The sequence below is a fragment of the Flavobacterium limnosediminis JC2902 genome, assembly GCF_000498535.1.
GTDB lineage: Bacteria > Bacteroidota > Bacteroidia > Flavobacteriales > Flavobacteriaceae > Flavobacterium > Flavobacterium limnosediminis.
Genome location: NZ_AVGG01000019.1, coordinates 57672 through 115342, shown reverse-complemented (window position 1 = coordinate 115342; position 57671 = coordinate 57672). Strand labels below are relative to the sequence as shown.

Annotated in this window: 50 protein-coding genes and 3 tRNA genes (2 of these 53 cut by a window edge); 28 read left to right on the top strand and 25 right to left on the bottom strand. The window is 39.2% G+C overall.

Annotated features, from left to right (window positions below):
- From FLJC2902T_RS13390 to ftsY, 12 genes are all read left to right on the top strand, one after another.
- A protein-coding gene (locus tag FLJC2902T_RS13390) for a leucine-rich repeat domain-containing protein (RefSeq protein WP_023580343.1) crosses the window boundary here: on the top strand, nucleotides 1–293 show its 3' end. The gene continues 616 nt to the left of window position 1, outside the view; 293 of the gene's 909 nt are visible here — the last part of the coding sequence; its start codon lies beyond the left edge, outside the window; it ends in the stop codon at nucleotides 291–293.
- Nucleotides 294–344: 51 nt separating this feature from the next.
- The gene (locus FLJC2902T_RS13385; RefSeq protein ID WP_023580342.1) at nucleotides 345–1502 is read left to right on the top strand and encodes a glycosyltransferase family 2 protein; all 1158 of its coding nucleotides are present in this window, start codon (nucleotides 345–347) and stop codon (nucleotides 1500–1502) included.
- 134 nt (nucleotides 1503–1636) lie between these two features.
- Nucleotides 1637–2932 (top strand): dihydrolipoamide acetyltransferase family protein, encoded by a 1296-nt coding sequence (locus tag FLJC2902T_RS13380; protein ID WP_023580341.1) that lies wholly within the window; start codon nucleotides 1637–1639, stop codon nucleotides 2930–2932.
- Between the two features lie 122 nt (nucleotides 2933–3054).
- On the top strand, nucleotides 3055–4617 hold the full coding sequence (locus FLJC2902T_RS13375; protein WP_023580340.1) for a T9SS type A sorting domain-containing protein: 1563 nt from the start codon (nucleotides 3055–3057) through the stop codon (nucleotides 4615–4617).
- A 97-nt stretch (nucleotides 4618–4714) separates the two neighbouring features.
- Entirely contained in the window at nucleotides 4715–5491 is a 777-nt protein-coding gene (locus FLJC2902T_RS13370) for a 3'-5' exonuclease (protein ID WP_023580339.1), read from the top strand.
- A 41-nt stretch (nucleotides 5492–5532) separates the two neighbouring features.
- Nucleotides 5533–6144, top strand: coding sequence for a fumarylacetoacetate hydrolase family protein (locus tag FLJC2902T_RS13365; protein WP_023580338.1), 612 nt, complete (start codon nucleotides 5533–5535; stop codon nucleotides 6142–6144).
- Nucleotides 6145–6489, top strand: a complete 345-nt coding sequence (locus tag FLJC2902T_RS13360) for an Hpt domain-containing protein (RefSeq protein ID WP_023580337.1) — start codon at nucleotides 6145–6147, stop codon at nucleotides 6487–6489. It begins immediately after the preceding gene.
- A gap of 124 nt (nucleotides 6490–6613) precedes the next feature.
- The gene (locus tag FLJC2902T_RS13355) at nucleotides 6614–7861 is read left to right on the top strand and encodes a competence/damage-inducible protein A (protein ID WP_023580336.1); all 1248 of its coding nucleotides are present in this window, start codon (nucleotides 6614–6616) and stop codon (nucleotides 7859–7861) included.
- A gap of 79 nt (nucleotides 7862–7940) precedes the next feature.
- A complete protein-coding gene (gene rpmB, locus FLJC2902T_RS13350; protein WP_023577072.1) occupies nucleotides 7941–8177 on the top strand; it encodes a 50S ribosomal protein L28 in 237 nt (78 codons plus the stop codon).
- A gap of 27 nt (nucleotides 8178–8204) precedes the next feature.
- Nucleotides 8205–8387, top strand: coding sequence for a 50S ribosomal protein L33 (gene rpmG, locus FLJC2902T_RS13345; RefSeq protein ID WP_008253902.1), 183 nt, complete (start codon nucleotides 8205–8207; stop codon nucleotides 8385–8387).
- 9 nt (nucleotides 8388–8396) lie between these two features.
- A complete protein-coding gene (locus tag FLJC2902T_RS16090) occupies nucleotides 8397–8549 on the top strand; it encodes a DUF4295 domain-containing protein (RefSeq protein ID WP_023570098.1) in 153 nt (50 codons plus the stop codon).
- Between the two features lie 251 nt (nucleotides 8550–8800).
- Entirely contained in the window at nucleotides 8801–9754 is a 954-nt protein-coding gene (gene ftsY / locus FLJC2902T_RS13340) for a signal recognition particle-docking protein FtsY (RefSeq protein ID WP_023580334.1), read from the top strand.
- Between the two features lie 203 nt (nucleotides 9755–9957).
- On the opposite strand, the gene FLJC2902T_RS13330 is transcribed toward ftsY, so the two are convergent.
- Nucleotides 9958–11061, bottom strand: a complete 1104-nt coding sequence (locus FLJC2902T_RS13330) for a serine hydrolase domain-containing protein (protein WP_023580333.1) — start codon at nucleotides 11059–11061, stop codon at nucleotides 9958–9960.
- A 103-nt stretch (nucleotides 11062–11164) separates the two neighbouring features.
- Between FLJC2902T_RS13330 and FLJC2902T_RS13325 the strand changes: the two genes are divergently transcribed.
- The 4 genes from FLJC2902T_RS13325 to FLJC2902T_RS13310 all read left to right on the top strand — a co-directional run bounded on the left by FLJC2902T_RS13325 (nucleotide 11165) and on the right by FLJC2902T_RS13310 (nucleotide 14955).
- Nucleotides 11165–11584, top strand: a complete 420-nt coding sequence (locus FLJC2902T_RS13325; RefSeq protein WP_023580332.1) for a hypothetical protein — start codon at nucleotides 11165–11167, stop codon at nucleotides 11582–11584.
- Nucleotides 11584–11880, top strand: a complete 297-nt coding sequence (locus FLJC2902T_RS13320; protein WP_035678776.1) for a DUF721 domain-containing protein — start codon at nucleotides 11584–11586, stop codon at nucleotides 11878–11880. The genes FLJC2902T_RS13325 and FLJC2902T_RS13320 overlap by 1 nt, the downstream gene beginning before the upstream one ends.
- A 109-nt stretch (nucleotides 11881–11989) precedes the next feature.
- The gene (locus tag FLJC2902T_RS13315) at nucleotides 11990–14383 is read left to right on the top strand and encodes a TonB-dependent receptor (protein ID WP_035678773.1); all 2394 of its coding nucleotides are present in this window, start codon (nucleotides 11990–11992) and stop codon (nucleotides 14381–14383) included.
- Nucleotides 14384–14403: 20 nt separating this feature from the next.
- Nucleotides 14404–14955 carry a PepSY-associated TM helix domain-containing protein gene (locus FLJC2902T_RS13310; protein ID WP_023580330.1) on the top strand — a complete coding sequence of 184 codons (552 nt, stop codon included), beginning with the start codon at nucleotides 14404–14406 and terminating at the stop codon, nucleotides 14953–14955.
- A 79-nt stretch (nucleotides 14956–15034) separates the two neighbouring features.
- On the opposite strand, the gene FLJC2902T_RS13305 is transcribed toward FLJC2902T_RS13310, so the two are convergent.
- From FLJC2902T_RS13305 to FLJC2902T_RS15940, 5 genes are all read right to left on the bottom strand, one after another.
- Nucleotides 15035–15454, bottom strand: coding sequence for a nucleoside-diphosphate kinase (locus FLJC2902T_RS13305; RefSeq protein WP_023580329.1), 420 nt, complete (start codon nucleotides 15452–15454; stop codon nucleotides 15035–15037).
- Between the two features lie 71 nt (nucleotides 15455–15525).
- On the bottom strand, nucleotides 15526–16359 hold the full coding sequence (locus FLJC2902T_RS13300; RefSeq protein WP_162147692.1) for a formylglycine-generating enzyme family protein: 834 nt from the start codon (nucleotides 16357–16359) through the stop codon (nucleotides 15526–15528).
- A gap of 141 nt (nucleotides 16360–16500) precedes the next feature.
- Nucleotides 16501–18090, bottom strand: a complete 1590-nt coding sequence (gene bshC / locus FLJC2902T_RS13295) for a bacillithiol biosynthesis cysteine-adding enzyme BshC (protein WP_023580327.1) — start codon at nucleotides 18088–18090, stop codon at nucleotides 16501–16503.
- A 79-nt stretch (nucleotides 18091–18169) separates the two neighbouring features.
- A complete protein-coding gene (locus tag FLJC2902T_RS13290) occupies nucleotides 18170–21640 on the bottom strand; it encodes a T9SS type B sorting domain-containing protein (RefSeq protein ID WP_155958912.1) in 3471 nt (1156 codons plus the stop codon).
- 331 nt (nucleotides 21641–21971) lie between these two features.
- Nucleotides 21972–26066, bottom strand: coding sequence for a DUF7948 domain-containing protein (locus tag FLJC2902T_RS15940; RefSeq protein ID WP_023580325.1), 4095 nt, complete (start codon nucleotides 26064–26066; stop codon nucleotides 21972–21974).
- Between the two features lie 456 nt (nucleotides 26067–26522).
- On the opposite strand from FLJC2902T_RS15940, the gene FLJC2902T_RS13280 reads away from it, so the two are divergent.
- From FLJC2902T_RS13280 to FLJC2902T_RS13260, 5 genes are all read left to right on the top strand, one after another.
- Nucleotides 26523–26867: a helix-turn-helix domain-containing protein gene (locus FLJC2902T_RS13280; RefSeq protein WP_023580324.1), complete on the top strand. Its 345-nt coding sequence runs from the start codon at nucleotides 26523–26525 to the stop codon at nucleotides 26865–26867.
- A gap of 22 nt (nucleotides 26868–26889) precedes the next feature.
- On the top strand, nucleotides 26890–29079 hold the full coding sequence (locus tag FLJC2902T_RS13275; RefSeq protein ID WP_023580323.1) for a B12-binding domain-containing radical SAM protein: 2190 nt from the start codon (nucleotides 26890–26892) through the stop codon (nucleotides 29077–29079).
- A gap of 90 nt (nucleotides 29080–29169) precedes the next feature.
- Nucleotides 29170–29655, top strand: coding sequence for an acetyl-CoA carboxylase biotin carboxyl carrier protein subunit (locus tag FLJC2902T_RS13270; RefSeq protein WP_023580322.1), 486 nt, complete (start codon nucleotides 29170–29172; stop codon nucleotides 29653–29655).
- Nucleotides 29656–29658: 3 nt separating this feature from the next.
- Complete coding sequence (gene accC, locus FLJC2902T_RS13265) at nucleotides 29659–31098, top strand: acetyl-CoA carboxylase biotin carboxylase subunit (RefSeq protein ID WP_035678863.1); 1440 nt, start codon at nucleotides 29659–29661, stop codon at nucleotides 31096–31098.
- 9 nt (nucleotides 31099–31107) lie between these two features.
- Entirely contained in the window at nucleotides 31108–32649 is a 1542-nt protein-coding gene (locus FLJC2902T_RS13260; RefSeq protein ID WP_023580320.1) for an acyl-CoA carboxylase subunit beta, read from the top strand.
- Between the two features lie 57 nt (nucleotides 32650–32706).
- Here FLJC2902T_RS13260 and FLJC2902T_RS13255 read toward each other — a convergent pair whose 3' ends face one another.
- From FLJC2902T_RS13255 to FLJC2902T_RS13240, 4 genes are all read right to left on the bottom strand, one after another.
- Nucleotides 32707–33249: a YfbU family protein gene (locus FLJC2902T_RS13255; RefSeq protein WP_023580319.1), complete on the bottom strand. Its 543-nt coding sequence runs from the start codon at nucleotides 33247–33249 to the stop codon at nucleotides 32707–32709.
- Nucleotides 33250–33415: 166 nt separating this feature from the next.
- Nucleotides 33416–34729, bottom strand: coding sequence for a 30S ribosomal protein S12 methylthiotransferase RimO (rimO, locus tag FLJC2902T_RS13250; protein ID WP_023580318.1), 1314 nt, complete (start codon nucleotides 34727–34729; stop codon nucleotides 33416–33418).
- Nucleotides 34730–35160: 431 nt separating this feature from the next.
- On the bottom strand, nucleotides 35161–36687 hold the full coding sequence (locus FLJC2902T_RS13245; RefSeq protein ID WP_023580317.1) for an outer membrane protein transport protein: 1527 nt from the start codon (nucleotides 36685–36687) through the stop codon (nucleotides 35161–35163).
- Nucleotides 36688–36755: 68 nt separating this feature from the next.
- Nucleotides 36756–37745, bottom strand: a complete 990-nt coding sequence (locus tag FLJC2902T_RS13240; RefSeq protein ID WP_035678767.1) for a hypothetical protein — start codon at nucleotides 37743–37745, stop codon at nucleotides 36756–36758.
- Between the two features lie 102 nt (nucleotides 37746–37847).
- Here FLJC2902T_RS13240 and proS point away from each other — a divergent pair, with 102 nt between their 5' ends.
- The 6 genes from proS to typA all read left to right on the top strand — a co-directional run bounded on the left by proS (nucleotide 37848) and on the right by typA (nucleotide 42025).
- Entirely contained in the window at nucleotides 37848–39326 is a 1479-nt protein-coding gene (gene proS, locus FLJC2902T_RS13235; protein ID WP_023580315.1) for a proline--tRNA ligase, read from the top strand.
- 80 nt (nucleotides 39327–39406) lie between these two features.
- A tRNA-Glu gene (locus tag FLJC2902T_RS13230) sits at nucleotides 39407–39478 on the top strand.
- Between the two features lie 26 nt (nucleotides 39479–39504).
- Nucleotides 39505–39576: transfer RNA gene (locus FLJC2902T_RS13225), tRNA-Glu, on the top strand.
- Between the two features lie 32 nt (nucleotides 39577–39608).
- Nucleotides 39609–39680 (top strand) — tRNA-Glu (locus FLJC2902T_RS13220).
- A 148-nt stretch (nucleotides 39681–39828) separates the two neighbouring features.
- Nucleotides 39829–40080, top strand: coding sequence for a 30S ribosomal protein S20 (gene rpsT, locus FLJC2902T_RS13215; protein ID WP_023580314.1), 252 nt, complete (start codon nucleotides 39829–39831; stop codon nucleotides 40078–40080).
- Nucleotides 40081–40225: 145 nt separating this feature from the next.
- Nucleotides 40226–42025, top strand: a complete 1800-nt coding sequence (gene typA / locus FLJC2902T_RS13210; protein ID WP_023580313.1) for a translational GTPase TypA — start codon at nucleotides 40226–40228, stop codon at nucleotides 42023–42025.
- Nucleotides 42026–42074: 49 nt separating this feature from the next.
- Here the strand turns inward: typA and FLJC2902T_RS13205 are convergent, their stop codons facing one another.
- From FLJC2902T_RS13205 to FLJC2902T_RS13135, 15 genes are all read right to left on the bottom strand, one after another.
- A complete protein-coding gene (locus tag FLJC2902T_RS13205; protein WP_023580312.1) occupies nucleotides 42075–42329 on the bottom strand; it encodes a GlsB/YeaQ/YmgE family stress response membrane protein in 255 nt (84 codons plus the stop codon).
- A gap of 88 nt (nucleotides 42330–42417) precedes the next feature.
- The gene (locus tag FLJC2902T_RS13200) at nucleotides 42418–44691 is read right to left on the bottom strand and encodes a T9SS type B sorting domain-containing protein (protein ID WP_023580311.1); all 2274 of its coding nucleotides are present in this window, start codon (nucleotides 44689–44691) and stop codon (nucleotides 42418–42420) included.
- A gap of 57 nt (nucleotides 44692–44748) precedes the next feature.
- Nucleotides 44749–45585, bottom strand: a complete 837-nt coding sequence (locus FLJC2902T_RS13195) for an ABC transporter permease (protein WP_023580310.1) — start codon at nucleotides 45583–45585, stop codon at nucleotides 44749–44751.
- 55 nt (nucleotides 45586–45640) lie between these two features.
- Nucleotides 45641–46537 (bottom strand): ABC transporter ATP-binding protein, encoded by an 897-nt coding sequence (locus tag FLJC2902T_RS13190; RefSeq protein WP_035678860.1) that lies wholly within the window; start codon nucleotides 46535–46537, stop codon nucleotides 45641–45643.
- Nucleotides 46538–46599: 62 nt separating this feature from the next.
- Complete coding sequence (locus FLJC2902T_RS13185; RefSeq protein WP_155958911.1) at nucleotides 46600–48429, bottom strand: BamA/TamA family outer membrane protein; 1830 nt, start codon at nucleotides 48427–48429, stop codon at nucleotides 46600–46602.
- 147 nt (nucleotides 48430–48576) lie between these two features.
- The gene (locus FLJC2902T_RS13180) at nucleotides 48577–49836 is read right to left on the bottom strand and encodes an alpha/beta hydrolase (protein WP_023580307.1); all 1260 of its coding nucleotides are present in this window, start codon (nucleotides 49834–49836) and stop codon (nucleotides 48577–48579) included.
- 110 nt (nucleotides 49837–49946) lie between these two features.
- On the bottom strand, nucleotides 49947–51005 hold the full coding sequence (locus FLJC2902T_RS13175) for a nucleoid-associated protein (RefSeq protein WP_023580306.1): 1059 nt from the start codon (nucleotides 51003–51005) through the stop codon (nucleotides 49947–49949).
- A 49-nt stretch (nucleotides 51006–51054) separates the two neighbouring features.
- Nucleotides 51055–51414: a four helix bundle protein gene (locus tag FLJC2902T_RS13170; RefSeq protein ID WP_023580305.1), complete on the bottom strand. Its 360-nt coding sequence runs from the start codon at nucleotides 51412–51414 to the stop codon at nucleotides 51055–51057.
- 98 nt (nucleotides 51415–51512) lie between these two features.
- A complete protein-coding gene (locus FLJC2902T_RS13165) occupies nucleotides 51513–52064 on the bottom strand; it encodes an IS1096 element passenger TnpR family protein (protein WP_023580304.1) in 552 nt (183 codons plus the stop codon).
- Between the two features lie 86 nt (nucleotides 52065–52150).
- The gene (locus tag FLJC2902T_RS13160; protein WP_023580303.1) at nucleotides 52151–53377 is read right to left on the bottom strand and encodes a T9SS type A sorting domain-containing protein; all 1227 of its coding nucleotides are present in this window, start codon (nucleotides 53375–53377) and stop codon (nucleotides 52151–52153) included.
- Between the two features lie 75 nt (nucleotides 53378–53452).
- On the bottom strand, nucleotides 53453–53842 hold the full coding sequence (gloA2, locus tag FLJC2902T_RS13155; protein WP_023580302.1) for an SMU1112c/YaeR family gloxylase I-like metalloprotein: 390 nt from the start codon (nucleotides 53840–53842) through the stop codon (nucleotides 53453–53455).
- A gap of 3 nt (nucleotides 53843–53845) precedes the next feature.
- Entirely contained in the window at nucleotides 53846–54454 is a 609-nt protein-coding gene (locus FLJC2902T_RS13150; protein WP_023580301.1) for an HPP family protein, read from the bottom strand.
- 5 nt (nucleotides 54455–54459) lie between these two features.
- Nucleotides 54460–55740, bottom strand: coding sequence for a chloride channel protein (locus FLJC2902T_RS13145; RefSeq protein ID WP_023580300.1), 1281 nt, complete (start codon nucleotides 55738–55740; stop codon nucleotides 54460–54462).
- Between the two features lie 95 nt (nucleotides 55741–55835).
- The gene (locus tag FLJC2902T_RS13140; RefSeq protein ID WP_023580299.1) at nucleotides 55836–56186 is read right to left on the bottom strand and encodes an MmcQ/YjbR family DNA-binding protein; all 351 of its coding nucleotides are present in this window, start codon (nucleotides 56184–56186) and stop codon (nucleotides 55836–55838) included.
- Nucleotides 56187–56189: 3 nt separating this feature from the next.
- Nucleotides 56190–56648 carry a YciI family protein gene (locus tag FLJC2902T_RS13135; RefSeq protein ID WP_023580298.1) on the bottom strand — a complete coding sequence of 153 codons (459 nt, stop codon included), beginning with the start codon at nucleotides 56646–56648 and terminating at the stop codon, nucleotides 56190–56192.
- Between the two features lie 229 nt (nucleotides 56649–56877).
- On the opposite strand from FLJC2902T_RS13135, the gene FLJC2902T_RS13130 reads away from it, so the two are divergent.
- Nucleotides 56878–57671, top strand: the beginning of a protein-coding gene (locus tag FLJC2902T_RS13130) for a TonB-dependent receptor (protein WP_035678762.1). The gene runs 1360 nt beyond the window's last position; 794 of the gene's 2154 nt are visible here — the first part of the coding sequence; it begins with the start codon at nucleotides 56878–56880; its stop codon lies beyond the right edge, outside the window.

The following is a 57671-nucleotide window of genomic DNA, read 5'->3' as shown; positions in this document are numbered from 1 at the left end:
AACTCAAGATGGAATACAACCAATTGTGTTCGTTGCCTAACGACATTCATGAACTCAAAAAGCTGGAAGCATTATTGTTAAATCATAACAGCATTGAAAAGCTTCCGGAAACCATGGTGAAAATGAAAAACCTGAGTTTCTTATCATTGGCAAACAACAATCTGCGACAGCTACCGCAAAACTTAGGGGAATTATCAAAATTAAGAACCCTGATTCTCACCGGAAACCCTATTGATAACGAAGAAAAAGCACGAATCACGACCGAACTGACAAATTGCAAAATCTATTTTTAATACTTTCGGAAGGCAGAAGAGCAATTTAGGATTTTCAACTATATTTGCCTGATGCAACTATCCGTAATCATCCTCAATTACAATGTCCGTCATTTTTTAGAGCAATGCGTTCTGAGTGTTCAGAAAGCATTGGAAAACATCGACGGCGAAATTATTGTAGTTGATAATCTTTCGGTGGACGACAGTTGTGCAATGATGAAACACCGTTTCCCAAACGTAAAACTCATCGAAAACAAAGCTAATCTCGGTTTTCCGAAAGGCAATAATATAGGAGTAGCCGAAGCGACAGGAGAATATATCTGTATTTTAAATCCCGATACCGTTGTTGCTGAAGATACCTTTGAAAAAGTATTGGCTTTCGCAAAATCAGAAACCGATTTGGGAATCGTCGGTTGCAAGCTCGTTGACGGCACTGGAAACTTTCTGCCGGAATGCAAACGCGGTGTTCCTACGCCATGGGTATCAATTACCAAAATTTTCGGACTGTATAAAATCTTTCCTCAATCCGGACTCTTCAATGAATATTACGCTCAGCATTTATCCGAAAATCAAACCGGAAAAGTAGATATTCTGGTGGGCGCTTTTATGGTGATGAAACGCGATTTGTATCTCGAAGTGGGCGGTTTTGACGAAAATTGTTTCATGTATTCGGATGATATTGATTTAAGTTACATGGTTTTGAAATCGGGTAAATCGAATTATTATTTCCACGACACTTCGGTAATACATTATAAAGGTGAAAGCACGGTGCGAGACGGGACCTATATGAAACGTTTTCAGGAAGCGATGCGTTTTTTCTATAAAAAGCATTTTGGAGGCTCGTTTGTTTTTGATGTTTTTATGCGAATCGGAGCCTTTCTGTTTGCCTTACTGAAGAAAACCCAACAACAGCAAATCGTTTATGATATTGATGAATATGTCTTGTTTTCTTCGGATGAAAATCTGAGGATAAAATTGGAAAACATGCTGCAAAAAAAGGTGGTAAGAGCTGATAATATCAACGAAAATTCTTTAATTTCGCAGGCAGATTCAAAGGGAAGGCAATTTGAGATTGTATTGGACAACAACAGTTTTACATTCAAAGAAATTATCGCCTTTCTCGAGAAGAATAAAAATAACGGATTCACCTTTAAAATAATTCCGGACAAAGCTTCTTTTATGATTGGAAGCAACAGCAGTAATGACAGAGGTGAGGTGATTGAGATTTAAAATTTGAATTTGAATAATTCGTAATTTTGAAAAATATAAAAAAATCGTGCAAATTTGTGTAATTCGTGGCTAAGGCTAAAAATATTTACTAATTTTGCAAACGAAAGACGAAAACACAACTTTAGTTTAAAGATATGGCAAAGTTTGAATTGAAATTACCCAAAATGGGAGAAAGTGTTGCTGAAGCAACCGTTACCAACTGGTTAAAACAGGTTGGAGATAAAATTGAAATGGATGAGGCAGTACTTGAAATTGCTACCGATAAAGTGGACAGTGAAGTACCTTCTGAAGTGGCGGGAACACTGGTTGAAATTCTTTTCAATACCGATGATGTGGTACAGGTAGGTCAGACTATCGCCATCATCGAAACCGAAGGCGGTGCAGTGGAAGCTCCAAAAGCAGAAGCAGTTGCAGCTCCGGTTGCAGAAGTGGCAAAAACAGTTGAAGCAGCAAAAGAAACAGCAGCTCCTGCTAATTTTGCGGATTCAGATAAATTCTTCTCTCCATTGGTGAAAAACATTGCTAAAGAAGAAGGGATTTCATTGGCTGAATTAGAGTCAATACAAGGTTCCGGAAAAGACGGCCGTGTCAATAAAGAAGACATCTTAAATTATATTAAAAACAGGGGAAGCCAACCAGCAGCGGTTGCGGCTCCTGTGGCTCAGGCTCCAAAAGCAGCAGCTCCGGAAGTGTCAAAAGCGGCTCCGGTCTCTGTAAATGGTGGAGACGAAATCGTAGAAATGGACAGAATGCGTAAGCTGATTTCCGGATACATGGTGGCTTCGGTACAAACTTCGGCTCACGTACAATCCTTCATTGAAGTGGATGTGACGAACATCGTGAAATGGAGAGATAAAGTGAAAAATGCTTTCGAAAAGAGAGAAGGTGAGAAATTGACTTTCACTCCGATTATGATGGAAGCGGTTGCTAAAGCATTGAAAGATTTCCCGGGAATGAATATTTCGGTTGATGGTGATTACATCATCAAGAAGAAAAATATCAACTTGGGTATGGCAGCAGCGTTGCCAAACGGAAACCTAATCGTGCCGGTAATAAAAAATGCAGACCAATTAAACCTGGTAGGTATGGCAAAAGCGGTAAACGATTTGGGAAGCCGTGCAAAAGCAGGTAAATTAAAACCAGACGATACTCAAGGCGGTACGTATACGGTAACAAACGTGGGGACTTTCGGTTCTGTTTTCGGAACACCGATTATTAACCAGCCGCAAGTGGGAATCTTAGCTTTGGGTGCTATCAGAAAAGTACCTGCAGTTATCGAGACTCCGGAAGGCGATTTTATTGGAATCCGTCAGAAAATGTTCCTGTCGCACTCATACGATCACAGAGTGGTGGACGGTGCATTAGGTGGAAGCTTCGTGAAACGTGTTGCTGAGTACTTAGAAGCGTTTGATGTAAATAGAGATTTCTAAGAAACACACATATAATTCAGTTGTAAAAGGCCTCAGTTTTTGAGGTCTTTTTTTTGTTGTACATATGCGAATTTCACATTTTTTAATTTCGTAAATTAGTGGTTATCAAGAAACTATAAATTATGAATAGCATTACTACTGTTTTTTTGGTTGTCTTTCTCTCTGTTTTTGAAATTGCAGTTGCGCAAGACGGAACCCTTGATGAAGCTTTTGGGGTTCATGGAAGTGTGTTTCCAACTTTTGGGGGATACATGTCGGATTTGAATGCTTTGAAAATAGATTCTGATGATAAAATTATAACCGCAGGCGGAGTGTTCAGTCAAAGTGGTTACTATCAATTTGCTTTGGTAAGATATAAACCGGATGGTTCTTTAGATGAGACATTCGGTGTGGGCGGAAAAGTAATCAGCGATTTTCCAAGAACTACTTTTCTAAAAACAATGCTGATGCAATCGGATGGAAAATTGGTTGTTGGTGCTTATAACTCTGAATACAGCAACGGAGATTATTTTAGAGATTCTTTTTTAATTCGATATAATACCGACGGTACATTGGATACCGGTTTTGGTAATGATGGTATCGTGATTATATCTTCAAATACGATCTTAAATACCATTTCTTTGGTACAGCAACTAGATGGAAAAATTGTCGTTTACAGGTATTCTAATTCAGGATTCCAATTGATAAGGTACAACCCGAATGGAACTTTGGATTCTGATTTCCAGACCAGTGATGTTTTAGGGAATCCATACGAAGGAGTATTGGCATTGCAGCCTGATGGAAAGATAATCCTGGCAGGAAGTATAGAGGTGACAAACGGTAGTGATAATATGATAATCCGATACAATAGTAATGGAACTTTAGATACTACTTTTGGTACAAACGGGGAGATGAGATTCAATGTGGATGACAATGATCAAATAACTTCAGTTAAGATTTTGCCTAACGGGAAAATGCTATTTTGCGGGAAATCGTACCACAATGAATCCGAATATGAATTGTCTTATACGCATACCTTGCTGCAGGTTTTGCCTAATGGAACTTTTGATCCCAATTTCGGAAAAAGAGGTATTCTTATTTTGCCTATAGCATCACGTTCCCTTCAGTTACAGTCGGACGGAAAAATAGTATTGGGAGGTGAAAGGGCGTTTGTGGATTCCCATGGATTTTCCCTGAATCAAATAGGCTTGGTGCGTTGTTTGAGTAATGGGAGTTTTGACACGGCTTTCGGTAACGGAGGTCTTGTTCTTATTCCAAACGATGACTTGGGTGGAAGTAGTTTTGGAAGTTTAATAGGGCTGCAGTCCGATGAAAAAATTGTTGTTGGTTCTGTCTTTTGCGAAGCACATTTTTCGTGTCATCCTTATACTGTTCTGTTGCGATTTAATTCTGAAGATGTATTGATAAACAACGAATTTCAACTTCCGGATAATACTTTTCTTGTTTATCCAAATCCTGTAAAAGAAACCCTGTATTTCGATTTTAATAGTAATCAAGCTGAAACGTTAAGTATCGACTTATACGACAACAGCGGTAGACTGATTTCAAATTTGCTGAAAAATCAAAATTTTCCAACAGGAAACAATTCCCAAAAATTGGATTTACCGTTAACGTTGGCTGAAGGTGTCTATTTTTTAACGATCTCCAACGGAACGAATACAGCAAATATTAAAATTGTTAAGTAAAATAATTGTAAATAAATCAGAACCCGTCAGTATCCGGCGGGTTTTTGTTTTGAAATGATTCTGATTCAACTATATTTGTATCATATAATACAGTATAATGGAATTAAAACTTAACAGGCCTATTTGTTTCTTTGATCTTGAAACCACAGGAATTGATGTGGCCAGAGACCGGATAGTCGAAATTGCAATAGTAAAAATATATCCCAACGGAAATAAGGAAAGTAAAACCTGGCTGGTGAACCCGACCATCCCAATTCCCGCCCAAGCTACCGCGGTACATGGGATATCCAATGAAAAAGTGGCCAACGAGCCGACTTTTAAGGAATTGGCTTCACAGGTTCACAGTATGATTAAAGATTCGGATTTGGCCGGATTTAATTCGGATCGGTTTGATATTCCGCTTTTAGCCGAAGAATTATTGCGTGCCGAAGTCGATTTCGACATGAAAAACCGCGTTTCAGTAGATGTGCAGACGATTTTCCACAAAATGGAAGAAAGAACCCTGAGTGCTGCCTATAAGTTCTATTGTGGAGAAAGTCTTGAAAATGCCCACAGTGCCGAAGCCGATACTTTAGCGACCTACGAAATCCTGAAAGCGCAATTGGAACGTTATCCGGAACTGGAAAACGACATGAAAACCTTATCGGAATTTACCACAAGAAAGAAATCGGTTGATTTTGCCGGATTCATCGCGTTAAATGCGGAGGGGCAGGAGATCTTTACTTTCGGAAAACACAAAGGTGCGTTGGTGGATGAGGTTCTGGAAAAGGAACCGGGGTATTTCGGCTGGATCCAAAACGCCGATTTTCCGCTGTATACCAAAAAAGTGTTAACGGCAATTAAACTCCGAAAACTGAATACAAAACAACAGTAACTTAGTAACTCAGCGACTTAGTAACTTAGCCACTAAAAAAAATGAAGATTATCTGCATCGGTCGGAATTACGCCGACCATATTTCCGAACTGCAAAACGAACGTCCGAGTGAACCGGTGATTTTCATGAAGCCGGACACTGCCATTTTACCGAAACAAACGCCATTTGTGATTCCGGAGTTCAGTAACGATGTACATCACGAAGTGGAGATTCTGGTAAAGATCAGCAAAGTCGGAAAATATATCGATCCAAAATTCGCCCACAAATACTATGATCAAATTGGATTGGGAATTGATTTTACAGCCCGTGATTTGCAAACCGAACTGAAAAGTAAGGGGCTTCCGTGGGAAAAAGCCAAGGCATTTGACCATTCAGCGGTAATAAGTGATTTTTTGCCGAAAAAAGATTTCAGTTCGCTGGAAAATGTTAAATTTGAATTAACCAACAACGGAAAGGTGGTTCAAAGTGGAAATACCAGTCACATGTTATGGAAAATAGACGAACTGATTGCTTATGTTTCACAATATTTTACCCTGAAAACTGGGGATGTTATTTTTACGGGAACACCTGCCGGAGTGGCGAAAGTACAACCGAATGATGTTTTGGAAGGTTTTATAGAAGGACAGCAACTTTTTAAAATACAGGTAAAGTAAATGGCATTACATTATAATTTATCGAAAGTTTACGAAATTTCGGATAACGATACCGAATTCGCACAACAGATTATTACTCTTTTTGTAGAAGAAGTACCTGTGGAATTAAAAGCCATCAAGGAAGGTATCGAAGAAAAAGATTATGCGAAAACCTATGCTTCTTCCCATAAAATAAAACCTACTCTGGATTTGTTGGGAATGGATGCTGCCTATGAAGAGAATCTTCAGATAATGGAATGGACAAAATCAGAAGGCAAAAGAAAAGAGATAAAAGAGGTTTTTAAAAGTTTAAAGGAACATATTGAAAATGCCCTGAAAGAAGTGAAAAAAGACTACAATGTTTAACTTCCGGGGATAAAGCATAAGACTTAAAATCATTAACATTTCCTAATATAATGTTAATGATTTTTTTTCGTTTATTCATGTGTGTAAAGCGTAGTATATTTGATGCTTATCCGCTCAAAAGAAAATGAAAGCAACCATTGTTACCATAGGCGATGAGATACTCATCGGACAAATTATCGATACCAATTCGGGATTTATAGCCAAAGCATTAGATAAGATTGGGATTGGCGTACACGAAATGTTATCCATCACGGATGATAAACAGCATATTCTGGATACGCTGTCAAAACTGCAAAACCAATCGGAGGTTGTTATTATAACCGGCGGATTGGGGCCGACCAAAGACGATATCACCAAAAAAACGTTATGTGATTATTTTGAGGATGAATTGGTTACCGATGAAACCGTTCTGGCGCACGTAACCCAACTGATTGAAGGGTATTTTAAGCGACCGATCACACAACTTAACAAAGATCAGGCTTTGGTGCCTTCAAAATGTACCGTATTGTTTAATTCGGTAGGAACTGCTCCGGGCATGTGGATGGAAAAAGAAAATACCGTTTTTATTTCCTTACCGGGTGTGCCGTTTGAAATGAAACATCTGATTGAAAACGAAGTGATTCCAAGGCTTGTGACCAAGTTTGACCGACCTTACATTGTTCATAAAACCATTCGTACCTACGGAATCGGCGAAAGCTTGCTAGCTGAAAAAATCGAATCCTGGGAAGATAATTTACCGGAATTCATAAAACTGGCCTACTTGCCCAATGCAGGTCAGGTGCGTTTGCGACTTTCCGCCCGCGGAACCAACGAAGTGCTTTTGTATAAAGCAATTGCTGATGAGGTGGTGAAATTGGATGAAATCATTCGTGAGGCAATTATCGGCTACGATGATGATGAAAGTATCGAAGTGGTTTTAGGAAGATTATTCACAGAGAAAGGGCTTACAATTTCAACGGCAGAAAGCTGTACCGGAGGAAAAATAGCGGCCACTTTAACCTCGGTTTCGGGTTCGTCGAATTATTTTAAGGGCAGTGTGGTGAGTTATGCCACCGAAACGAAGGTGAATGTGTTAGGGATTTCCCAAGAAACAATCGACATCTATTCGGTCGTAAGTAAGGAAGTTGCCGAAGCGATGGCGCTCAATATTCAAAAAATAATGAAAACCGATTATGCAATCGCGACCACCGGAAATGCCGGTCCGAATAAGGGTGAAGCCGATGCGGAAGTGGGGACTGTAATCGTCGCAATGGCGACTCCCAAAGGCGTAGAGAGTGAAGAATTTAACTTCGGGCAACCCCGTGAAAAAGTGATAGACAGGGCCGTCAACAAAGCTCTGGAAAAAATTTATCAAGAAATTTTAAAAAACTAATTGAAATAGTTTGTGAAATAGGTTTCTTTTTTGTTTCTTTGCACCCTGATTTTGAATAACGAATATAAAGATAAGTACAATGTCAAGAGTTTGTGAACTTACAGGTAAGAGAGCAATGGTTGGAAACAATGTTTCTCATGCTATGAATAAAACTAAAAGAAAATTTAGTGTAAACTTAGTTAAGAAACGTTTCTACATTCCTGAAGAAGACAGATGGATAACTTTAAAGATATCTACATCTGCTTTAAAAACGATTAATAAGAATGGTATCGCTGCAGTTTTGAAAGAAGCTAAAGCTAACGGATTTGTTAAATAATTCCGTAACCTTAAATAATATATCACGATGGCAAAGAAAGGTAATAGAATTCAGGTAATTTTAGAATGTACTGAGCACAAGACTTCTGGTGTACCAGGAACATCTCGTTACATTACGACTAAAAACAAAAAGAATACTCCGGACAGATTAGAGATTAAAAAATTTAATCCAATCTTAAAAAGAGTAACTGTTCATAAAGAAATTAAATAATAGTAAGTCATGGCAAAGAAAACCGTTGCAACATTACAGACAGCTTCAAAAAGATTGACTAAAGCTATCAAGATGGTAAAATCACCAAAAACAGGTGCTTATACTTTCGTTGAGTCAGTAATGTCTCCAGAAGAAGTGGATGCTTTCTTAAGTAAGAAATAATTCCGTTATACAATATATAGAAAAGCTACTTTCATACGGAAGTAGCTTTTTTATTTTTATATTTGCTGAAGTTTGGAGCCAATCGTTTGGGCTTTCTTTAATGGTAATTCCTGCTGTACGTTGCAATCTTTTTATTGTGGTCTTGGCTAAAGCCAGCCCACAATAAAAAGGATTTCCACTGCCATCAGGGCTAAGGAAAACAAAAAGGCTTCTATTCAGGCATAATTCATAACATGTAATTCATATTTAGAATGAATTTTTTTAAAAAAATATTTTCATCCGAAAAGAAAGAAACCTTAGACAAAGGTCTTGAAAAGTCAAAAACTTCTTTTTTCTCTAAGTTAACCAAAGCGGTTGCAGGGAAATCAAAAGTAGACGATGAGGTGTTGGACAACCTGGAGGAAATCTTAGTAGCCTCCGACGTAGGTGTAAACACAACCCTGAAAATCATCGAACGCATCGAAGAACGCGTGTCCAAAGACAAATACTTAGGAACCGACGAACTTAACGGCATTCTTCGTGAGGAAATCGCAGGTCTGTTATCGGAAACCAATTCCGGAGAAGCCACCGAGTTCGAAATCCCAGCCAACAAAAAGCCCTACGTAATCATGGTAGTTGGTGTAAACGGCGTTGGAAAGACAACCACTATTGGGAAATTAGCGTACCAATTCAAAAAAGCAGGTCACAGTGTTGTTCTTGGAGCTGCCGACACGTTTCGTGCCGCGGCCATCGATCAATTGCAGATTTGGGCAGACCGAGTAGGTGTACCCATCGTTCGTCAGCAAATGGGTAGTGATCCTGCCTCCGTAGCTTTCGATACGTTACAATCCGCAGTGGCGCAAAATGCCGATGTGGTAATTATTGATACCGCAGGACGTTTGCACAATAAAGTGGGATTAATGGCTGAGTTAACCAAAGTAAAACGCGTTATGCAAAAAGTGGTGGAAGATGCGCCACACGATGTTTTATTGGTACTGGACGGTTCTACGGGACAAAACGCCTTCGAACAGGCAAAACAATTCACCGCTGCTACTGAAGTTTCCTGTTTAGCTGTTACCAAACTGGACGGAACCGCAAAAGGCGGAGTGGTAATCGGAATCTCCGATCAGTTCCAGATTCCGGTGAAATACATCGGAGTAGGGGAAGGTATCGAAGATTTACAGGTATTCAATAAATACGAGTTTGTAGATTCCTTCTTTAAATAAAAGGCTGACATGAATAAAGTAATTGATTTTTTCAGAAACGCATCACCAATTAAAATTATTCTGATTACGTTTTTAATTAGTTTTGTTTCGATATTTCTTGAAAAACCCTTTCCAAATGCTTTTTTGGCATTACGATTAATCAGCTTTATATTGGTTTTATATGCAATAATAAAATTCTTCAGTACAAAATAAAAATAAAGGCGTTATTCATATAACGCCTTTATTTTTTGCCATAGTACTTCATCAAAATCGGAAAGTGCCATATTGGAACCATCAGCCGCATCTCCCATTCGGATTACGACCATCTTCTTAGAAGGCACCACATATATTTTTTGATCGTCTTTTCCTAAAGCACAGTACATATCGGCCGGCGCAGTAGGAATCAGTGAACCGTTAAAGGTTAGTTGTGATTGCGGTAAATGATAAGTTGTTTTTCCGTTCAGCCACCATAAATAACCATACGCCTGATTGATACTTTGTGAAGTAATTGTTGCGCTGTTAAAGTAAGTCGTGTTAATTATCTGTGTTCCGCTCCAGTTGCCGTTATTCAACGCTAACAAACCAAAACGCGCCATGCTTCTGGTGGTACTCATATACACGCTATTGTTGTTGGATTGTACCCATAAACCGGTCATCCCAATCGGATTTTTCAGTTTGGTGTTGAAATAATTGTTCCATGTCTGACCCGTTGCCTGTGCTACAACGTCCTGAAGTTTAACATAAACGTTATCATAAGCCCATCGCGTTCCAGCATCCGCTTTATAGGTTAAACAACCTGGTTCTACACAGTCGTGTAATGTTGCATTGGAGCTGTCGTTAAACGCATCGTCCAAACCTGAAGTCATGGTTAGTAAATGACGATTCGTGATTAAATTCTCTTTCGCTAAAGGTGCCGAAGTCCACCCCGTTCCGATATAATCTGAAACCTTATTATCAATGTTCAAAAAGCCTTCCTGCTGTGCAATTCCGGTTACTGTGGCAGTTAGTGTTTTCCCCGCACTGGCCCAATACCAGTTGGCTGTTGCGCTATGTCCGTTGAAATAATTTTCCATGACAATTCTGCCGTTAACCAGGATGATGAATCCTTTAGTGTGTTTTTCGTTCAGGTACGATTCCAATGGCGCTACAGCAGCCTGGTTCCAACCCAAATCGGTAATACTTTTAGTTTTCCAGGTATCTCCTGTAAGTGGCGGAAAATACATGGTTTCCGGTGTTGGTGTGGGATTGATGTCTGTTTCAGAATCGGAACTGCAACTTATAAAAGAAACAAGAACAAGAAGGAGTATTGGTATAATGAAATTTTTCATCCGTTTTTGGTTTACGCTTCGACTCTAAAATTAGCAAATAGTTTAATCTGTTTTGTTTTTCCTGAATGATTTTTAAAAGTAACTTTGCTGAAATTAAATTCCGATGAGAAAAATTATTGTTGCGGTTATTACTGTCTTATTGTTGGTTGGTTGTAAACAGACCATTGAAGAAAAAGATCTGGCAAAAATAAACGGGTATTGGGAAATTGAAAAGGCCGAATTGCCCGATGGCGGCAAGAAAGAGTATAAAATTAACCCAACGATTGATTTTTTTGAAATCAAGGATAAAAAGGGTTTCAGAAAGAAGGTGGTGCCTCAATTTGACGGGAGCTATCTGATGAATGATCTGTCCGAGAAAATAGTAATTACAAATACGGATGGTGATGCCTTTCTGAATTATACTACCCCATATGCTAAATGGAAAGAAGAAATCATCGAAATTTCCGATGAAAAACTGATTGTGAAAAACGATCAGGATATCGAATACCATTACAAAAAAGCAAAACCTTTTACCGTAAAATAATGGCAAAACGATTCAATGAGGAAAGTCCGATTGGGGATGTTCTAAAGAAATTTATTCAGGATAACCGATTGCAGGCCGGCATGGATAAAATCGACGTGAGGGATGCCTGGAAAAACCTTATGGGTAATGGAGTAAATAATTATACCACCGAAATACTTTTAAAAGGCAGTACACTTTACGTGGCACTTTCTTCCGCGGTTTTGAGGGAAGAATTGAGTTACGGAAAAGCCAAAATCATCAAAATGATCAATGAAGAGCTTCGAAAAGAAGTTGTCACTGATTTGATTTTCAGATAAAAAAATAAAAGATAAAATTATCTTAATTTCATGATAAAAATCATGATTTGTTATGTCCGGCTTATTTAGTTTTGCATTATATTTAATGAATCTAAATAAGTTTAACATAATGAAAAGCCCTATCCAATTTTTATTTGTAATTATATTTTTCTCTTTACAACTTCATGCGCAAAACAACGGAACCATTACTGGGGTAGTTGTTTCTTCAAAAAACACCCCTTTGGAACAGGTGACCGTTACATCCAAAAATTCCGATTTTAGCGGAGTATCGAATTCTGAAGGCAGTTTCAGCATTTCAAACATAAAACCCGGAAAGTGCACACTTGTCGTTTCTCATGTCGGGTTTGTAACTTCATTTATTCAGATTGTGGTAAAGTCTGGTGCAGTAACCGTGGTGCCTAAAATCGTTTTAGTTGAAGCTTCGAATACGTTATCGGAAGTAATCGTTTCCGGAAGCGTAATTAATCGAACGCTGGCCAATGGTAAAGCGGGTATCAAAACAATAGACCTGCCGCAGAGTGTTCAGGTTATCAGTCGTAAAGCGCTGGAACAGCAACAAGTGACACGATTAAGCGATGTCGTCAAAAATGTAAATGGTATTTATGTTGGTTCGGCTCGCGGCGGTGCTCAGGAATCGTTTTGGTCCCGTGGCTATGATATGACTGCCAATAACATGTTTAAAAACGGTTTTCGTTACAATGGCGGATCGATGCCGGAAGTAGCTTCTCTGGAACAGGTGGAAGCCCTGATGGGAAGTTCGGCTTTGTTATTCGGAAATGTTGCGCCTGGAGGAATACTTAATATGGTAACGAAGACGCCAACTTTCACAAGAGGCGGGTCGGTTTCATTTCAGGCAGGGAGTTATGCCTATTACAAACCAACGGTTGATTTTTACGGTCCTTTAAATTCAACGATTGCTTACCGGTTTATCGGGTCTTATGAAAACGCCGAAAGTTTCAGGGACGTTGTTACAAGAGAACGTTTCTATGTAAATCCGTCGGTGCTTTTTAAAGCCGGAAAGAGAACGTATTTTCTGTTGCAGGGAGATTATTTAAGGGATTACTGGACGCCCGATTTCGGAACGGGCGCTATAGGAAGGGAAGTGGTTGACTTACCGCGCAATACTTATTTGGGGGCCAGATGGTCTAACGGTTTGACAACCCAGGCTTCTTTTACAGGGCAGATCAGCTATAAATTTCATAAAAACTGGAAATTCAGTTCCAATACTTCATTTCAGGATTACGGAAGGTCTTCAGAAGGAACTGAACGCATTCAACCGGCTGCTGACGGTACTCTGAACCGTCCCTTGGGAAAAAATAAAAATTCAGAAATCATAGCGGCTCAGCAATTCAATCTTCAGGGAACTTTTAACACAGGTTCTGTAAAGCATCAATTGTCGACCGGAGTTGATACAGACTACTCTTTTACTCAAGGCTATACGTATGTTTATGACCCCGCCAACTACGATACGGTAAATATTTATGATCCGTCAACTTATGAAACCGATCTTGGGATTCCCGATGCGACCAATACTAAAATTGTAAAAACAACCACAAACAGGGTTGGAGTTTATGCCCAGAATCTAATCTCTTTTACCGAAAAAATTAAGTTATTGGCAGGTATTCGCTGGTCTTGGCAGGAGTCTGAGGCAACAACTTACAACTACAAAGCGAATGAATACACTCCTGAAAATGATCCGAATCCAAAAAAAGATCCAAAACGCATTGACGCGGCTTTTTCACCCAAAGTGGGATTGGTCTACCAGCCGGTTGCTAATACTTCGCTATTTGCAAGTTACGCCAATTCATTTACGCCTAATACCGGAGTGGATATTTACAACAATCCGCTTGAGGCTTCTATTATTGATCAATTTGAAGTAGGTGTCAAAAAAGGGTTTTGGAATGGACTTTTAACGGCAAATGTAACCTTGTATCAAATCATCAATAACAATTTGGCTCAAATGGCCGAATTCAAAGCTGATGGAACCAATAACACAGATTCAAACGTTAAAACACTTTCAGGGCAAACCACAAGCAAGGGGATTGAAGTAGGGGTGAATGTCAGACCAATTGAGGGCTTGGACATTGTTACGGGGTACAGTTATAATGATATGCGTTATACCGAAACAAGCGGTTTGCCGGGAAGTTTCATAGAAGGGGATCGCTTGGTGCGAACACCGTCAAATACGGCAAATATGAGTGTTTTCTACACTGTTCCAGTCGGGAAATTCAAAGGGGTTTCGGTTGGAAGTATCGCTAATTATATCGGAGAACGAATCGCAGGTTGGAACAATACCAACGGACAGACCATTCCGGACAGAACCATTCCGCTTGAAGGTTATACTACCATAGACCTTTCGCTGGGATATACGTGGAAACAGTTTTCCGTTTTGTGCCGATTTTCCAACATCACAAACGAACTGAATTACACGGTACACGAGAATTATAGTGTTAATCCGATAGCGCCACGTCAGGTGATGACAACATTGAAATATAAATTTTAAAAACGAAATTTTTAATATAAATGAAGAAACAAAAAAACATCAGGGCCATCCACCGCGATTTGGGATATTTCTATTTGGGTTTGATAATTTCATTTGCCGCATCAGGGGTTTTGATGAATCACCGGGACAGTTGGCATCCTGAAAAATATACCGTTGAAACCAAAGCGATTCAGACTAAAATAGTGCCGGAAGACCAGATTAGTGAGAAATATGCCGAGAATCTGGCAAAGCAAATGGGAGTCGACGATAAATTCAGAAGGGCAAACGTGAAAAAGGGAATGCTAAAGATTTCTTTTGAAAACACCGATGTGGAAATAGATGTAAAATCCGGAAAAGGAGAAATCGTTTCTTTCAAAAAGACACCGATTATAAGTCAGGCCATGAAGTTGCACAAAAATACATCGAACTGGTGGATTTATTATTCTGATATTTTCGGAGTGTCTTTGATTGCCATAGCAGTTACAGGTGCTTTAATGATTTCGGCCGGAAAGCATACCTTTAAACGAAGAGGATGGAAGTTGGCACTGGCCGGAATAGTATTTCCGTTACTTTTCCTATTCTTTTTGGCTTAATATAATAATACCAAATAAAAATCCCGATTCAGCGAATCGGGATTTTTGTATTCAAATCGGTAATTTGAAAATCGTTTTTTTAGAACTGCTCTCTTCCTGCAAAGTGGAACGCTCCTTCAATAGCAGCGTTTTCATCGCTGTCAGATCCGTGAACTGCATTCTCTCCGATAGAAGTAGCATATTTTTTACGGATAGTACCTTCTGCAGCATCAGCAGGGTTAGTAGCTCCGATTAAAGTTCTGAAATCCTCAACAGCATTCTCTTTTTCAAGGATAGCAGCAACAATAGGACCTCTGCTCATGAATTCCACTAATTCTCCGTAGAAAGGTCTTTCACTGTGTACAGCGTAAAATTTCTGTGCATCAGCTACAGTTAACTGAGTTAATTTCATTGAAACGATTCTGAAACCACCTTCAGTAATCATATTTAAAATTCCCCCGATGTGTCCTTTTTCAACCGCATCAGGTTTGATCATTGTAAATGTTCTGTTAGTTGCCATTTCTGTTTTTTTATTTAATTTGGCGCAAAAGTACTGTTTTCTTAACGAAAAACAATTTTGTTAACAGAAAATTATTTGGTAATCGTTCTCACCACCCTGAAGCCAAAAAACTCGTTAGTTGCGTTCGGATTCCAGGTTAATTGGTACGATGGCTCCAGGTATTCCAATTTGCTTGAATCCCACGAACCGCCTCTCACACATCTTTTTTCGCCTCTTTCCGGACCTGCAGGATCTACTTTGGAGTCTATTTTATAATGAACCGAACTGTAATAATCCCAGCACCATTCCCATACATTTCCACTCATGTCAAAAAGTCCCAACTCGTTTGGAAGTTTTGTTCCGAATGCTTTTGGTGCCTTTTCGCTGTTTTTGGCATACCAGGCCACGGATTCCAGATCATTGCCTCCCGAATATTTGTAGTTTTTAGATTTATTACCACCTTTTGCGGCAAATACCCACTCGGCGTCTGTTGGGAGGCGGTATCCGTTGGCTTTGAAGTTGCAGGTGTATTTATCTCCGTTTTTGGTATAAGCCGGTTTTAGGCCATTCTCTTTACTTAACCAATTGCAGTATTGTACGGCTTGTTTCCAGGTAATATTGGTAATCGGATTGTCATCATTCCAACCCCAGGAAGGTCTGGCGGGCATTGCTGTTTTTGTTGATGTTGTGTACTCTTTCCAGTTTGCCACCGTTACTTCATTTTTGCTGATTTCAAACGAGGAAACAGCAACTTCATAATCCGGATTTTTTTCTTTAGAATCGGGTTTTGATGCCACATTAGGTTTCATTTTTACTTTTCCGCCTTCCACCAAAACCATTTTCGGATTCGTAACGCCCATGTTGTAAAATGAGCATAAAAAAAGTGCCAAAGCACTGATACCAAGGACAACGTAATTCTTCTTCATATACATAATATTATTTGTTTTCTAAAATTGTCGTGCGAAAATAACATTTTTTTAACGCCATCTTATATTTTTTTAAAAAAATATAGATAAAATGTTATAAAAAATCGACCAATTACAATTTTAAGAAGAAAAAACGTTCTTTTAAGGTATGATTATTTGAAAAGTATCTGAAAGCGGCTGCAGCTTTTCAAAAATTTCATGAAGAAGTTTGTTACCGTTTTCAAGATAGAATTCGGAGAAATTGGCTTTTCGTTCCTGTAAACTCTGGTTTGGGAAAAGCTCGTTTTGCAGCGTTGAAATTCGAAGCAACTCTTCGCTATGTTTTCTCTTTTCGGCTTTTAAAAGTCTCTTTTCCAAAGCATCCAATCCTTTGATTTGTTTTGTTTCCTGCGCTTTTACGGCACCCAAAAAGGATTTGTCGGTCTGGGCTGCCATATCGTTCAGTTTCTCAAATTGGCGTTTCAGGAATTCTTTCTGTTCTGAAAAATCCAGATTGAGGCCAGAGAACTCCGAAGTTTTTCTATTGAGTAAATCAGTTTGTTTAGAGAATAAATCATTCCAGTTCAGGTTTAATTTATCGGCTTTGCCGGCTTGTTTTTCAGTGGCAAGCAGAACCGAATTCCGCAATAAGAGTATTGGAAACACCATGTTGTAGGCTTCAAACATCGATTTCAGTTCCAGCCAATATGCCAATTCCCCTCCACCACCAATGTAACAGATATTCGGCAGTATCACTTCCTGATATAAAGGACGCAGAATTACATTCGGACTGAATTTCTCAGGGGAATTTTCCAGTTCCGCCAACAGTTCGCTTTCAGAAAAAGTAATTTTAGTGTTGTTGATCTGATAAATTCCGTCTTCAAAAACAATACGCTCTCTTAAATCGTTATCGATATAAAATAAGTTGATTTCCCGTGGGTTGACCTGAACGGTATAGTTTTTAAACTTCTCAATCGTCTCAGAAACTTTTGTATAAGAAGTTTGTTCGGTCAGTTCCTGTTTAACATACGGGATGAACAATTTTTTTAATTCGGCATCATCACCGTCGATAATCACCAATCCCTGTTCTTTAAAAAGTTCATTGGCCAGATAACGCGTAGCATCGGTTAAATTGGAATGTTTTAAATAGGCATTTTTGAATAATTCCCTTAAATACTCGGCATTAGTTCCAACGCCCAATTCTTTTGAAAAGACTTCAAAAACTGCTTCCAGTCCTTCTGTGGAAAGTCTTCCGACAGGACCATTACTTTCACGGTTCCATTGGATTTTTTTGTTTCTGAAATAAAAGTAATTGATCTCCTCAAAATCGTGATCCTCGGTTGCCATCCAATAAACAGGTACAAAATTGAATTCAGGATGTGCTGCTTTTAATTGTTTGGACAGGTTAATGGCAGAAACAATTTTATAGAGAAAATAAAGCGGACCGGTAAACAGATTCAACTGATGACCGGTGGTTATGGTTAGTGTTTTAGGATCTTTTAATAATGCAATGTTCGCTTTGGTCGCTTCAGAAACCTCAAAACCGGAATATTGTTTTTCCAGCGCGGTTACCAACACATTTCGGTTTTCTTCCGGAAAATGGCTTGCTTTTTCCTCCGCCTGAAGCCTGAAATTTTCCAGGGTTGGGAAGCGATGATACAACGACTGTAATTCAGGCTCCTGATTCAAATAATCAACAATAAGTTTTGTAAAATACCCTGAATTCTGATAACTGATACAGTCGGTTGGCATAACGATTTTTTTGGTTCTGCTAAAATAACAAAAATATAGGTAGCTGAATTCGGTTTAACAAAGACTTATTATTTTTGAATTATCGCTTCAACGTAAAATGACCACGGTATTCTTTTCCGTTCTCGCGGGTAACCACAAACCAGTAATCGTTGGCAGGTTGTACTTTTCCGGAACACGTACCATCCCAACCCTGTGAGTTGGCCTCGAGTTTCTTCATCAGTTTTCCGTAACGATCAAAGATTCTGATGGTCAGGTTGGGTTCTTTTTCCGAGAATTTGATTTTCCAGAAATCGTTGTACCCGTCACCGTTCGGAGTGAAAAATTTGGGATGAACGAGTAAATAAACAGCGTCACTTACGGTGCCGCATCCGTGTTTGTCCCTTACAAAAACAGTATGCTCGCCTGGGTTTAAATTACTAAAAGCATTACTGTCCTGATAATGTATACCGTCTAATGAGTATTCGTAATCACCTAATCCGTTTACAATAACTTGTACAGAATTTTCGTCAGAGGTCCAATCGTCAAAATTAATTTGTGTAATTGTAGCCGGATTAGATAAAATGATTTCAAAAGTTTTTGTTGTTGAGCAAGTTACCGAACCGTAATTTTTTGTGACGGTTAATGTATAAAAACCAGGTTGAAAGAAAAATGTCGCAGGAGTGGTCGCTCCGTTTGACCATAGATAAGTATCAAATGATTCGGTTTCCCTAATACGAACGGAATGATGTTCACATAAGTAGTAGAAATCGTTAATAGTGGGCACAGGAGTAGGGATAAGTGTCAGATCTAAATGAGTAACATTTGAGCAGCCAAAACCATCGGTTACCAAAACATAAAGTGTTTTTTGGGCTTCATTAAGAAGGTATTGAGTGCTATTAACGATTAACTCAGAAGCAACATGGTTTTGGGCACCATTTTCCGTTAAATAGTATTCAAAAGTGCAATTAGTTGTATTTGCAATAAAATTTGAATTGAAGTTTGTTAAATCAACACTTTCATTTCCGTTGTTTTGATTGTCGCAAATTAAGATTGCATAATCCGTTAGGGTTGGAATCGGATGATATTGCGAATTAATATGTACCGTAGATGTGCGGCTTACACAGTTTGGATCTCTTTTTACTTTTATGGAAAAACTTGTTCCGCCATTTAAATTACTTAAAGTATTGTCTGTTGTCCAAGTTGTGCCACCATCAAAACTGTAAAAATCTCCAGGTGTTGTTATGGTCAAAGATGCATATTTATCGCATCCGGCTTCATCAATAGTGTATGATGGAGAACTGTTTTCAAATCTTGTCAAATACACATAAACATTTGGAGAAGTACAACCTTGAGCTGTCCGTACTTTAATGACATAACTTCCCGGTGTTAAATTGTTAAACGTGTTTGAGTTTTGCCAGGTTGTTCCACCGTCTATACTGAATTCATCTCCAGGAGAAGTAATAGTGATGCTTCCGGGATTTGAGCAATATGGGGCAATAGTTGTATAGGCAGCTGAAGGTAAAAATTCTCCGCTTAAAACGACATTGTTAAAGTTCGATATACATCCGTTCGCATCACGTGTTCGGATTAAATAGATGCCTAATGCTAAATTAGAAGCAATATTGTTTGTTGTCCAGGTGACACCATCATCAAAACTATATTCTGCAGCTACTGATGTAATCGTAATGCTTCCCGTTCCGTTACAACTGGTTGGATCGGTGCTGCTGTAATGTGGATAGGATGACTGGAACGGAACTATGTTAATCTGGGTATTATAAGAGTAACAGTTATTGATTGTTTTGATTTTTACATTATGAGATCCGACCGGTACGTTTGAAAGTATTGGATTTGTTGACCATGTGACACCTCCATCGAAACTGAATTCTGCAGCGGGAGAAGTTACTTGTATCGTCCCTGTATGCACAGAACAAGTCGGTTGGGTAACCTCGATGGTCGGAGATACGGCTACATTGGAAGGAATAATGGTTACTGAGGCTTCTGATACGCAACCGTCACTATCCGTTATAGAAACACTATAGGTCCCGTTGGTTGTTATTGATGTGCTTTGTGTCGTGGCTCCATTGGACCATAAATAGGACACTCCGGAAGAAGCCGTTAATAGGGTGCTGCCATTACAAACATTTAGAATTCCGGAAATTGTTGCCGCCGGGTTTTTAACTACAAGTGCAAATGCGATTATTTTAAAACAAGTTGGATTTGAAGTAGCTACCCTTGCAAAAAGGGTTGCCGTGTAACTTTCATAATTATTAAAATTTGTAATTGGATTCACATTGTTTGTGGCATCTGAAACTGAAGTAAAATAACTCAGCGTCAATCCGGTCTGTGTTCCGATTAATTGTGAATCAATATTTGTCAGATTGAAGAACTCTTTTCCGTCATCATTGGAGTCACATAGTTTAAGGGTTCCGGTTAGTAAAGTGAAATTACAATCGTTGGTGCAATTCATAAATGAAATGTCCCAGCCGGGATTAGCATCACTGTCAGTTGCAGAATTAAAGTCAGTCCCTGTGCAGTTAGTATCTGTAAGTCCGTAATTAATAGTCACGCTAACATTATAATTAGCTGTTGTGATGTTAGGTAAATTAGTGGCGTCGAGTTGAAAACAAAAGGTTTTATTGACTAAGTCCAGGGAACTTGTAGAGCTCGTAGAATAAACAACGGTATTAGGAGTATTATAAACATTCAATGTAATGCTGTCAATATTAGCAGAAACGCCACCCGAATTCGGAACAGTAAAATGCCCACACACAGAAAGTGGTAAAGTTGGGCAAATTTTGAAAAGCGGATCAAGTTCAATGCTTCCCTGTAAATTTTCATCCGAATGTTGCAAACACAAATCATCAAGATAGGCATAACCGAAATGGGCACCCAATCCGCAACGCGCTGCTGTAAATTCAATAGTGAATTCCTCGTGGTTGGGAATTGATGAAATATCTAAACTTCCTGACTGCCAGTTTAGAGTATAGAGTACAATACTTCCTGCTTCAAAATTTGGACCTTGTGTGAAAATACAATTGCTGGGATCTCCCGTAAGACAGAATTCATCAGCCACTGTTCCGTCATTTCGTATTATTCTGGCTTTAAAAAAAGGTTGTTCATTGATATGTCCCGATGTCTCGATACTTTGTAAAACCACTTTGTAATTGAAAAGAAATTCGGTTTCATTGTTGGTTTTGAAACGTTTGACCTGGGTAACACCGGAAGTAGTGAAAGATTCTTTATGGTTGATTTTAAGAGCGAATTGGTCAAAAGCAGCAATATCACCAATGTATTCGTCTATATGATTTGAAGGAACCGTACCGGCCATTAGTGTTGGGGCTGACGGATCATATTGCGGAATATATTGATTCGCAATGGTAAGAGGAGTGTTGCATTGCGTCGGATTAAAAGGATCCGCTGAAGTATACAGAAAGTTTTTTAAAACATTTGTTCCCGACTGGTTTTCATATTCTTCAAAATTGCTGTTACTGCACAAATGTGTTGGCGTTAAAGCCGCCTTGGAATGTGGGGTTCTCTTGCTGTTAGCCGCTAACTCTTCCTGTCTTTTCAAAAAAAACAATTTACGCTGTACTGAATCAGTAATGATTTTACCGTTGCAATCTTCAATGATTCTGTTTTTGAATAAAGCTTTGTCCGTGACCGGAGCCGTGTTATTTTTTTGCGAAAAAGACAGTAGGGAAAACAAGAAACAGATAAGAAAAAACGAATACTTCACGGGATGCTTTTTTTACAAAAATATAGGAAAAATAAGAGTAATAACTATGAAAATGTTTTTTTAATTAAAAACTTACAAAAAAGAAACATTTCGTGATTTATAATTATGCTATTGTCAGAATAAGTGTTAACATTATGAAGTTTGTCACATTGATTAGGGGTGAATCTTATCGTTTCAACGTAAAATGCCCTCGATATTCTTTTCCGTTCTCGCGGGTAACCACAAACCAGTAATCGTTGGAAGGCAGTACTTTTCCTGAATACGTACCATCCCATCCCTGCGAATCAGCACCGAGTTCCTTCATCAGTTTTCCGTAACGGTCAAAGATTCGTATGGTCATGTCGGGTTCGTTGTCCGAGAGTTTGATTTTCCAGTAGTCGTTGTAACCATCCCCGTTCGGAGTGAAGAATTTAGGATACATCAGCAAATAAAAATCCTCCGATTTTACGCCACAGCCATTTTTATCTTTAACGTAAACGATATATTCCCCGCTTTCCAATCCGGTAAATGTGTTGCTGGTTTGATAATGAATTCCGTCAAGCGAATACACATAATCGCCCACACTGTTTCCGGTGAGTAAAACGGTAATCGTGTTCTGACTGTTGGTCCAGTCGGAAGTAACAATTTCGGCAACCGTCGCAGCATTCGAATTCACCACCGTAAAGTTCTTAACCGAGGTACAGGTTAACGCTCCATGATTTTCCGAAACCGAAACCGAATAAATTCCCGGATTGGAAATTGTAATGGAAGGCGTCGTTTCCGTAGTCGACCACAAATAACTGTCGAAGCCATTACCTGCATTTACCGTAATCGAACTGCCTTCACAGATTGGCATGATGTCCGTAATCGGGATAATTGGTTTGCTGAACAACGTCAGAGTCAATTCCACCACCTGATGGCAACCGTTCGACGAGTCAATCCGAACATAAATAGTATGCACTCCAACCGTCAGATTGTAATTACTGGAATTGGTGATTGCATCGGCAGAAATCTGGTTTTCCGCTCCGATTTGCGAAGTGTAATAGGTAAAAGTATGATTCGTCGTATTCGAAATTAAGTGCGCATTATAATCCGACAAATCGATTACTTCTATACCATCATTCAAATCATCACAAAATGTTTCGGCATAGTCGTTTGCATTCAGCGTATTGATAAGTGTCACCGTTACCGAAAATCGGGTAGGGCTTTCACAACCGTTTACCGTCTGCGTGGCATAATAAGTAGAATTGTTCGCCAATAAAGTTGTGGAAGGTAAAACTGTAGTTCCTGTAGCGCTGTCATACCAGATAAGGTTATTGCCTGAAACAGCAATATCATTCAAAGTTGCATTCTGGGAACTGCAGAAACTTTGGTTAGCATTCCCTGTTGGAGCAGTCGTGTTCTGAATGGCAACTGTTACCGGAACCCGTGTACTTTCACAACCATTTATCGTTTGGGAAGCATAATAGGTGATTCCGTTTTGTAAAAGAGTAATGTTTGCTAATAAATTTCCTCCTGTTGGGGCATCATACCATTTGATGTTTTGGCCGGTGATGGTGATGTCTGATAACCTTGGCGTTTGATTAGGGCAAAAATAATAGTTTGCATTTACAGTCGGAGTATTGGTAGCGGATACAATTACTGTCTGATTTTGGGTAGCTGTATTTCCGTTTCCATCGTTATAATTCCACACGATGGTGTACGTTCCCGGCGTAGTGTAACTCAAAGGACTTGCCGTGGTTGCGATAATGTTGCCGGCACAATTATCGGTTGCGGTTGGAATGGTGGAAACAATGCTATTACAATCTCCGTTGATAGTTGGTAGGTTTGCTACGTTGAGAACAGGAGGAGTGTTGTCGGGGACAACCATAATATCTACATAAGAATAATCACTACATCCATCACCTCCTGTAATTGTACAGGTGTATTGCCCACTATGGGTCGAATTTGCATTTGGAATTATCGGGTTTTGTTGTGTGGAAGTAAATCCGTTAGGTCCTGCCCAAGAGTAACTGTCGCCTGTAAAAGCTGTTAGATTAATATTACTGCCGATGCAAAGAGATAAATTTTGAGTAGTGACTGTGGTAGTTGTGCAATCTGAAAATTTTACGATGAAACTATCATTACCTTCTACAATAGTTTTATGTGTGCCGCTAGTTGCAATGCTATCAGGACTACTTGTTATTCCAGCAATATACACAGTGTGGTTTTTTACCATAATATTTGTACACCAATCTATAAGCGATCCTCCATAGTAACTTCCCCAGACAATATTACCATTTGGATTAAATTTTGTAAAAAAGCCATCTCTAAGTGCGTTTTTTGAAGGTTGAAAACCATGAGATGTGGCAATATCGCTAAAACTATTTGTTTCTCCTGTAATATAAATTTCACCGCTTTCACTTACAATTAAATCATGACTTATTTCAGGAATTGAAGAATCAGCACCGTAAAATGTTCCCCACTCCCTAATACCTATAGGATTAAACTTTGCTAAAAAAACATCAACGTCCAGACCTCCGACAGAACTCGTATGTGTTTCTTTATGAACACCCGGTGTTGTAATATTGTTTGCGCTACTTGTGTATCCCGTAATATATACATTATTATAAGAATCTGTGTCAATACCAGTTATTATGTCGTCATAAGCCCCAGTACTAACAGTGGGAGTGGTTCCTCCAAAATAAGTGCACCAGATTCTGTTGCCGGATAAATCAAATTTAGCTATATAAATATCTTCATTATTGGTGTGATTTTGATGAACGCCGGGTGTGGAGATGTCAGGGTAATTACTACCAATCTGATATTGTCCGGTAAAAATAAAATTGTTGTTTGTGTCTATTGTACTTTTAATAACTTCTCGGGGAAAATAACTTGAGTATAGTTGACTGCCCGAAGATGAAAATTTAGAAAAAAAACCTATTTTATTGCTAGTGTTACTGTTAGTTGTTTGAAATGTATTAGGAGAGCTTATCCCTGTTATACTGTTGGTTTCACCTCCAATGAAAATATTATTCTGACTATCAATGCTAATCGTTTTTATTTTATCATCCCTTTCACCTCCGAAATAGGTGCCCCATATCCGCAAACCATTATTGTCAAGTTTTAAGATGTAGCCATCATATGTGTTGAGCGATCCTGTTTCTTTGTGTGATCCAGGAGTTGAAAGATAATTAGAAGGTGTGATATAGGCATATCCTACCAAATATAATTCATTAGAAGAATTCAATACTATATCATTAACCCCATTATTACCACCATAGTTAGGGACGATGTAAGTACCCCAAACCCTAAGTCCACCGGAATTCATTTTTGTAGTAAATCCAAATAAAGGCGAACTGTTATAGTTTGTCTGAAATGTGCCGCTTGTAGCAATATTATCCTGACTTGTCGAGTTTCCTGATAAATATGAATTACCATTATGATCTATGTCAATCGCTGTTATACTGTGTTCGTGTCCCATTCCCCCAAAATAAGTCCCCCACAACCGAACCGGCACTGGATCAATCACAACAGTCTTATCGGAAACATTTACCTCCCCCTCAAAACCATACACATTCCTCTTAATCTTTTTATAACCAACCGCAATCTCTTTTCTAGAGTTCCCGTTTTCAATCCAACTCAACGGCAGTGTTTCTTCCATCTGCCCAAAACGAACGTTCATTTTGATTTTATTGTCAGCCAATTCGGTTTTCGCACCGTTAAATTTCAACTGAATGTCCGATACTTTTCCACCCGGTTTTACGATGAAATTATACTCCACAACTTTAGTGGTGTCTTTCGGAATAAAGAAAACCGCGTCAATGTTATTGTAAATGTTCCTATAAGTAACTTTCTTGTATTTATGTACACCGGTAATCCCTTCCGGCGCATGTGCCACATTATAGTAGTTGTCATAATCGGATGATTTCTCTTCAGCCAACAATTTCACGTTAGCATTCGAGTTTAAGAAATCAATATCGATACGATGGTAATTGTATTCCAGTGAGTAATCGGGAGTGTCCTTTCCGTCTTTAAAACTATTATTTGTTTCTCTGGAACGCTTTTCTTTTTTCGTTAACGGAATTTTCTTCGCTTCATAAATGTCATACGAAAACCCATTCTCCCGCAACTGTACATTTAATCCGGGAGTATTTAAAAGATACTGAACGGCCTTGTTAGCTTTTCCTTTCTGGTCAACGATCTGACCTTTGTTCTCAATGAAACCAATGGTTTTTTGGTTTTTCTGTCCAAACGAAAATAAAGTGGTAAGAAATAATGAAAGTAAGAAAGCGAATCGCATGCTGTAATTGTAAAAATTTTCCGCAAATATAGTCTTTAAAAAAGGCTTTTCAAAAGTTGATTATTTAGAAATTTACAGCTTAATGATTGTGTGTAAAGTTTTTGTTAAGTCGATAATGAGTTTGTTTTGATATCTAACGACTTTGTTTTTGGTTGAAGCGACTTTGTTTTGGTATCTAACGACTTTATTTTTGGTTGAAGCGACTTTGTTTTGATATATAACGACTTTATTTAGGTATCTAACGACTTCGTTTTTGGAGCTGATGACTTTATTTTTGGAGCTAATGACTTTATTATTGGAGCTGATGACTTTGTTTTGATATCTAACGACTTTGTTTTGGTATCTAACGAGTTTATTTTTAAATGTAAGTATTTTCTTTTTATATATAAATAGTTTTATATAAATTTACCTACAATTTATTTCGCATAATCAAACAACAAACAAACAGAAACAAACATGCTATTCTTCAATTTCGCCCGAATCTTCAAGCTTAAAGGCATCAATCGTCCTTTCTCTTACTTAACATCGATAGGCTATTCTGCCAATTATGCCACAAAGCTCACCAAAAACAGGGTAATGGAAATCAACCTCGTACGATTAGAGAAATTCTGCCGCGATTTTAACTGCACGCCCAATGATATCCTCGATTTTCGTCCGTATCAAAACGACACAATTCCCAACGATCACGCCTTGCATACGCTAACCAAAAAAGAAATTTCAAACGAGATCACCGCCAAAATAAATGCGCTTCCCATCGAGAAAATTCAGCAAATCCATGACATCATTAAAAATATGGAGTAATTTTGTCGGTCAATAAAAACAAATGAACAACATCCTCCTAATCACGCCGCCTTTTACCCAGCTGAATACGCCGTATCCGGCAACGGCTTACTTAAAAGGTTTTCTGAATACCAAGAACATCGATTCGTTTCAGATGGATTTGGGTATCGAAGTGATTCTGGAATTGTTTTCAAAACAAGGGTTAACCGGTATTTTCAACTATGCCGAAACCAATCAAAGCGAGTTCTCCGATAATGCACAGCGCATTTTCAGCCTGCAGCACGAGTACATCAAAACCATCGATTCGGTTATCGCGTTTCTGCAAGGACAAAATCCCACATTAGCCCGACAAATCTGTCTTGACGGCTTCCTTCCCGAAGCTTCCCGTTTCAGTCAGTTAGACGACATGGATTGGGCGTTCGGAACCATGGGGATGCAGGACAAAGGGAAACATCTTTCAACCTTATACCTCGAGGATTTATCCGATTTTATAGTGGAGTGCGTCGATGAAAATTTCGGCTTCAGTCGCTATGCCGAACGTTTGGGAAGAAGTGCCAACTCCTTTGATGAATTGTACGACTACCTGCAAACGGAGCCAACGTATATCGACAACATCACCTTAAAGATTATAGCCGAACGATTGCAGCAGGTCAACCCGAAACTGATTTGTTTCTCAGTTCCTTTTCCCGGAAATCTGTACAGTGCCTTTCGTTGTGCACAATACATCAAACAACATTTTCCCGAGGTTAAAGTAGCCATGGGCGGCGGTTTCCCAAATACCGAACTGCGCGAACTGAAAGATGTCCGCGTCTTCGAATTCTTTGATTACATTACATTAGACGACGGCGAACTTCCCGTTGAACTTGTATACAATACGATTTGTAATTCCGGTCATGCCGAATTCAAAAGAACCTTTCTGTTGGAAGACAATCAGGTGGTTTATAAGAGCAACACCCTTCGTCACGACTACAAACAAAACGACGTCGGCACGCCTGATTACACCGATTTACTTTTAGACAAATACATATCCGTAATCGAAATCGCCAATCCGATGCATAGTCTTTGGAGTGACGGTCGCTGGAACAAACTCACTATGGCGCACGGTTGCTATTGGGGAAAATGTACCTTCTGCGATATTTCACTCGATTACATCAAAATATACGAACCCATCGCCGCCAAAACATTGGTGGATAGGATGGAAGAACTCATCGTTCAAACCAAACACAACGGATTCCATTTCGTAGACGAAGCGGCACCACCTGCCTTAATGCGCGAAGTAGCCTTGGAAATTCTCCGCAGAAACCTAACGGTAACCTGGTGGACGAACATCCGTTTCGAAAAAAGCTTCACGGCCGATTTATGCGTATTGCTGAAAGCCTCAGGTTGTATCGCCGTTTCCGGTGGACTGGAAGTAGCTTCCGACCGACTGTTGGAACTGATAAAAAAAGGCGTAACAGTAGAGCAGGTAGCACAAGTGACCCGAAATTTCACCGAAGCAGGCGTCATGGTGCATGCTTATTTAATGTACGGCTATCCAACACAAACGGTTCAGGAAACTGTTGACAGTCTGGAAATGGTGCGTCAGTTGTTTGAAGTGGGCACATTACAGTCGGGTTTCTGGCATCAGTTTGCCATGACCGCACACAGTCCGGTTGGAATGTTTCCTGAGGAATTCGGAGTGATACCCGATATGAATGAAATCACTTTTGCCAACAACGACATCCAGTTTCAGGATAAAACCGGAATCGATCACGATAAGTTCAGTTTCGGATTGAAGAAATCGCTCTTCAATTACATGCACGGCATCTGTTTCGATTATCCGTTGCAGGATTGGTTCGATTTTAAAATTCCAAGAACTACCATAAAACCCGACTTCATATACAACTGCCTTGAAAAAGAGGTTAACTTCAATAGCAAACCAAACGCTAAAATCGTTTGGATAGGAGGAAAGCCTTTAGTCGAAATTTTTACGAAAAGTAAAAAAGGCAATTCCTGGGAAATGATGAAAATGACTTTTCATGACAAACGCGAGGTTTCTGAAATCTCCGTGGAAAAAGAAAAAGGCATCTGGTTGCAGTCGTTAATTAAAAAAATGTCGGTAGCAAACGACAAAAAAATCACCTTTAATGAAGTGAAATCAGACTACGAATCTTTCGGACTGGAAGATTTTGAATTGTTCTGGTATTCAAAACCCATTAATACCTTGCGTGATTTCGGTTTGTTGGCCTTGTAGTTTAACTATAGTAATTTACCAATTTACCGGTTAAAAGTTTACCTGAAAATGTTTTAGATTATTTACATTTACGGGAACAAATTTTTAACCATGAGTACTACTTATAAAGTAACCGTAAATACATCAACTCATTTTGATGTTGCAGATACGGACGTATCCTCTTTGGATGCAGTGAGTTTAGGAAACTCGAAATATCATATTTTAAAAGACAACACTCCTTTTGAAGCAGCAATTATTGCTTCCGACTTTAATGCCAAAAAGTACACGGTAGAGATCAATAACACTACTTATGTGGTGGATATTGCCAATCCGTTGGATCAATTGATTAAGGAAATGGGATTTGCTGTCGGTGCAGCTAAACAAATCAATTCCATCAAAGCACCAATGCCGGGATTAATTCTGGAAATCAATGTTGAAGTAGGTCAGGAAGTAAAGGAAAACGACCCAATCCTGATTTTAGGTGCCATGAAAATGGAAAACAGTTTCCTTTCACCACGTGACGGGGTTATCAAGTCTATTGCAGTAAGTAAAGATGAGGCGGTAGATAAAGGTCAGTTATTAATTGAATTCGAGTAAATGATGAAAAAAATATTAGTAGCCAATAGGGGAGAAATTGCCCTTCGCGTGATGAGAACGGCTAAGAAAATGGGGATCAAAACCGTTGCTGTTTATTCAGTAGCCGACAGAAATGCACCTCACGTTAAATTTGCCGGTGAAGCTGTTTGTATCGGAGAAGCACCCTCAAATCAATCCTATCTTTTAGGAGATAAAATCATTGAAGTAGCCAAATCGTTAAACGTGGACGGTATTCATCCGGGTTACGGATTCTTAAGTGAAAATGCTGATTTTGCGGAATTGGCAGAAAAAAACAATATCACTTTTATCGGGCCAAAATCGAAAGCAATCCAAATCATGGGAAGCAAGCTTGCGGCTAAAGATGCTGTTAAAGCTTATGATATTCCTATGGTTCCCGGTGTTGATGAAGCGATTACCGATGTTGAAAAAGCGAAACAGATTGCTAAAGAAATCGGTTTTCCAATTTTGATTAAAGCGTCTGCCGGTGGCGGAGGAAAAGGAATGCGCGCCGTGGAAAGCGAAGCGGATTTCGAATCACAAATGAACCGCGCCATCAGTGAAGCGGTTGCGGCTTTCGGAGACGGTTCTGTCTTTATTGAGAAATACGTCGCATCGCCACGACATATCGAAATTCAGGTTATGGCCGACAGTCACGGAAATATATTGTATCTGTTTGAAAGAGAATGCAGTATTCAGCGTCGTCATCAGAAAGTGGTGGAAGAAGCACCTTCAGCGGTGTTAACTCCGGAGATTCGTAAAGCGATGGGAGAAGCGGCTGTAAAAGTGGCCCAATCGTGTGATTATCTTGGCGCCGGAACCGTGGAATTCCTTCTGGATGAAAACAAAAATTTCTACTTCCTGGAAATGAACACGCGTCTTCAGGTAGAGCACCCCGTTACGGAAATGATTACCGGTATGGATTTGGTGGAAATGCAGATTCGTGTAGCCCGAGGCGAAGCGTTGGACATAAAACAGGAAGATTTGCAAATTAACGGACATGCGATGGAATTGCGTGTCTATGCCGAAGATCCGCTAAATGATTTCCTTCCGAATGTTGGGCGTTTGGATGTTTATCAGATTCCTGAGGGAGAAGGTATTCGTGTGGATAACGGATTCGAGCAGGGTATGGACATTCCGATTTATTATGATCCGATGCTTTCCAAACTGATTACGTACGGAAAAACCCGTGAGGAAGCAATACAGAAAATGATTGAAGCAATTGATGCCTATCATATTGAGGGCGTTAGCACGACATTGCCCTTCGGTAAGTTTGTAATGGAGCACGAAGCGTTTCGTTCCGGGAATTTCGATACACATTTCGTAAAGAAATACTATGACAGCGAAGTCTTAAAAGCACAAATGACTAAAGAAGCCGAAATTGCTGCTTATGTGGCTTTGAAACAATATATGGAAGATCAAAAAATCTTGCGTTTACCAATTTAGTAATTCATCATGGAGGATAAAATAAAAGTATTACAGGATAAAATGTCCCAAGCTTATTTGGGAGGTGGAGAAAAAAGAATAGCAACCCAACATGCCAAAAAGAAATTGACGGCCCGCGAACGTGTGGACTATCTTTTGGATGAAGGTTCGTTTGAAGAAATAGGGTTATTGGTGACACACCGTACTACCGATTTCGGAATGGAAAAAGAAGTCTATTATGGAGACGGTGTGATTACGGGTTACGGAACTATAAGTGGTCGTCCGGTATATGTTTTTGCACAGGATTTTACCGTTTTCGGGGGTGCCTTGTCGGAAACGCATGCAGAGAAAATCTGTAAGGTGATGGACATGGCTCTAAAAGCCGGAGTCCCGATGATTGGATTGAACGATTCCGGAGGAGCACGTATTCAGGAAGGGGTTCGTTCTTTGGGGGGCTATGCCGATATTTTCTTTCGAAATGTGCAGGCGTCCGGGGTAATTCCTCAAATTTCAGCAATTATGGGGCCTTGTGCCGGTGGAGCAGTATATTCTCCGGCAATGACAGATTTTACCATGATGGTGGAAAATACGAGTTACATGTTTGTAACTGGGCCAAATGTAGTGAAAACGGTTACCAATGAAGAAGTGACTTCAGAGGAATTGGGAGGGGCAACTACACATTCTTCCAAATCAGGCGTGGCGCACATTACGTCTGCCAACGATGTCGAATGTCTGGAGGATGTGAAAAAATTATTGAGTTATCTTCCGCAAAGCAATAAAGAAATACCAGCTAAATTAGCATACGATATTAAAGATGAGGTTAGAGAGCAATTAACGAACATCATTCCGGATAATCCGAACAAACCGTATGATATGCACGATGTGATTCAGGGTGTGATAGATGAAGATTCGTTTTTTGAGATTCATAAAAATTATGCTGAAAATATTATCGTAGGCTTTGCAAGATTAGGAGGGAGAAGTGTGGGGATTGTGGCCAATCAACCGATGTATTTGGCTGGTGTACTGGATGTAAACAGTTCTGTCAAAGCGGCACGTTTTACCCGTTTTTGTGATGCGTTCAATATTCCGTTGTTGGTATTGGTGGATGTTCCTGGCTTCTTGCCTGGAACCGATCAGGAATGGAACGGTATTATTGTTCACGGTGCGAAATTGTTATACGCTTTAAGTGAGGCCACCGTGCCAAGAGTTACGGTAATTACGCGTAAGGCCTATGGTGGCGCTTATGATGTAATGAACTCTAAACATATTGGTGCCGACTTCAACTTTGCCTGGCCAACTGCCGAGATTGCCGTAATGGGAGCAAAAGGGGCATCAGAGATTATTTTCAAAAAAGAAATTTCCGAAGCTGCAGACCCGGCCGCAAAATTATTGGAAAAAGAAGCAGAATATGCTGATTTGTTTGCTAATCCGTACAGCGCAGCAAAACGTGGTTTTATCGATGAGGTTATTTTGCCGCAAGATACGAGAAGAAAGTTGTTAAAAGCATTCAGTATCTTAGAACACAAAACAGTAGATACTCCGAAACGAAAGCACGGGAATATTCCTTTATAATACAAAAACCGCCGAAAGGCGGTTTTTTATTAACTACAACAAAAACTAAAACTAAAACTATACCTCTAAGGATACGATTTTTTTAGAACTGCTTAAAAGTTCTATCATGCATTTCAAATCTTCTTTGTTTAGATCGTATTGATCACAGTCCAGTAAATAATACTGGTATTCCAGCATTTTTCGGTATTTCAGCATCGGAAATCGGCTATGGGAATTCAGATAAGTTCTTTTGTATTCCTGCCATTGGTTCATGGTGTTCACCAAAAAAGTCATGTAATGGTAATGGGCATCATGATTAGCGTCAAACCCTTCGAATTTTATTTTTTCCAAATCCAATGATTGCTTTTCTTCTTCCGAAAGCAATTCCGTTGTCTCGGCAATACGACGGAACATGTGTAAGATCTGAGTGGTTTCCTCGCAGATTTCAATCGGAACTTCTTCAGTTGCAATATCAAAAACCTCAAAATACTGTTCGGTATACCCATTTTCCAGAATTTCGATTTTGGTCTCGTAATCGTTATTGAAACCGATTGTTGAGAGTATTTTAAATTGGCTGACTAATATTTGTCTTTCAGTGATGGTTAAGGTTTCCGGAATCATAATTTCAGTGATTAATTGGTTTATGCAATACTAGAAACTAACTGAAACAGGCTGTTGCGGTTTTTCCTCAATTAATGTTAAAAAGAGTGTGGAGGAACAAAAAATAAAAATCCCCACTAACCTGAGTTAATGGGGATTTAGTATTTTATTTGAAATGGATTTAGTATTAAGCCGGTTCACCGTAAAGGTCAAACTCTGTGGCTTCGGTGATTTTAATGTTAACGAATTCACCAGTTTTTACGTAGTGTTTCGTAGCGTCAATCAATACCTCATTATCTACATCCGGGCTGTCAAATTCGGTTCTTCCCACAAAATGACCGCCTTCTTTTCTGTCGATGATGCATCTGAAAACCTGACCCACTTTTTCCTGATTCAAATCCCATGAAATCTGCGATTGTAATTCCATGATTTCATTGGCACGGGCTTGTTTCACTTCGTCCGGAACATCGTCTTCCAACAAATAAGCATGTGTGTTTTCTTCATGCGAATAAGCGAAACAACCCATTCGGTCAAACTTCATTTCCTGAACAAAGTCTTTCAAGATGTTGAAATCTTCTTCGGTTTCACCAGGATAACCAACAATTAAAGTAGTACGGATCGCCATTCCCGGAACTGCTTCACGGAAATCTTTCAATAACTTCGTGGTTTTCGCCTGAGTTGTTCCGCGACGCATCGATTTCAGAATATTATCTGAAATGTGCTGCAACGGAATATCAATATAATTACAGATTTTTGGTTCACGCTTCATTAATTCCAATACATCCATCGGGAAACCGGTAGGGAAGGCGTAGTGCAGACGAATCCATTCGATACCTTCCACTTTTGCAAGGTTTTCAAGCAATTCGGCAAGGTTACGTTTTTTGTATAAGTCCAAACCGTAGTACGTCAAATCCTGAGCAATCAGAATCAACTCTTTTACGCCGTTTTTCGCCAAACCTTCCGCTTCTTTCACCAGTTTTTCAATCGGTTGCGAAACGTGTGCGCCACGCATTAACGGAATCGCACAAAAACTGCACGGACGGTCGCAACCTTCGGCAATTTTTAAATACGCGTAGTTTTTCGGAGTCGTCGTTAAACGCTCTCCCAATAGCTCATGTTTATAATCGGCACCCAGGGCTTTTAATAATAACGGTAATTCTGTCGTACCGAAATACTGATCCACATTCGGGATTTCTTTCTCTAAATCAGGTCGGTATCGTTCCGATAAACATCCGGTCACGAAAACCTTGTCTACCAAGCCTTTTTCTTTCTTATCGGCATATTCCAAAATCATGTTTACCGATTCCGCTTTCGCATTGTCAATAAAGCCGCAAGTGTTGATAACAATGATGTTGCCCTCGTTTTCCGCAGGTGCTTCGTGCTCCACTTCTTTACCGCTGGCTTTTAATTGCCCCATCAGTACTTCACTGTCATACACGTTTTTTGAACACCCAAGGGTGATTACGTTGATTTTGTTTTTCTTTAACGACTTGGTTCTCATATATTTACGATACTTGATTTTATTTCAACAAAGTGCGCAAAAGTACGCTTTTTATAATTAGGAGCACCATCGTTTGGGAATTTTTTAAGGGTTTGGTCCCGCCATCCACTATATCTTTTACTTTTTAAAGAAAAAAGCAAAAGGATACCGTTCCTGTCGGGGCTAAGGGCAAACGTTCGAGAATAAAAAAATTACTTCGGAAGAAGTTTTGGTTTGGGCACAAATTGAATGGAAATACAGATACAGATAAGGATTAAAGCAATTCAATCAGATTTTTGGGCGTTTATAAAAAAAGTAAACACAGATTTTACAGATTTTCACGGATTGATTTGTGAAAATTTGTGTAATCTGTGTTGTAAATATTCTTTCTGATCTTTGTGTCCAAAACGTATCTGTGAGAAAGAGTTTTCTGTGATACCTTCACGATTTTTCTAGAAACCAAACGTGTAAGTAAGGAAGAAATTATTGGTTTTTGTGGTGACCGTAGCCGAATCGGTAAAACTTGAAAGCAAACTTACCTGCTGGTCTCTTTGTGAGTAGGCATAGGCAAAATCAAGTCGGGAGAACCCAAAATTATACCCTATACCGGTTGAGAATCCGTTTAAGTTTCCAATGGTTTTTTCGTCTTCATACGGACTTTCTTCAAAGCGATAACCACCTCTCAGGCTGACTTGTTTGATTCGATATTCAGCTCCAATTCTGATTTCAGATGCCATTCTCAAAGAGTTTGACATCAAGGAGTTGAGTGAGCTGTGGAACAATTCTTCTTCCGGTTTGAATTTTACCTGGGAATAATCTTTAAGGGAATAATCAAAACTGATCAATCCTTTTTTTCCAAACAAATAGGCTATGCTTCCGTTGTATTTGCCTGCCGAATTGATTTTATAACTCGGATAGACGTTTATAACGTACGGATTGATGTAGGTCGATGATACCACATTGGCAGGGTCACTGTAACGTGTTGAAATGTCCTGGGACAGTTCGTCATTCATATGATACCATGTTGGAGATTCATAAGCAAATCCGACTCTGAAATCTCTGCTTAGTTTTGCGATGGCCCCGACACTAAAAGAGAAGCCGCTACCGAAAGTATGCATGTAATTGTTGAAACTCACGCTGTGGAGCGTGTTTCTGCCAACACCGTTTGTTCCTGTATTGGATTCGTAAAGGAAGGAGTTCTGGTAATAGTTTGTAAAATGGGAATTCAGGTTTAATCCCAAATAAAGGATATCCTTGTAATCGGCGGAAAAATTAAAACTTAATTTTCCGTTGTATCCGGTGGTGTAAACCGAGTTGTTTTGGTAATAACTGCTGTTTTCCGGTACATTTGAAACGTATTCCGTATTGTTCGGGGTGTTAGTAACCGGGTCAAACATAAAGGATTGATATCCTAACCATGCCTGTTGATCCGCAAAGGTTAAGCCCGGATAATCGGCATCCTGCAACACGCTTAAAGGTATTCCGCTCATTCCTCCAAACCCATTCGCAAAAGCGTTAAAATATTCTCCTATGGAACGGTTCGGATTTACCCCTTGGATATAAATGTCGTTGTCGAAGTCATTCGTTGTTTCATAGTTAATGGTAATGGCGAATTTTTTCCAGTCACTTTTTGGATTGGTATTGTTAAAGACCATGACACCTCCCATCTGATTGAAATTAAAGCTGGTGGCATTGTCTGTGGCAGACCCTCCGAAATAATTGGATTCGTTTTTATTGTTATTCACGCTCATTGTTAATCCAGAGGTATTGCTGTTGAAAAATGCTGATCCGGCGGGATTGATATTTATGGAAGACAAATCGCCTCCAACGGCACCGAAAGCGCCACTCATTCCTCTGTATCGGGCTGTTCCCTGTGTGTTGTCCATTGCATAACGTAATGCAGCGGCAGGAGTTAGTTCTTGGGCATTTGCTGTTAATGCCAGCAGGAAAAGGACTGTATGGAGTAAGTATTTATTCATGACAAACTGGTTTGAGTTAAAAATAAAAACCTAAGCCCAAATAAATGAGCTTAGGAAATTTTGAAAATTTATCTTCTGCCGCCTCCGCCGCCTCCGCCGGAACGTCCTCCGCCGCCTCCGCTTCCGCCATAGCTACCACTGCCGTATGAGCTTCCTGAGCTTCTTGGAGTGGAATAACTGCCACTGCTTCTCGGTGCGGAATAATTGTTGTTGCTTCTTGGAGGAGCGCTGTAATTGTTATTGCTTCTTGGAGTCGAATATTGATTGCTTCTTGGCTGAGCGCTTTGGTTTGATCTCGGCGTAGAGTACTGATTCTGATACTGACCGCTGTTTCTTGGGGTTGTGAAGCTTCTCGGATTTTGTAAATTGGAGCTTCTTGGATTTGATGCGGCATTGTAGTTGTTTTCTCTGGTATTACTGGTATAATTTCTTTGATTTGGATAGCCTCTTCTACCGCCGTCATTATAGGAGTTGTAATTGTTTCTACCTCCGTTATAGGCATATCCGCCTCTTGTGCCGTATGTATAGGTTCCGTGTCCGTAATAGCCGTGGTATCCGTAGTAAGGGTAGTAGCAGTAAGGGTTGTAGTAACCCCATCCGTAATAAGGGTAGCCCCAGCCCCAGCCCCAACTGATGCCCCAACTCCATCCGTAGTAAGGATAATACCAACCGTAGCCTGCATACCAAGGTGAGTAGTAGTTGTCGTAATATGTTACAACTGTTGTGCTTGGATTGTCTCCCCAACCGGCATAATTGTTCTGTTGTTTGTTAACGGTGTCGTTATTTTGTGAACTGTAATTTTCCACGTCGGTAAACGCAGCGTTATTATTGTTTTGGGAATAATTGTCTTTATTAGCTGCAAAATACTCTTTGTATTTATAGTTGGAAGCATTAACATCGCTTTGCTGATATTGAGTTCTTTCAGGTGAGCCGTAAACGCCGTCATTGTCGTAATACGACGAGTTCTGATAGGAGCCACAGGAAGAAACCAAAAGTCCTACTAATCCAAATAACATGTAAATGGATAAATTTCGGCCGGATACGCATATAGTTTTCATATCAATGGTGTTTTTTATTGTTGGACATAACAAAATTAGTTAGTTTTGTCGAACTATTTTCATTAAAGTAAGTTAAACAATATTTGTGCCAAAGTATTAAAAATGAGCAAGAACTTAACAAAGCGATCAGAAGATTATTCCAAATGGTATAACGAGCTGGTTGTAAAAGCAGATTTAGCAGAAAATTCCGGAGTGAGAGGTTGTATGGTTATCAAGCCGTACGGCTATGCAATTTGGGAAAAAATGCAGGGAGAATTGGACCGTATGTTCAAAGAAACTGGTCATCATAATGCGTATTTTCCGTTGTTCGTTCCGAAAAGCATGTTTGAAGCAGAAGAAAAAAATGCAGAAGGATTTGCTAAAGAATGTGCTATTGTTACGCATTACCGATTGAAAAACGATCCTGATAACAAAGGAAAATTAATGGTAGATCCTAATGCGAAACTGGAAGAAGAATTAATCGTTCGTCCTACCAGTGAAGCCATTATTTGGTCTACTTATAAAGGTTGGGTACAATCTTACAGAGATTTACCGCTGTTGATTAACCAATGGGCGAATGTGGTGCGTTGGGAAATGCGTACGCGTTTGTTCTTACGTACTGCCGAATTTTTATGGCAGGAAGGACATACGGCGCATGCCACAAAAGCGGAAGCATTGGCAGAGTCTGTACAGATGATGAATGTGTATGCTGATTTCGCGCAGAATTTCATGGCTATCCCGGTAATGAAAGGGGTGAAAACCGAAACCGAGCGTTTTGCAGGAGCAGATGAAACCTATTGTATTGAAGCCTTAATGCAGGACGGGAAAGCACTTCAGGCGGGAACTTCCCACTTCTTAGGGCAAAACTTCGCTAAAGCATTTGATGTTAAGTTTGCGAATAAAGAAGGGAAGCAGGAGCACGTTTGGGGGACGTCTTGGGGGGTTTCAACACGTTTAATGGGAGCTTTGGTGATGACGCATTCCGATGATAACGGTTTGGTATTGCCTCCGAATTTGGCGCCTATTCAAGTGGTGGTTGTTCCGATTCACAGAACGGAAGAACAATTAGAAGCAATTTCTGCTCAAGTAAACGAATTGATGAAGGAATTGCGCAAAGTTGGTATTTCAGTTAAATTTGATGACAGAGACACCCAAAAGCCAGGATTTAAGTTTGCTGAGTGGGAATTAAAAGGAGTGCCGGTTCGTTTGGCGATTGGTCCGAACGATTTGGAAAACGGTACTTACGAGGTTGCCCGAAGAGATACGTTAACAAAAGAAACGGTTTCTAAAGACGGAATTGTAGGTTATATTCAGAATTTATTAGAGCAGATTCAAAGCGATTTGTTTAATAAAGCATTGATTTACAGAGATACACACATTACAGAGGTGAATTCGTTTGAGGAGTTTAAAGATATTCTTGAGAATAAAGGAGGGTTTGTTGCAGCGCATTGGGATGGTACTGCAGAAACCGAAGAAAAGATTAAAGAACTTACAAAAGCAACCATTCGTTGTATTGCTTTAGATCGAAAAGAAGAGACGGGAAGCTGTGTTTTTACAGGCAAACCATCCTCAGGCAGAGTGCTTTTCGCTAAGGCATATTAAAAAAAAATATTTTTTTTGAGATAAGTGTTGCAAGAATAGAAATTAGTTGTATTTTTGCAACCGCAATAAAGAAAAAAGACGGCCCGTTCGTCTATCGGTTAGGACGCCAGGTTTTCATCCTGGTAAGAGGGGTTCGATTCCCCTACGGGCTACAACTTTTTTCTTTATTGTTTTTACTGGCCCGTTCGTCTATCGGTTAGGACGCCAGGTTTTCATCCTGGTAAGAGGGGTTCGATTCCCCTACGGGCTACTTTTATTGAAATTGGGTTACAAAAAGAATTTGGCCCGTTCGTCTATCGGTTAGGACGCCAGGTTTTCATCCTGGTAAGAGGGGTTCGATTCCCCTACGGGCTACAGATTAGTTGTAAATAAGTTTTATAAAGTATTGTTTTAGTGTCTCAAAACTTTATTTTATTAGTTAAAACCAAAGTGATTGCATTGGCAATTGTGGGAGGTTTTTCTTTTTTAACTAGAAGTTTATAACAATTAAAAATTAGAAAAAATGGCAAATCATAAGTCAGCTTTAAAAAGAATCAGAAGCAACGAGAAAAAAAGAGTATTAAACAGATACCAACACAAAACTACACGTAATGCTATCAAAGCAATTCGTTTAGCAACAGATAAAGGTGAGGCGTCTGCAAAATTATCTTCTGTGATCTCTATGATTGACAAGTTAGCTAAGAAAAACATCATTCACGCTAACAAAGCTTCAAACTTAAAATCAAAATTAACAAGACATGTAGCTGCTTTATAGTAGTATGTTTTGATAAAATAAATAAGCTCTCAGTATTGAGGGCTTTTTTTATTATGACTAAATGGTTAAATTTTAGCTAACTACTTCATAATTAGTCTTTTTAATCCAAAAAATAGTTGTACCTTTGCACCTTCAAAATTTGTATATGACTTCAATTAGAAACATCGCGATTATTGCCCACGTTGACCACGGTAAAACAACATTGGTTGACAAAATTATGTATCACTGTCAGTTATTCCGTGAAAACGAAAACACAGGTGATTTGATCTTGGATAACAACGATTTAGAAAGAGAAAGAGGGATTACCATCACTTCTAAAAACGTTTCCGTAACTTACAAAGGAACAAAAATCAATATTATCGATACTCCAGGTCACGCCGATTTTGGTGGTGAAGTGGAACGTGTATTGAATATGGCGGATGGTGTTTGTTTATTGGTGGATGCTTTTGAAGGCCCAATGCCACAAACCCGTTTCGTATTGCAGAAAGCAATCGATTTAGGATTAAAACCATGTGTGGTTATTAATAAAGTGGATAAAGAAAACTGTACTCCGGAAGAAGTTCATGAGAAAGTTTTCGACTTAATGTTCGAATTAGGCGCTACTGAAGCACAGTTGGATTTCCCAACCGTGTACGGTTCTGCTAAAAATAACTGGATGTCTGATGACTTCAGAAACCAGACTGAAAACATCGAGCCATTATTGGATATGGTTTTAGAGCACGTTCCTGCTCCGAAAGTATCGGAAGGAACGCCTCAGATGTTAATTACCTCTTTAGATTTCTCTTCTTTTACAGGACGTATCGCTATCGGTCGTTTGGAAAGAGGCGTTATGACTGAAGGTATGCCAATCTCTTTGGTGAAAAGAGACGGTAAAATCATCAAATCCAGAATTAAGGAATTACACACTTTTGAAGGTCTTGGACGTAAAAAAGTAACCGAAGTAATTGCTGGGGATATTTGTGCGATTGTAGGTATTGAAGGATTTGAAATCGGGGATACTATTGCCGATTTCGAAAACCCGGAAGCATTAGCCTCTATCGCAATTGATGAGCCAACAATGAGCATGTTGTTCACGATTAATGATTCGCCATTCTTTGGTAAAGAAGGTAAATTCGTTACATCAAGACACATCAAAGATCGTTTGGCTAAAGAATTAGAGAAAAACTTAGCGTTAAGAGTTGGTGATACCGATTCAGCAGATAAATTCATGGTATTTGGTCGTGGTGTATTGCACTTATCGGTACTTATTGAAACAATGCGTCGTGAAGGATATGAATTACAGATTGGTCAGCCACAGGTAATCATCAAAGAAGTTGACGGTGTTAAATGTGAGCCAATTGAGGAATTGACTATCGACTTACCGGAAAATCTTTCTGGTAGAGCAGTAGAATTTGTTTCTGTTCGTAAAGGAGAAATGCTTTCCATGGAAGGTAAAGGCGATCGTATGATTGTGAAATTTAACATTCCTTCCCGTGGTATCATCGGATTGAGAAATCAATTGCTTACCGCTACGGCTGGTGAGGCGATTATGGCACACCGTTTCATCGGATACGAACCATTCAAAGGTGAAATTCCGGGAAGAAATAACGGTTCGTTAATCTCTATGGAGAACGGAAAAGCGATTCCTTATTCAATTGATAAATTACAGGACAGAGGTAAATTCTTCGTTGATCCGAATGAAGATATCTACGAAGGTCAGGTTATTGGTGAAAATACCCGTAGCGATGATATGACTGTGAACGTAACTAAGACTAAGAAACTTTCGAACGTTCGTTCGTCTGGAGCAGATGATAAAGCAAGAATCATTCCTGCTATCAAATTCTCATTAGAGGAAGCGTTAGAATACATTCAGAAAGACGAGTATGTTGAGGTAACGCCAAAATCGTTACGTTTACGTAAAATCTACCTGACTGAAAATGACAGAAAACGTTTCAAGATTTCATAATCTTATCGTGTTATAAAACAGAAAGCCACTCAAACGAGTGGCTTTTTTATTATTTGGGTTTTCCTTTGAAAAGAAGATTTACGATAGCCAAAATAACAATGGCACCTAAGGCACCGGTTAAAACAGCACCTAAAATTCCGGTTCCAAGGCTTATCCCGAGTTTACCTAAGAGCCAATAGCCTACAAAACTTCCTAAAATACCGACAACGATATTACCTATCAAACCCAAACTACCGCCGCTGAAAATCTGGCTACCTAACCATCCGGCAATAGCTCCGATAATTAATGTTCCTATTAATTCCATAATGTTTTGATTTATATATTATTAAATGTAAAGTTGCTGCGTAAATTCGATTAAAAAAGACTTAGGAAAACATTATTGTTAAAAAGAACTATCGCTTCAAAGCAAAATGTCCTTTAATAATTCGGCCGTTATTCAGAGAAAGTGTAAACCAATAATCGTCAGAGGGTAGTGTATAACTGTTAAAAGTTCCATTCCAACCTTCATCTGAAGGGAAAAATTGTTTCAGAAGTTTTCCGTACCGATCAAAAATCAGTAATTCTGCATTCGGATAATTGATTTCAAGATTTTTAATTTTCCAAGTATCGTTGTAGCCGTCGCCATTCGGTGTGAAAAATCTCGGATAGTCTAAAACGTAAACGGTTTGGGGAGGAGGATTATCGCAGCCGTTTTTATCCCTTACAAAAACCTGGTATTCTCCCGGTAAAACATTTGTGAAAACATTGCTATCCTGATAATTGACATTGTCCAATGAAAATTCATAATTTCCATTGCCGCTGACATGTACTGTAACGGAATTGTTCGTTCCCGAGAAACTGTTTACTTCAATATTCAGTATCGTTGCCATTTCCGAAACTGCAACAATAAAGGTTTTTGTGCCCGTACAGCCCTCAGCAGTGGTAACGGTCACCGTGTAATTTCCGGCTTGGGTAACGGCTATGGTTTGTGTGTTCTGAACCGGATTGGTGTCCCAGCTATAACTGGCATAACCACTTCCAGCATCCAATATTGCGCTTTCGCCATCACAAATGCCTACTGCTTGGTCTTGCAAATCAGGAAAAGAAATTACAATCAGGGTAACAGGCAATATGGCGTAGCAATCCGGACCGGTTGCAATGCGGGCATAAATGGTTTGCTCATTGGCGGTTGTGTTCGTGAACGGTGTGCTTAATTGATTGTTCTGTGTGACAGCGTCCTGTGAATCAGTAAAATACTGAATAGAGTTGCCGGCAGGTAAGGTATTGTTATTTTGAATTTGCAGGGAAATAGCGTTCAAGTCAAAAGGGAATAATCCATCTTGCGGTGCGACCGTGTCGCAAGCTCTTACCGGTAGAATAGAATTTATTGTATTAGATGCCACCTGAAGGGATATTGAGGCATAATTGATGCAGCCAAATTGATTGTTTTCAACTTTGGCCACAACAGTATTTCCCTGGTTGTTTTGGTATGACTGAGGGTTTGCAATTGCATTTTGGTCGTTTTGGGCATCCGATAAATTACGGAAATAGCCAACTATATTCATTTGGCTGTCTCCACCAGTGATGGTTTGTGATACGTTGTTTAAATTGTATATGGTAATTCCGTCGCTGTTATCATCACATTGAATTAAAACGGCGTCATTTGGAGACGGACCGTATTCAATATTTATATAACCCCGGATGGTGCAGGTACCCAGGTTGGCGACTATTGTATAAATACCCGCAGAAGTAATTGTATAAACCGGAGAGTTTACATTGACATAACCTGGAATCGGGATATCATTTTTTAGCCAGGTATAACTTAAAGTGCCCGGAACGGTGTAATCCGGACTAACAGTAAGGGTTTCCCCGGGGCAAAGTGGGTTTCCGTCTGCAATTAAGCGGTCATCTCCCATGGCAAAATCGTTGTTGAAACTGTTTCCGCCGATAAAAATCCCGGAATCGTAGAGATTATTTCCCTGATCTGCAATGACCAATTTTACATGATAGGATTCTCCGGGGACGATATCGGCTTCGGCAATCATCAGTTTTGTCTGTCCGTTAAAATTGGTCGGATGGTTACTTCCGTTGAAAGCGTCAAAATAGTCAGTATTGGCAGATGGACAGTTCGTTCCTGAACCACGAACCGTTGTTACTTTTACCGGAATGTTGGTGCCCGGTATAACTCCCAGATTCTGATTGATTACAGAATTGTTTCTTCTTAATAGGAAGGAAAATCCATCAGAATAATTGCATTGATTCGGATTCGGATTTGATAAATATTGTTCAGAAGAAAAGATGTAATTGAAACTGACATAATTGGTTGTTGCAACAAAATCAAATTCTACTACAGTCGCATTAACGGTGTTGTTTTCTCCAATGGCTTGTTCTAAATCCGAATCACCCGGCCAATTAGCTGGTCCTTCACTGAGCAATGTCGTATTGGGACCGACTGCAGAGGATGCTTTTCCCGTTGAGATGAGTAACCCGTTTGCCAACGGAAAGCCGGAAGAATTACTGTTAAACCAGGCATAACTTTTTTCACCGCCTCCAAAATCCCAACCCGAGACAGTAACATTGGTAGGCGTTACACAACTTCCAGCTGTAAAAAGATCCTGTACCAGTTGTGTTGGGGTTTTGGAATTGTCAATAGTAATATATTGTGCAGAAGCTAATGTACTGTACAAAAAAAGAGTTAAAGACAGATATGAGATAAGTAATGCACGCATAGTATCTCAAAGATACTACAAATCTCTTTTTTTCAGAATTTTATACGACATAAACACAAAAATAACAGTCCAAATTAATGCGATGAAAACAGCCGGAAACTGGACACTGTAATCCTTAATGTTCTCCACACCGATTTGGGTGCTTACAGCCTTGATGAAATTCAGCCGACTTATAGGTTCTATAATAAGGTTAGACATTGATTCCAGAGGAAAATAGCGGATAATCGATTTGGCTGTATTAAAATCTTCAAACACAAATTTACCCATCAGACCGTAGATAATCTGCTCTGCAAAAAACCATAACATTAAGAATCCCAACGCAAAAGCAGATCGTTTGATCAATATGCCGAGAAAAAGGCAGAAAGAGAAAAAAGCAACCAGTTTTATAAAGTAGGCAATCAGGTATTCCATATCTGAAAAAACGATGCTTATTTCATTATACGAAGAAAATGTATAACCTAAAATAAGGGTAACGATAAAAACGAACAGTGTTGAAATTCCTGCAAATAAAAGTACGGTACTGAATTTTGATAAAATGAATTCTTTTTTACTCATTCCGTCTATCAGATTTTGTTTCAACGTACCGTAGCTGTATTCGTTGGCTATCATGGAAACGATAACGACTGCCAAAAATATCTTGAACCATGCGGCAAAATAAGTGTTGAAATGCCAGATGTACGGGAAATTGAAGATGCCGCTGTCTGCCGCGTTAAATTTAAAAGGGCCCAAATCAAATTTGATGGAGGCAATCAGGGAAATAAAACAGATCAAAACGAAATAGGTTATGATCAGTACGCGGCTGGCTCTGTTTTTCCAAAGTTTCTGCAGCTCTATATTTAAAAGTCGGTTCATTTATTTAATTAGGAATTAGGAATTAGGATTTAGGATTTAGTTTTTTATTAAATCACTATTGATGATTGGTCAGTTGCAAAAACTGTTCTTCCAGGCTGTGTTTGCGTTTTACCAAATGCTGAAGGATAATGCCTTTTTGGAACAGGTATCGGTTTAAATCTTCGGAGGCAAAAGGCGATTTTAAATACACGTATATTTTTCCGTCCTCTTCCTCAATACTGTCAACCGCATCGTGATTTTGAAGTAGGGTTTTCAGTTCGGCGTTATTGTCGGATTGCAGTTCAAAGAATCCTTCGTTGGCCATAATCTCGTGAACAGAACCGGAATACAGTATTTCACCTTTGCGTAAAACCACCACATGAGAGCATACTTTTTCAACTTCATCCAAAAGGTGCGATGCCAATAAAATAGTGGTTCCCAAGGAAGCGATGTGTTTGATGATGTCCCGAATCTGACGAATTCCCTGAGGATCCAATCCGTTGGTGGGTTCATCCAGAATCAGTATTTCAGGATCGTTTAACAGGGCAGAAGCGATGGCCAGACGTTGTTTCATCCCTAACGAAAAGGTTCTGAACTGACTGTCTTTACGTTCCAAAAGCCCAACAACCTGTAGTTTTTCTTCTACTTTATCGTAATGTATCCCTTTTATGTCGCAAACCAGTTTCAGATTTTCTTCTGCGGTCATGTACGGGTAGAAATTCGGACGCTCGATGATAGCTCCCACTTTTTTCAAAGCCTGATGGGTGTCTGTTTTTCCGTCAAACCATCGGTACTCACCGGAAGTTTTGTTTACAACATTCAGAATGATGCCTAATGTAGTCGATTTCCCGCTTCCGTTCGGACCTAAAATTCCGTATACATTTCCTTTTTTTATTTCGAATGAAACGTTCTTTACGGCATGAACTTTTCCATATTTCTTATTAAGATTTTCAATTGTCAGTATAGTTTCCAAAATAGTTCTGTTTTTAACTATAGGACGAGCCATTCCACAATTTGTTACCGAAAAGTGATAAATTACTGATAAGGGACAATTTCCGGTTTGCCAATCTGAAAATCGGGCAATGTAATGTAGTTGTTTTTGTAGGCATTTGATCTCAAGATGTCATCACCACTGCCGGGAATAGAAGGATAATAGGCAAACGACAGGATGAAACTGTTAAAAACCATGTAGTCATTACTGATTACGAAGCCCAAGCCAAATTTCGAGTAGAGCTTACTTTGCAGTAATTTTTCTGTGGAACTGGCCAGCATTCCGAATTCCATACTGTAGAACGGACTTAATCTGAAGCCATACAATTGCCCAGGAACATACGATTGGGTCTGAAAAGTTAGCAGCATTTTTTTTGTACCTTTTCGTGATATGTCGAAACCTTCAATCCCGGAATTATCACCCAAATTAATTAAGTCACTGTCGGTCGCCAAACGGTTGTTTCCGATCGTAAATTGTGGTTTTATGAATTGTCTGATTTTCCATCTTCCCAATTCCAGTAATGGAGTGAAATAATTGATTTCGGCATTAAATGTGGATTGCTGAGGGTTGTCATCCTTAAAAAAACTTCCCATTTCAAAACTTCCGGCTAAAAAACCGAAAGTGTAATACCCCCCAATTGAATAACGGCCTCCAAAATAAAGGCGTTCGATGTTATTTTTATCTTCAATTCCGAAGGTTACAGAATAGGTTTTTCCAACCTGTACGTATTCCGGAATTCCGTAGTTAAAGAGGAATTTGTCGGCAATATATTGTCTTGATGTAACACCGATACTGCCCAAATACAGTCTTGAATTACTGAAATAATTAATACTGTCGTAAGTTATGTTCGGACTCTCAGTGTATTTCAGGTTTCTGAAACGTAATGTGGTTACCAGATTGGTGATATGACTGTCATCTGTAGTTTTTTTAAATAATCGTATGGAATACCCGGCCCACATATCTTCCGATTCAAATTTGAAATTGCTGTGGATCGGAATTAGGTTTACCGCTTTTATGGAATCCTTGTAAAAACGTTCCTCAAAAGTAATTCCGGCCGCCCATTTTGTAAAGGGAGAAAAGAAAGGTCTGTTGAACCCGATTCCTTTGTTGTAATCATTATCAAAATCTTTATCGTAAAGAATAGCTGTACGGATAAAGGTGTTTTTAAAATTGGGAACGATATACCGCATTCCGTAGGCGTTTTTATTATCGGTGAAACGCTGGCTGAAAGTGTTCTCAAATTCATGTCCCAAACCGAAAAAGTTACGTTCGGTTATTTCAAGGGTTCCTTTGGTGTCTGACAAAGCTCCGGACGGAATTAAACTCCAGGCATCCAAAACGTTAATTATGATATCAATTGAATCTTTAGAATTTGAAATCGGTATCGGCTTTATGGCAACTTTACGGATGTAGCGCTGTTGCTGGATCAGACGTTCGGATTCTTTCACTAGCAGTGAATCCAAAACGTCATTTTTTTTGAATAAAAGATGGTTTCTTATCGTCCAATGTTTGGATTTCAGATGCAGTGCGTTTCCTCGTCTTTCGGTCCACGTTTTCGAGTTTTTTTCAGAGCCGTCAACGTCAAACCCAAAAGGATCCAGAGTGTTAATGGTTATTTTTCGGATAATTTTCCCTTGGTAGCCAGTGTAATTGTCACTGTAATTAGGTACTTTACTCTTTCTGATAACACTTTTCTTAACGGACGGTTTAAAAATCAGACGGTAAAGGAATTTGGTGAATTTTCGTTTTTTGGAATAGTTTTCAATATTCTGATGCAATTCAACAGAGTCTTTTTTAACAGGAGTCACCTGAGCAGCCAAGGGTTGCCAGAAACAAAAGAAGACGATTGTATATAATAGCAATTTCTCGCGCATAGTAATAATCAAGGGAAATCTGCAACTCAAAATTAAACCTTGTCTTGTGATTGTTAAAAATAAAAAGAGACCGAAAGTGATCTTCTTTTTAGATTTAGGTGATAGTTTTGAAAAAAGACATTTTTCGTATAATAAGTTAGTTGTTTCTTATTTCGACACTATGAAATTGAAAATGTCATTAATCACATCAGTACTGACATTTGATTTTACAGTGTATTCTTCAGGATTTGGTTTTCCGGTTCCGCTCATGAACAGGTGGTTTAGCGAAGGATAACTGATGAATTTTGCCTTTTTGTTTTTCTGAAGTGTTTTTTTCCACAGATTAAAATCAGTCATGGTTACCTGATAGTCCCTTTCTCCTTGTAAAATCAGTATCGGAGTCTTTACTTTTTGGATTTCTGTCAATGGTTTGTATACTAATAGCGATTTCCAATAAGCTGCGGGAATATTCAGTGGTAGTTTTTCTTTAGGGGATTCCGAATTAAATGCTGCCGAATTAAGGTATGAAATCTGTTCTTTCACCTTAGCCACTTCTTTTTTCGCTTCTTCGGATGAATCAGAACCGTAGAGATAATCGTATTGTTCGCTGATAAGCAGATCCAACGATCTCGCATTACCTGCCAAAAGAACTATTTTTGAAATCTGAGTCGTTTTGTTTGCGATTCGGGGTAACATATATCCGCCCAAACTGTGGCCTATAACGGTTATTTCATACGATTTGAAATCGGGATTGTTCTTGAAAAAAGCTATGATGTTCAATGCGTCAACGGCAACTTCATCATCGATGGTGCTTTTGTCGGTGAAAGACTCCGGGTTTGAATAGGTTCTTTTGTCAAAGCGGTAGGAAGCGATTCCCTTATGATACAGACTTTCTGCAATATCTTTAAAAGGTTTGTTTTCTCCAATCGTTTCATCCCTGTCCTGAGGGCCCGAACCATGAATAAGGATAACCATTTTTTTCAGGTTGTTTTCGTCGGGAATCAGTAGTGTGCCTTTCAGTTCAATGCCATTACTGGTTATGCTGTACTCTTTGCCCAGTGAATTCCCTTTGTCGAAATGTTTGTGCGGAGCAAAAAAGAAGCCTGCAATTTTATCGGAATCCCGAAAAGCAATTTTGACATCCAATTTCATTTTTTCAAATTCCGAGTAGTAATAATACACTCCATCGTTATCGTTTACCTCAATTACAGATTTAAATTTGCCCAATTGCGATTCCAGCTGATTTATGGTTTGTTCCAACATTGGCATAGAAATCTGGCCTTTTATTGTTTCATCAAAATGGGAATATGCTTTTTCATAATTTTTTTCGACAAGTAAGGTCTGAATGAAAGCACTCCCGATTTCTTTGTTTTGCGAAAAAGATAGTAAGGAAAGAAAAAATACGAGTATTGAAATATTTTGTTTCATTAGAGAATTTATATAAATACAAAAATAACTAATATTCTGACAGCTGTAAAACTGTTTATATAAAAAATCCCCGACTGCCTTCACAATCGGGGATACTGTATTGAGTTGTATTAACTCTTACTTTCTTTGTTGAAATACACCAGATAATAGTACATCTGTTTTTCTTCATCCCAACCTTTTTCTACAAATTTTTCAGCGCTTTCCGGATTGATGAAATCCAATTTAATCTGAATATTGGTGTCCAGTTCGATTACGTTTTTCATTTTCTTACGTGCATCCGAAACCGCTGCGTTGGCAATAGGGAAGGTGGTTAAATCTTCAATGCTGTATTTTTCGCCTTTGTCTACTTTGTAGTTTTTGAATTCCGAAATCAAATCCGGATTGTCAATTACTTCGTTAATGAAGTTGCTTTCTTCAAAATTATCGTTTTTGGCGAAGTGATTTACCGCGCGGTTCATGAACATAACTTCTTCTTTCTTGTCTTCTGCCGGAAGGACCACTTCTTTAGCAAAATCCTGACAGAATTTAAGGTATTTTTTCGTCATGAAATTCTCATCCTGAAACGCATCTACCGAAAGGAAATGTTCCAACCAATAACGTGCGTCATAACGGTTACTGTCGACAGTTAAAATCTTATAGCCTTCTTCTTTTTTGTAGTTGAAGATTAAACAACCTTTGTCCAATTTGTTCAGACTGATTCCTTGTTGCAAAATCATTTCCAGATTCGTGTCTTTCTCTTCAAACTGAAGGAAATCGGCTTTGATTTCACTTTTGAAAACACCTATGGCATCCACAACATTGTTATCGATCGAAACATTCGTCAAATAAGTCACATATACTTCTCCGTTTTTAATGTGCGGATGATTAGATTGCTCAAATAAATGCTTTGTGATTTTTTTGGTTGCCTCATGTACATTGCTTGGATTTGCAAAAATCTCATTTGCCAAATTGTACATTTCATTGTAATCCAAATCCACATCGTGTGCAAACTGATAGTAATTCTCTTCCTTGTCTCTGAAAGGTTTAAAGAAAAATTCTTTCAGAAGCGGCATAATCTCGTCATTCAGATTATAGGGTTGCTCCGAAAGGAAAATGGCTTCGTTACGACTTTTGTTTCCAACGCGGTGGATTGACAAATTGTCTATGTGGGTGTTGAATAAGTTGATCATTGTTTTGTATAAAGGTTCTAAGTAACTAAGGCGCTTAGGGACTGAGGTTTTAGGTTCGTTTTTCAATTTTATCGATAAACGAAACCAGCATTCTCTCTACCTCGCGACTTTTTTCATAGATGTTGTTAAATTCTAATTCGGTTATATAATTTATATTGTAAGAGATTTCAACCTGTGTCTGATATTCGAATAACGATGATAAAGAAATATTCAGAAACTTCAAATAATCATTTTTACCGTTTCTTCCATAGCCTTCAGCAATATTACTCGGAATTGAGATTGCGCTTCTTCTTATTTGTGATGTTAATCCAAAAAGCTCTTCTTTTGGGAATTTCTTTGTGGTTTTGTAGCATTCTGTGACAAGGTTCATTCCTTTTTGCCAAACTAAAAGGTCTCTGAAAGTACTCATTTTTTATATTTTTAATCGAAAATATAAAAATAAATTAATTCCTACAAAAACAAAACCTTAGAGCCTTAGCGCCTCAGAACCTTAGCACCTCTTTTTGCTTAATTCCAATTCTCTTCGTAACCAAAATCCTCAAAAGAATCATCGCCGTCAAACATATCCATATCTTCTTCGTCGAATTCGTCTTCAAAGTCACCGTAGATGTCGTCATTGGAAACATCTGCACCTCTAAAACCGCTGGAAGCCGCTTCGGCAGGTAATTCACCGTGAGAGAACAATAAGGCCGGATACGTTTCGCCTTCTTCTTTTTCTTCAATTGCACCTAGTTCTATGAAGAACGTCCACATGCTGAAAAAGTCATACACGTACACCATTTTGGTGCTGTCTCTGTGCATCAGGTCATTGATTTTGAAATCGGCCATCGTTTTCATTTCTCCGGGAACATCACCGGTGTCAAACATCGGAATTTCGTCTTCTTCATTCCATGTCCAATCGTCTTCACACGTAAAAAAAGAACCTGTTTCCGTACCGTCAAAGCCGAAAGCATTAACGATAGCGTTGTGTAAATCTTCTAAAGTGTCGTCTTCAAGAATTGCAATATCTCTGAAAATATCTTCCTCTGCATCGAGGATTACCCGGAATTTGTAAACCATGACCTTATCATTTTTTGAAAGGCCAAAGGTAGTTATATTTTTAGATTTCAGATTTCCGAAATGCGATTTGTTGATAAGATTTTAAGTTAGGATTTAATGAATTTATAAACCGGCTGACTTTCAGTAACTATAAAATAGATTCCGTTTTGAAGGCCGGAAACATTTAATTGCCAATTGTTTTTTTGCTCCGTTGCCTGAAAAATTACCTGACCTAAAGACGAGATGATTTTTACTGATGTTGGCGAATCCGATTCAAAATTCAATACAGATTGCGCCGGATTTGGATAGAGCCGGACCCTGTTTTTTTCGAAACCATTCGTTGAAAGTATTCCCAGATCGATTTGTTTTACGATGATTTCTTCACAGTTGTTGCGAATGGCTTTCAATCTGATTGTTTTGATACCCCCAGATGCGTAAGCGTGCGTTGGATTTTGTTCCGCAGAAGTTGTTCCGTCCCCAAAGTCCCAAAGTAGTGCAGTATAATTGGCAGAAGTGTTTGTAAAATTAACAGAATTGCCGTTTACGATAGAATTAAAATCGGAGTGGAGATTATAGGTATTGATGCGCCATTGCGGTTTGTTTGGTAAAACCACCTGATCGGCTATGCCGTGAAAATATTCGGCTCTTGCTTGCGGTATGCCTCCATAGGCTGTTGCTCCGGTAACCGGTTCCTGAAAAATGGCGGTAAACATGGTCGAAGCAATAAGATAAGAACCATTTAAATTCGGATGGATGTCATTATACGATCCGTGCAGCAGCAAATCCTGTTGTGCGGTATAATGCATTCGTGCCGATTCTCCGGTGGGTACAAAAGGTAGATGCAGATTGTCAGCCATTTTTGTAATGGAATCTTTGATTTGTGTCTGAACAGTCTGATAGGTCCCATAAGTTGTTGATGAGGGGACTCCGTACGGAATTTCATATAGAAAAACTTTAGCACACGGACTGTATCTCTTTATCGAATCAAGAAGTTTTTGGCCTCTTACAATAGTTGTGTTTACAGGCCATGAAGCTCCTGCCGATTCACCGCTGCCGGGTTGTAAAACCACAGCATCCCAAACAGTGTTTCTAAAAAGGTCATAGAGGTTGTTATTAGTTACATGGTCAACAAATCCGGCGCCTCCGATCGTATGCATTTGCGTAACCACATTTTTGCCTTTGTTGTTAGCGATGTCCCGAAATAAAATCGGCATGTCGTTAAAATAGGTGATACTGTTACCTACAAAAAGAATGTTTTTCTGAGGATTTTGCGCGAAACCGATTGCAGTAAATAGTACAAGAACAAATAAAGCAGTGGGTAGTTTTAATCTCATTGTTTCAGTTTAACAGTTTGGGTGTTACAATTTTAGTAAATTTATCCGTAATCTGTTATAAAACAATTAAATAATTTATTTTTCGTAGAATTCAAGCGGTAAATCGTCCGGATCAGAAATAAAGAAAAAGCGTTTCGCTGTATATTCGTCGACACGGATGTTTTCCGCTTCAACGTTGTTGGAAAGGATAAAATGCCTCGCTTTTTCGATGTCATCCACTTCAAATGCTAAATGTCTTAAACCGGTGGCTTCGGGTTGGGACGTTCTTTTGGGCGGATTCGGAAACGAAAACAATTCCACCACATAATCTCCGTTTAAAGCCAAATCAAGTTTGTACGACTGTCGTTCTTCCCGATAGACTTCTCTAAGGATTTCCAGACCTAAAATACGAGTGTAAAAGTGTTTCGATTTCCCGTAATCGGAACAGATAATGGCGATATGGTGGATTTTAGTTAACTGTAACATCGTTTAGTTGATTTTATTCACTGTAATCTTTCCGGCGATTTTCTTTTTCAGTTTCGTAAACTTTCGGCTGGTCGGATACTGACGGTTATCAGTCATGTTGTTGCATATCAGCGCCACAATCAAAAGGATTATAGCCCCACTCAAAACGGGGGTAATCACATACCAGTAACCCAATTTTACAATGGCGGGTGAACCGGTAACGGCAATCAAAGCAGTGGCACCTCCGGGAGGATGCAAGGTTTTTGTAATCTGCATGAAAACGATGGCGGAAGCCACGGCAACAGCAGAACCCAGCCAAATCATGTCGGGAAAAAGTTTAGCTGCGGTAACGCCGACAAAGGCCGAAATTACGTGTCCTCCAATAAGATTTCTGGGTTGTGCGAGCGGACTTTGAATCACACCATAAACCAAAACACTTGAAGCCCCGAAAGAACCGATCAGGAATACAAAATCTTCTTTCGGAAACATATTGTATTGTAAGTAAGCAATGATTCCTATGCCAACAAATGCACCAACGAAAGCCCATAAATGCTCTTTAAAATCAACAAGTGTTTCTTTGTAGAGAACGTATTTGGCTTTGCGATAATTGCGTTTTATTTTGTGTGTGGGCATGGCAATTAGTTTACGGGTTTTGGCTGATAAGAGTAAACGGTATACGGATAAATAAATTTTGCGGTAGTCTTAGAAACAAGGCAAACTATCAGAATCGGAAAAAATAAAGTGTAGTCATTTATCAATCCGCAGATTAGAAACAACGCAGTAAACGGAGCGTGAATGCTGGCACTAAGCATGGCTGCCATTCCGATAATCATAAAGTTGAGCGGAATCACACCGGCATCAAAAAAAGTATTTAAAACCGTTGCCATCAACAAACCAAGGAAGGCTCCTATAAACATACTCGGTGCAAAAACACCACCGTCACCGCCCGATGCTAAAGTTATGGAAGTGATAATGGGTTTCAGAAACAAAATTCCGATCATCGTAAACAGAAAAGAAGTCGTTACAACAGCAGAACCGGAATTCACAAACAAAATTTTCATCGCATGATAACCTTCACCATATAATTGAGGAAAGACTAATAAAGAAGCACTTATGATGATGGAACCGATAATGATTTTGGTGGAATGGTTTCCGATTTTTGCAAAACGGTTTTTAATATAAATAACGCTTCTGGTAAGGTAAACCGAATTTACTCCAGCTAATAAACCTAGTAGTAAGAAATAAGGAAAAGCGTGTAGATGCCACGCAGTAATGTGCACTTCAAACAAAGGCTTCTCATCTAAAATAAGGATGAAAGCATAAGCTATCGCAACGGCTAAGCCTGTGGTTACAGCAAATGTCCGGTTGACTTTTTTTGAGATGACTTCAAAGGCAAACAATATTCCGGCAATGGGACTACTGAATAAAGCTGTGATTCCGGCGGCGATTCCGGCACAGATCAATTCGGTTTTATGACGTTTGAAAACGTTTTCTTTTTGTTGTGCCACAGATCCGATGGCGGCTGAAGCCACAACAGTGGAAACTTCAATCCCTGTAGAACCTCCAAATACTACGGTTAAAAGTCCGTTGAAAAAATGGGAAGGTATTTTATAGACCGGAAGTTTTTTGGTACGGGAACCAGTGCTTTCGAATATCTCCTTAATGCCTTTGTTCTCTTTCTTTTTAAACAGATAATATCGCAGAAAGTAAATTACAGACAGTCCGAAAATCGGAAAAATCAAAAATAAGAAGCGATTTGCAGTTGCCTTATGAAGGAGAATGTACTCATAGTGTTCGGTCAGATGTTTGAGGGAAACCGCCAAAAAAGCACAAAGAAACCCAATAATAACTGAAGTTATAGCCAGTTTTTGTAAGGTGATTTTTTTGTGATTTTTACGAAGATGTGAAGTTGTACTCATTAAAAAGGCAAATGTCAGACTAAATTTGGATTACAAAAATAACCACTGATAAACGTAAAACTCTTTTAGAAACGTTAAAGTTTGAATTGATTTAATCAGCTTAAATTCAGTTCTTTCTTAGTCTTTGAAGCCAATTTGTTTTTAACCAATGTATAAGATTGTGAGACATAATGGTTCCATTCTTTAGCGGAAAGGGTATTAATATCTTCCGCCAAAACCCATTTGTATCGGGCAACATAAGGAGCGGGTTTGAAACCTTCTCTCGTGCTTAGTTCATCAAATTCTTCATCCAAAACCTTGAAAGAGGCTGAGGTAGGCGATTGGTTTAATCCTACCACACAAAACATTTTTCCGCCGATGCAGAAACACAGATCGTTGCCCCATTTGATGTCTTCGGTTACATGGGGAAGCGATTTGCAAAGTCGCTGTAAGTCTTCAATATTCATGGATCAGATTTTTGTTTTGGCAATTTTTTCGCTAATTCTGGAAACCTCCATAAGAGCAGCACTGCTGTACCAGAGCGTTAATTCCGCTTCGAAGATTTTTGCTTTTACAGCAGGGTCGGTTTCCACTAATTTTTGCGCTTCTTCAACCGTCGTGCAATTAAAAACGAAAATCCCCCTGTAGTTTCTGTCGTTTTTCATGAACGGACCTGCCACGACCAGTTTGCCTTCTTTCGCCAGACGATTGATATTAGCCATGTGTCCTTCAAAATACTTGGATCGTTCTTCTTTTGTAGCCGTTGTGTTGCTTCCGGTTTTCAGTATGCAGAAAACATAAGTCTTCATTCCGTATTCGTCGGCTCCCAGTTCCTTGGCCAGTTTTTCGTCGTAAACGGTTTCAGTTTCCTGTGCCGAAAGCGTGTTGATGCTCAGTACAATCAACAGGATATAGAATAGTTTTTTCATCGGATAAAATTTAATTGTATTCCAAATGTACAAAAAATCCTCAGTTTCAGAGTTACTTAGTTTCCTAGTTCCTTAGTATCTGAGTACCTCCTCAGTACCTCAGTACCTCAGCATCTCAGTACCTTAGTGCCTTTAAAAAACAGTTCATCCCCAAAAAACAACAATTCGGGAATTTTTTTTAGTTTTTCCGTTTTTTCTGACGCAAATTTGTCGTGTTAAAATTAAAACAATGAAGACCCTTTTTACCTTTTTAGTAGCCTTATGCAGCGTAACTATGTTTGCGCAAACCACCATTTCCGGAAAAGTAACGGATAATAAAGGAAAACCCGTGGGAGGTGCCAATGTTTTTATTGAAGGTGCTTATGACGGCACAACCTCAGATGCAAACGGGGAATTCTCTTTTACCACTTCAGAGAAAGGAAACCAGATACTGGTAATTACTTATTTGAGTTTTGAAACGACGAAAATACCCATTGTTATCGAAAAATATGTGCCACAAACCATTACACTTCGGGAAAGTGTCAATACTTTGGATACGGTTGTGATTTCGGCGGGTATGATGAAAGCGGGAGATAATTCTAAAGTATCGGCACTGAAACCTTTAGACATTGTTACCACAGCCGGTGCAATGGGAGACGTAGTCGGGGCATTGCAAACCTTACCCGGAGCACAGATTGTCGGGGAGAGTGGACGATTGTTCGTAAGAGGCGGGGAATCAGATGAAACACAGACGTACGTAGACGGAATTCGCGTAGCGCAACCGTATAATGCATCTGCCAATAACATACCCACACGAGGTCGTTTTTCTCCGTTTTTATTCAGTGGGATGACGTTTTCCACAGGGGGTTACTCGGCGGAATTCGGAGATGCCTTATCCAGTGTTTTGCTTTTAAATACAATTAATGAAGTAAATGAAGAGCACTCTAATTTTTCATTTATGACTGTAGGCTTGGGCGCCAGTAATGTCCAGAAATGGAAGAAAAACTCGTTGAGTTTTAACTTGTCATACATCAATCTGGAACC

Excerpts from the sequence above, each read along its gene's own strand:
- rpmB (WP_023577072.1), top strand. The coding sequence starts at position 7,941 with ATGTCAAGAGTTTGTGAACTTACAGGTAAGAGAGCAATGGTTGGAAAC.
- FLJC2902T_RS13355 (WP_023580336.1), top strand. The coding sequence starts at position 6,614 with ATGAAAGCAACCATTGTTACCATAGGCGATGAGATACTCATCGGACAA.
- typA (WP_023580313.1), top strand. The coding sequence starts at position 40,226 with ATGACTTCAATTAGAAACATCGCGATTATTGCCCACGTTGACCACGGT.
- FLJC2902T_RS13205 (WP_023580312.1), bottom strand. The coding sequence starts at position 42,329 with ATGGAATTAATAGGAACATTAATTATCGGAGCTATTGCCGGATGGTTA.
- FLJC2902T_RS13370 (WP_023580339.1), top strand. The coding sequence starts at position 4,715 with ATGGAATTAAAACTTAACAGGCCTATTTGTTTCTTTGATCTTGAAACC.
- rpsT (WP_023580314.1), top strand. The coding sequence starts at position 39,829 with ATGGCAAATCATAAGTCAGCTTTAAAAAGAATCAGAAGCAACGAGAAA.
- gloA2 (WP_023580302.1), bottom strand. The coding sequence starts at position 53,842 with ATGTTACAGTTAACTAAAATCCACCATATCGCCATTATCTGTTCCGAT.
- FLJC2902T_RS13185 (WP_155958911.1), bottom strand. The coding sequence starts at position 48,429 with ATGCGCGAGAAATTGCTATTATATACAATCGTCTTCTTTTGTTTCTGG.
- FLJC2902T_RS13325 (WP_023580332.1), top strand. The coding sequence starts at position 11,165 with ATGAGAAAAATTATTGTTGCGGTTATTACTGTCTTATTGTTGGTTGGT.
- FLJC2902T_RS13165 (WP_023580304.1), bottom strand. The coding sequence starts at position 52,064 with ATGGTTTACAAATTCCGGGTAATCCTCGATGCAGAGGAAGATATTTTC.
- ftsY (WP_023580334.1), top strand. The coding sequence starts at position 8,801 with ATGAATTTTTTTAAAAAAATATTTTCATCCGAAAAGAAAGAAACCTTA.
- FLJC2902T_RS13140 (WP_023580299.1), bottom strand. The coding sequence starts at position 56,186 with ATGAATATTGAAGACTTACAGCGACTTTGCAAATCGCTTCCCCATGTA.
- FLJC2902T_RS13245 (WP_023580317.1), bottom strand. The coding sequence starts at position 36,687 with ATGAATAAATACTTACTCCATACAGTCCTTTTCCTGCTGGCATTAACA.
- FLJC2902T_RS13180 (WP_023580307.1), bottom strand. The coding sequence starts at position 49,836 with ATGAAACAAAATATTTCAATACTCGTATTTTTTCTTTCCTTACTATCT.
- FLJC2902T_RS15940 (WP_023580325.1), bottom strand. The coding sequence starts at position 26,066 with ATGCGATTCGCTTTCTTACTTTCATTATTTCTTACCACTTTATTTTCG.
- FLJC2902T_RS13135 (WP_023580298.1), bottom strand. The coding sequence starts at position 56,648 with ATGAAAAAACTATTCTATATCCTGTTGATTGTACTGAGCATCAACACG.
- FLJC2902T_RS13300 (WP_162147692.1), bottom strand. The coding sequence starts at position 16,359 with ATGAAGAAGAATTACGTTGTCCTTGGTATCAGTGCTTTGGCACTTTTT.
- FLJC2902T_RS13240 (WP_035678767.1), bottom strand. The coding sequence starts at position 37,745 with ATGAAAACTATATGCGTATCCGGCCGAAATTTATCCATTTACATGTTA.
- FLJC2902T_RS13375 (WP_023580340.1), top strand. The coding sequence starts at position 3,055 with ATGAATAGCATTACTACTGTTTTTTTGGTTGTCTTTCTCTCTGTTTTT.
- FLJC2902T_RS13195 (WP_023580310.1), bottom strand. The coding sequence starts at position 45,585 with ATGAACCGACTTTTAAATATAGAGCTGCAGAAACTTTGGAAAAACAGA.
- FLJC2902T_RS13365 (WP_023580338.1), top strand. The coding sequence starts at position 5,533 with ATGAAGATTATCTGCATCGGTCGGAATTACGCCGACCATATTTCCGAA.
- rimO (WP_023580318.1), bottom strand. The coding sequence starts at position 34,729 with ATGAGAACCAAGTCGTTAAAGAAAAACAAAATCAACGTAATCACCCTT.
- FLJC2902T_RS13145 (WP_023580300.1), bottom strand. The coding sequence starts at position 55,740 with ATGAGTACAACTTCACATCTTCGTAAAAATCACAAAAAAATCACCTTA.
- FLJC2902T_RS13175 (WP_023580306.1), bottom strand. The coding sequence starts at position 51,005 with ATGATCAACTTATTCAACACCCACATAGACAATTTGTCAATCCACCGC.
- FLJC2902T_RS13310 (WP_023580330.1), top strand. The coding sequence starts at position 14,404 with ATGAAGAAACAAAAAAACATCAGGGCCATCCACCGCGATTTGGGATAT.
- rpmG (WP_008253902.1), top strand. The coding sequence starts at position 8,205 with ATGGCAAAGAAAGGTAATAGAATTCAGGTAATTTTAGAATGTACTGAG.
- FLJC2902T_RS13255 (WP_023580319.1), bottom strand. The coding sequence starts at position 33,249 with ATGATTCCGGAAACCTTAACCATCACTGAAAGACAAATATTAGTCAGC.
- FLJC2902T_RS13275 (WP_023580323.1), top strand. The coding sequence starts at position 26,890 with ATGAACAACATCCTCCTAATCACGCCGCCTTTTACCCAGCTGAATACG.
- FLJC2902T_RS13260 (WP_023580320.1), top strand. The coding sequence starts at position 31,108 with ATGGAGGATAAAATAAAAGTATTACAGGATAAAATGTCCCAAGCTTAT.
- FLJC2902T_RS13150 (WP_023580301.1), bottom strand. The coding sequence starts at position 54,454 with ATGCCCACACACAAAATAAAACGCAATTATCGCAAAGCCAAATACGTT.
- bshC (WP_023580327.1), bottom strand. The coding sequence starts at position 18,090 with ATGCCAACCGACTGTATCAGTTATCAGAATTCAGGGTATTTTACAAAA.
- FLJC2902T_RS13330 (WP_023580333.1), bottom strand. The coding sequence starts at position 11,061 with ATGAAAAATTTCATTATACCAATACTCCTTCTTGTTCTTGTTTCTTTT.
- FLJC2902T_RS16090 (WP_023570098.1), top strand. The coding sequence starts at position 8,397 with ATGGCAAAGAAAACCGTTGCAACATTACAGACAGCTTCAAAAAGATTG.
- FLJC2902T_RS13170 (WP_023580305.1), bottom strand. The coding sequence starts at position 51,414 with ATGAGTACTTTCAGAGACCTTTTAGTTTGGCAAAAAGGAATGAACCTT.
- FLJC2902T_RS13315 (WP_035678773.1), top strand. The coding sequence starts at position 11,990 with ATGAAAAGCCCTATCCAATTTTTATTTGTAATTATATTTTTCTCTTTA.
- FLJC2902T_RS13360 (WP_023580337.1), top strand. The coding sequence starts at position 6,145 with ATGGCATTACATTATAATTTATCGAAAGTTTACGAAATTTCGGATAAC.
- FLJC2902T_RS13280 (WP_023580324.1), top strand. The coding sequence starts at position 26,523 with ATGCTATTCTTCAATTTCGCCCGAATCTTCAAGCTTAAAGGCATCAAT.
- FLJC2902T_RS13160 (WP_023580303.1), bottom strand. The coding sequence starts at position 53,377 with ATGAGATTAAAACTACCCACTGCTTTATTTGTTCTTGTACTATTTACT.
- FLJC2902T_RS13380 (WP_023580341.1), top strand. The coding sequence starts at position 1,637 with ATGGCAAAGTTTGAATTGAAATTACCCAAAATGGGAGAAAGTGTTGCT.
- proS (WP_023580315.1), top strand. The coding sequence starts at position 37,848 with ATGAGCAAGAACTTAACAAAGCGATCAGAAGATTATTCCAAATGGTAT.
- accC (WP_035678863.1), top strand. The coding sequence starts at position 29,659 with ATGAAAAAAATATTAGTAGCCAATAGGGGAGAAATTGCCCTTCGCGTG.
- FLJC2902T_RS13270 (WP_023580322.1), top strand. The coding sequence starts at position 29,170 with ATGAGTACTACTTATAAAGTAACCGTAAATACATCAACTCATTTTGAT.
- FLJC2902T_RS13320 (WP_035678776.1), top strand. The coding sequence starts at position 11,584 with ATGGCAAAACGATTCAATGAGGAAAGTCCGATTGGGGATGTTCTAAAG.
- FLJC2902T_RS13305 (WP_023580329.1), bottom strand. The coding sequence starts at position 15,454 with ATGGCAACTAACAGAACATTTACAATGATCAAACCTGATGCGGTTGAA.
- FLJC2902T_RS13385 (WP_023580342.1), top strand. The coding sequence starts at position 345 with ATGCAACTATCCGTAATCATCCTCAATTACAATGTCCGTCATTTTTTA.